General features: G+C 46.9%; 39 protein-coding genes (2 of these 39 running past the window's edge). 26 read left to right on the top strand and 13 right to left on the bottom strand.

The window, feature by feature from the left end:
• Both V6669_RS03935 and V6669_RS03940 read right to left on the bottom strand, forming a co-directional pair.
• On the bottom strand, positions 1-644 hold the 5' portion of the coding sequence (locus tag V6669_RS03935) for a GNAT family N-acetyltransferase (protein ID WP_338590874.1). It extends 238 nt beyond the left edge of the window; the window shows 644 of its 882 coding nt (coding positions 1-644); it begins with the start codon at positions 642-644; its stop codon lies off the left edge, out of view.
• A 261-nt stretch (positions 645-905) separates the two neighbouring features.
• On the bottom strand, positions 906-1,112 hold the full coding sequence (locus V6669_RS03940) for a DUF2536 family protein (RefSeq protein WP_036668351.1): 207 nt from the start codon (positions 1,110-1,112) through the stop codon (positions 906-908).
• 380 nt (positions 1,113-1,492) lie between these two features.
• On the opposite strand from V6669_RS03940, the gene V6669_RS03945 reads away from it, so the two are divergent.
• Entirely contained in the window at positions 1,493-2,467 is a 975-nt protein-coding gene (locus tag V6669_RS03945; protein ID WP_338590877.1) for a tRNA-dihydrouridine synthase, read from the top strand.
• A 96-nt stretch (positions 2,468-2,563) separates the two neighbouring features.
• Here V6669_RS03945 and V6669_RS03950 read toward each other — a convergent pair whose 3' ends face one another.
• Positions 2,564-3,619 carry an ankyrin repeat domain-containing protein gene (locus tag V6669_RS03950; protein ID WP_338590879.1) on the bottom strand — a complete coding sequence of 352 codons (1,056 nt, stop codon included), beginning with the start codon at positions 3,617-3,619 and terminating at the stop codon, positions 2,564-2,566.
• 252 nt (positions 3,620-3,871) lie between these two features.
• Between V6669_RS03950 and V6669_RS03955 the strand changes: the two genes are divergently transcribed.
• Positions 3,872-4,441: a hypothetical protein gene (locus tag V6669_RS03955; RefSeq protein WP_338590881.1), complete on the top strand. Its 570-nt coding sequence runs from the start codon at positions 3,872-3,874 to the stop codon at positions 4,439-4,441.
• A gap of 114 nt (positions 4,442-4,555) precedes the next feature.
• Complete coding sequence (locus tag V6669_RS03960; protein WP_338590883.1) at positions 4,556-5,722, top strand: cobalamin-independent methionine synthase II family protein; 1,167 nt, start codon at positions 4,556-4,558, stop codon at positions 5,720-5,722.
• 168 nt (positions 5,723-5,890) lie between these two features.
• On the opposite strand, the gene V6669_RS03965 is transcribed toward V6669_RS03960, so the two are convergent.
• Positions 5,891-6,493, bottom strand: coding sequence for a GNAT family N-acetyltransferase (locus tag V6669_RS03965; protein WP_338590885.1), 603 nt, complete (start codon positions 6,491-6,493; stop codon positions 5,891-5,893).
• A gap of 44 nt (positions 6,494-6,537) precedes the next feature.
• Positions 6,538-7,299 carry a TVP38/TMEM64 family protein gene (locus V6669_RS03970; RefSeq protein ID WP_338590887.1) on the bottom strand — a complete coding sequence of 254 codons (762 nt, stop codon included), beginning with the start codon at positions 7,297-7,299 and terminating at the stop codon, positions 6,538-6,540.
• A 159-nt stretch (positions 7,300-7,458) separates the two neighbouring features.
• On the opposite strand from V6669_RS03970, the gene V6669_RS03975 reads away from it, so the two are divergent.
• Positions 7,459-8,151 carry a response regulator transcription factor gene (locus V6669_RS03975; protein WP_036668346.1) on the top strand — a complete coding sequence of 231 codons (693 nt, stop codon included), beginning with the start codon at positions 7,459-7,461 and terminating at the stop codon, positions 8,149-8,151.
• The gene (locus V6669_RS03980) at positions 8,144-9,487 is read left to right on the top strand and encodes a HAMP domain-containing sensor histidine kinase (RefSeq protein ID WP_338590889.1); all 1,344 of its coding nucleotides are present in this window, start codon (positions 8,144-8,146) and stop codon (positions 9,485-9,487) included. The genes V6669_RS03975 and V6669_RS03980 overlap by 8 nt, the downstream gene beginning before the upstream one ends.
• Positions 9,488-9,658: 171 nt before the next feature.
• Here V6669_RS03980 and V6669_RS03985 read toward each other — a convergent pair whose 3' ends face one another.
• Positions 9,659-11,194 (bottom strand): carboxylesterase family protein, encoded by a 1,536-nt coding sequence (locus tag V6669_RS03985; RefSeq protein ID WP_338590891.1) that lies wholly within the window; start codon positions 11,192-11,194, stop codon positions 9,659-9,661.
• An 81-nt stretch (positions 11,195-11,275) separates the two neighbouring features.
• On the opposite strand from V6669_RS03985, the gene V6669_RS03990 reads away from it, so the two are divergent.
• On the top strand, positions 11,276-12,085 hold the full coding sequence (locus tag V6669_RS03990; RefSeq protein ID WP_338590893.1) for an AraC family transcriptional regulator: 810 nt from the start codon (positions 11,276-11,278) through the stop codon (positions 12,083-12,085).
• A 2-nt stretch (positions 12,086-12,087) separates the two neighbouring features.
• Here V6669_RS03990 and V6669_RS03995 read toward each other — a convergent pair whose 3' ends face one another.
• Positions 12,088-12,291: a hypothetical protein gene (locus V6669_RS03995; protein WP_074093540.1), complete on the bottom strand. Its 204-nt coding sequence runs from the start codon at positions 12,289-12,291 to the stop codon at positions 12,088-12,090.
• Positions 12,292-13,455: a glycoside hydrolase family 27 protein gene (locus V6669_RS04000; protein WP_338590896.1), complete on the bottom strand. Its 1,164-nt coding sequence runs from the start codon at positions 13,453-13,455 to the stop codon at positions 12,292-12,294.
• A gap of 515 nt (positions 13,456-13,970) precedes the next feature.
• Between V6669_RS04000 and V6669_RS04005 the strand changes: the two genes are divergently transcribed.
• Positions 13,971-14,678: a DNA alkylation repair protein gene (locus tag V6669_RS04005; RefSeq protein WP_338590898.1), complete on the top strand. Its 708-nt coding sequence runs from the start codon at positions 13,971-13,973 to the stop codon at positions 14,676-14,678.
• A 284-nt stretch (positions 14,679-14,962) separates the two neighbouring features.
• On the opposite strand, the gene V6669_RS04010 is transcribed toward V6669_RS04005, so the two are convergent.
• On the bottom strand, positions 14,963-15,538 hold the full coding sequence (locus V6669_RS04010; RefSeq protein WP_074093544.1) for a TetR/AcrR family transcriptional regulator: 576 nt from the start codon (positions 15,536-15,538) through the stop codon (positions 14,963-14,965).
• A gap of 391 nt (positions 15,539-15,929) precedes the next feature.
• On the opposite strand from V6669_RS04010, the gene lpdA reads away from it, so the two are divergent.
• The 4 genes from lpdA (at position 15,930) to V6669_RS04030 (ending at position 20,698) form a co-directional block, all read left to right on the top strand.
• Positions 15,930-17,321 carry a dihydrolipoyl dehydrogenase gene (gene lpdA / locus V6669_RS04015; RefSeq protein WP_338590902.1) on the top strand — a complete coding sequence of 464 codons (1,392 nt, stop codon included), beginning with the start codon at positions 15,930-15,932 and terminating at the stop codon, positions 17,319-17,321.
• 42 nt (positions 17,322-17,363) lie between these two features.
• The gene (locus tag V6669_RS04020) at positions 17,364-17,996 is read left to right on the top strand and encodes an HlyD family efflux transporter periplasmic adaptor subunit (RefSeq protein WP_338590904.1); all 633 of its coding nucleotides are present in this window, start codon (positions 17,364-17,366) and stop codon (positions 17,994-17,996) included.
• Positions 17,980-19,152: an ABC transporter permease gene (locus tag V6669_RS04025; protein ID WP_338590908.1), complete on the top strand. Its 1,173-nt coding sequence runs from the start codon at positions 17,980-17,982 to the stop codon at positions 19,150-19,152. Before V6669_RS04020 ends, V6669_RS04025 begins: the two co-directional genes overlap by 17 nt.
• Positions 19,153-19,513: 361 nt before the next feature.
• Positions 19,514-20,698: a DUF4317 domain-containing protein gene (locus V6669_RS04030; protein WP_091038856.1), complete on the top strand. Its 1,185-nt coding sequence runs from the start codon at positions 19,514-19,516 to the stop codon at positions 20,696-20,698.
• Between the two features lie 110 nt (positions 20,699-20,808).
• On the opposite strand, the gene V6669_RS04035 is transcribed toward V6669_RS04030, so the two are convergent.
• On the bottom strand, positions 20,809-21,927 hold the full coding sequence (locus V6669_RS04035; RefSeq protein WP_338590911.1) for a response regulator: 1,119 nt from the start codon (positions 21,925-21,927) through the stop codon (positions 20,809-20,811).
• Complete coding sequence (locus V6669_RS04040) at positions 21,924-25,055, bottom strand: ATP-binding protein (RefSeq protein WP_338590913.1); 3,132 nt, start codon at positions 25,053-25,055, stop codon at positions 21,924-21,926. Before V6669_RS04040 ends, V6669_RS04035 begins: the two co-directional genes overlap by 4 nt.
• 242 nt (positions 25,056-25,297) lie before the next feature.
• Between V6669_RS04040 and V6669_RS04045 the strand changes: the two genes are divergently transcribed.
• Genes V6669_RS04045 through V6669_RS04055 form a run of 3 tightly spaced genes read left to right on the top strand, consistent with a single transcriptional unit; the run spans position 25,298 to position 38,906 of the window.
• On the top strand, positions 25,298-26,008 hold the full coding sequence (locus V6669_RS04045) for a serine protease (RefSeq protein ID WP_338590916.1): 711 nt from the start codon (positions 25,298-25,300) through the stop codon (positions 26,006-26,008).
• Positions 26,009-26,030: 22 nt separating this feature from the next.
• Positions 26,031-31,193, top strand: a complete 5,163-nt coding sequence (locus tag V6669_RS04050; RefSeq protein ID WP_338590917.1) for a hypothetical protein — start codon at positions 26,031-26,033, stop codon at positions 31,191-31,193.
• A gap of 21 nt (positions 31,194-31,214) precedes the next feature.
• The gene (locus tag V6669_RS04055; RefSeq protein WP_338590918.1) at positions 31,215-38,906 is read left to right on the top strand and encodes an S-layer homology domain-containing protein; all 7,692 of its coding nucleotides are present in this window, start codon (positions 31,215-31,217) and stop codon (positions 38,904-38,906) included.
• Positions 38,907-39,013: 107 nt separating this feature from the next.
• On the opposite strand, the gene V6669_RS04060 is transcribed toward V6669_RS04055, so the two are convergent.
• A complete protein-coding gene (locus V6669_RS04060; RefSeq protein ID WP_091038862.1) occupies positions 39,014-39,961 on the bottom strand; it encodes an AraC family transcriptional regulator in 948 nt (315 codons plus the stop codon).
• A 171-nt stretch (positions 39,962-40,132) separates the two neighbouring features.
• Between V6669_RS04060 and V6669_RS04065 the strand changes: the two genes are divergently transcribed.
• From V6669_RS04065 to V6669_RS04105, 9 genes are all read left to right on the top strand, one after another.
• Positions 40,133-41,152, top strand: coding sequence for a glycoside hydrolase family 88 protein (locus V6669_RS04065; RefSeq protein ID WP_289391162.1), 1,020 nt, complete (start codon positions 40,133-40,135; stop codon positions 41,150-41,152).
• 13 nt (positions 41,153-41,165) lie between these two features.
• Complete coding sequence (gene gnpA, locus V6669_RS04070; protein ID WP_338590922.1) at positions 41,166-43,346, top strand: 1,3-beta-galactosyl-N-acetylhexosamine phosphorylase; 2,181 nt, start codon at positions 41,166-41,168, stop codon at positions 43,344-43,346.
• 197 nt (positions 43,347-43,543) lie between these two features.
• Positions 43,544-44,392: a GNAT family N-acetyltransferase gene (locus V6669_RS04075; RefSeq protein ID WP_338590924.1), complete on the top strand. Its 849-nt coding sequence runs from the start codon at positions 43,544-43,546 to the stop codon at positions 44,390-44,392.
• Between the two features lie 199 nt (positions 44,393-44,591).
• The gene (locus V6669_RS04080) at positions 44,592-46,394 is read left to right on the top strand and encodes a sensor histidine kinase (RefSeq protein WP_338590926.1); all 1,803 of its coding nucleotides are present in this window, start codon (positions 44,592-44,594) and stop codon (positions 46,392-46,394) included.
• Positions 46,395-46,405: 11 nt separating this feature from the next.
• Positions 46,406-47,998: a response regulator transcription factor gene (locus V6669_RS04085; RefSeq protein ID WP_338590928.1), complete on the top strand. Its 1,593-nt coding sequence runs from the start codon at positions 46,406-46,408 to the stop codon at positions 47,996-47,998.
• A gap of 158 nt (positions 47,999-48,156) precedes the next feature.
• On the top strand, positions 48,157-49,830 hold the full coding sequence (locus V6669_RS04090) for an extracellular solute-binding protein (RefSeq protein WP_338590930.1): 1,674 nt from the start codon (positions 48,157-48,159) through the stop codon (positions 49,828-49,830).
• A gap of 327 nt (positions 49,831-50,157) precedes the next feature.
• Positions 50,158-51,132, top strand: coding sequence for an ABC transporter permease subunit (locus tag V6669_RS04095; RefSeq protein ID WP_249913521.1), 975 nt, complete (start codon positions 50,158-50,160; stop codon positions 51,130-51,132).
• Between the two features lie 15 nt (positions 51,133-51,147).
• Positions 51,148-52,047, top strand: coding sequence for a carbohydrate ABC transporter permease (locus V6669_RS04100; protein ID WP_338590933.1), 900 nt, complete (start codon positions 51,148-51,150; stop codon positions 52,045-52,047).
• Entirely contained in the window at positions 52,044-53,624 is a 1,581-nt protein-coding gene (locus V6669_RS04105; protein ID WP_338590935.1) for a glycoside hydrolase family 43 protein, read from the top strand. The genes V6669_RS04100 and V6669_RS04105 overlap by 4 nt, the downstream gene beginning before the upstream one ends.
• A gap of 116 nt (positions 53,625-53,740) precedes the next feature.
• Here V6669_RS04105 and V6669_RS04110 read toward each other — a convergent pair whose 3' ends face one another.
• Positions 53,741-54,685 (bottom strand): alpha/beta hydrolase, encoded by a 945-nt coding sequence (locus V6669_RS04110; RefSeq protein WP_338590937.1) that lies wholly within the window; start codon positions 54,683-54,685, stop codon positions 53,741-53,743.
• Positions 54,686-54,879: 194 nt separating this feature from the next.
• Here V6669_RS04110 and V6669_RS04115 point away from each other — a divergent pair, with 194 nt between their 5' ends.
• The 3 genes from V6669_RS04115 to V6669_RS04125 form a co-directional block, all read left to right on the top strand.
• Complete coding sequence (locus V6669_RS04115; protein WP_017690603.1) at positions 54,880-55,209, top strand: metalloregulator ArsR/SmtB family transcription factor; 330 nt, start codon at positions 54,880-54,882, stop codon at positions 55,207-55,209.
• Between the two features lie 165 nt (positions 55,210-55,374).
• Entirely contained in the window at positions 55,375-57,150 is a 1,776-nt protein-coding gene (gene sulP, locus V6669_RS04120; protein ID WP_338590940.1) for a sulfate permease, read from the top strand.
• 169 nt (positions 57,151-57,319) lie between these two features.
• Positions 57,320-57,671 carry the 5' end (the start) of a phosphotransferase gene (locus tag V6669_RS04125; RefSeq protein WP_338590942.1) on the top strand. It continues 638 nt past the right edge of the window, so 352 of the gene's 990 nt are visible here — the first part of the coding sequence; the start codon lies at positions 57,320-57,322; the stop codon falls past the right edge of the window.

The following is a 57,671-nucleotide window of genomic DNA, read 5'->3' on the forward strand; positions in this document are numbered from 1 at the left end:
TTCTGATAAATAACAATGACGTTTTCGTTTTCCAAGTAATAAATATCATCACTAAAGACATTCAGGCAATAAAACATGAGTATTCCTTGAGCATGATGGGTTGCGAAATGCTGAGAAACAGGTAATCGTTCCGATGCCAATTTTTGAATAAGACGTAAATCCTCCGCGTTAGTTACATTTAGTTTACGGATATTCGCAGGTTCGGGTGATTTTTTTGCCGTATAATCCATTGAAAAAAGATGTTCTTCCACAGGCTTAAACCCAAACTTGGGGTAAAAATCAAGCACTGATTCATTGGCAAAAAGGTACATGTAATCGTACTTGTTGTCGTATTCCTCTAAAACTTTATTCATTAAACGTGTAGAGAGTCCTTTCCCCCGATAATCAGGATGTGTCATCACCGTGCCGATTTGAATCGCTTTTTTCTTCTCACCGTGAATGATGAGCTCAAGGATGTTAACGGAAACGTTGGCAATAACCTGGTCTCCATCGACATATGAATAAGGGATGTAACGCTCGCCCCAGTATCCTTGTTGATACCAATCTTCAAAATTGATCTCAAACGTGTTGACAGCAAGCTCGAAAAAACTTTTGCGCAGTACTTCATTGTTTTTATAATTCTTCATAAATATTAATTCTTGCATGGTATTACCCCCTTAATCCTCAAAAATGACTGTTTGTATAGTGGTACGATCCCGTATTTAACTATGTAAAATATGATTGCAGGTGACAATTCTGCTTATAAGTTGTTGTTGGATAAGCAAGATTTGTAACAAGAGAAAGTGGAGTATGATACGGAAAGAGACGCGAGCGAGTTCGCGTCTTCTTTTTTGCATGCTTTATAGGATATGCTTAAATGCAATTGCGTCAGTGAACTGTTTTTCACTATTGAGAATCTTGGTCCATTAATCTACGGCAAAATGCACGATTGCACTATATAACATCTTGTTGCGAAAAGGGTCAAATGTTACTTGATGTTGAACCTGCTTCACGCGCAGCATTAATGCTTTGTTCATTCCGATTCGCTCTTCGATCGCTCGTTCGAGTTCACGGAAGTCATAAGCCTGCAAGCATTCGACTTTGTCTTTGATCATATCCAGTGAAATTTCCATATATCATTCAGGCCTCCTTAAATCTCGATTTGCAGGTTAAAAGCCTGTCGAGCTTCATTTTAGAGGAGCTTTTCCAGTTCGGCAAGAGCAATCGGGCTGAAAATCTAATAAAGACGTGATAAAATCGGGAAAGGGCAATTTTAAGATCATCGAACACTCATTAATCTGAAGATCTAATGGAAGTTATAACAGATACTGCTGTTTGAACAAAGTTACATTTGCATGGTATAAGTGAAGAAGAAGCTAGGACACCATAATGTGAATCGCAACGAAACTGCGAATGATCATGTAAATGATAGGCAAGCAGATGCAAAGAGTTACGTTTTATTATTATTAATGAGGACAAAGACTGTCCTGGAATGTATAGAGGAGCTTTTGAGATGACAAAGGAAAACTTTTGGCGTGAATTGCCACGACCATTTTTTATACTGGCACCTATGGAAGATGTGACCGATGTTGTGTTTCGGCATGTCGTAAGTGAAGCGGGCAGACCGGATGTGTTTTTTACGGAGTTTGCGAACACAGAGAGTTATTGTCACCCGGAGGGGCACCATAGTGTGCGTGGACGGTTGACGTTTACAGCGGATGAACAGCCGATTGTGGCTCATATCTGGGGAGATAAACCGGAATTCTTTCGTGAGATGAGTATCGGTATGGCGAAAGAAGGATTTAAAGGCATCGATATCAATATGGGCTGTCCTGTAGCGAATGTTGCGGAGAATGGAAAAGGAAGTGGCTTGATCTGCCGGCCAGCCCTTGCGGCGGAGATTATTCAGGCGGCGAAAGCCGGAGGGCTGCCGGTCAGTGTGAAAACGCGTCTCGGATTTACTGAGGTCGGCGAATGGCGCGACTGGTTGACCCATATTTTGCAACAGGACATTGTGAACCTGTCCATTCATCTGCGGACGAGAGAAGAAATGAGCAAAGTAGACGCTCACTGGGAACTGATTCCGGAGATTAAAAAACTTCGTGATGAGATAGCTCCTAATACACTGCTGACGATTAATGGGGATATTCCTGACCGTGAGACAGGCCTGAGACTCGTGGAGCAATATGGTGTGGATGGTATTATGATTGGACGCGGTATTTTCCAGAATCCGTTTGCTTTTGAGAAGGAGCCGAAGGAACACAGCAGTAAGGAATTGCTTGATCTGCTACGACTGCATTTGGATCTCCATGATCAATATTCCGAGCTTGAACCGCGTTCGTTCAGCCCGCTGGCCCGTTTTTTCAAAATCTATGTTCGTGGCTTCCGCGGTGCTAGTGAGCTGAGAAACAGCTTGATGAACGCCAAAACCACTTCTAAAGTACGCGAATTGCTCATTGAGTTTGAAAGTAATGAACAGGTGGAGTAGAGTAAGACGTAATCATGGATACGGAGTATGATCCAGGTAGATTAAATAGAAAAAAAGAAGCGGTAACTTTTCCGCTTCTTTTTTTTGCTTTGCTGTTTAACGCGTATACTCTGGCTTCTCTATAGTGACCGGCTGAGGATTGGCAAGCACCCATAATACCGCCAACTCGGATAATCTGGCAGGCGCATCAAAATCGTATCCATTATGAAGCCTGCTGGCCAAGTCTGCTGCCTCTTGGAGAAGTGCGGGGGCGAGTGGCGCTCCAGTGCCCAGATAACGAATTAGCGCATCTAGCATCTTGCGATACTCCGCATCCCAGTTTCCTCCGCCATTATCTAATACTTCATGGGACACACGTCCTGTGATGCGAATGACCTCTCCCTGCACCGTTTGAGCGTGGCCCTGGGGCGGAATGAGATATTCCCACAGCTCTTGGTGCTGTTTGGTCCAGGTGGTTGCCTTTACCTGAATGGGTGCAGTTCCATCGTGCATGATCCGATTCGCTACAGGCTCGACATCAAATAGACGGTACAGTTTGATCAGCGCGTCTGAAACTCCATCGACCTTGTCCTTATTGAACTTCTCACGGACGAATTCAAAATCCTTACCGATCCGTTTCACCGATTCTTTCATATCCGGGGTGACCGATGCTCCGGCATCCAGAAGAATTGCGGCAATCTCTGCCAGATTAACTATATCGCTATTCCTACAATTGACTAACCCCTTAGCTAATGGCGTATTACCCTGTTTATTTTCTACGTTAATCGTAGCGCCCTGGTTTACCAACTCTTGAACCACTTTGGTTCGATACCCACTGACCGCTGCATGTAACGGTGTTTCATTTTGGTAATCCACAGCGTCCAGATCCGCACCTAATTCAAGGAACAGGGGTACATTTCCTGACCAGTGTGAGGCATGAGCATGTAGAGGCGTGCGTTGATATTTGTCACGTGCATTAATATCTGCCCCTTGCTCTATCAGCCAGCGGACCAATTCATCCGAAATATGCCGAAAGCTGAGGGCCGTACCTTTGCTATAACCCCCGCGGGCATCCCATTCGCATTGCTCAAAGACTTCTTTTACGGTTGCGATATCATTATCTTTAACGAGTTTTTCCATATGAGCAGGTAAGGTTGCTTTCTTCGTAGCCATTACACTCTTCCTCTCCTTTGTGAATAACAACGTAAGTTCCAATGGTAGGTTATGACGATTTAATAGTAAGTAGATAATTTTCTGCAATTTTATCACATAGGGGAATTCAAAACCAATAACTGGGTTTCTTCCATCATCAATTTGGTTTGCTATGTTATAATTTAAATGAATGTTGATACTGGAGACGGATTGAAAAATATTTGAAATGATCGCCGCAATTCATGCGGTAGGCTTTTGATAATAGGAGGATTTATGTCCTGGAGTAAATTGAAGCAACAACTGGAGAGTTTTCTTAGTCCTGCGTTAGTTGAAAGGGTGGAGTACCGTGCTACCAGCTATCGCTATTCACCTGATAAATCAGGCAATTGTTATATTACTGTAGATAAAAAGAATGTACTCAACATGAGTGATACAACAACCCCAATCCGATGGTATCAGACAGAGCAGGAGATCAAGAGCGACCCGGAGATCATGATTCCTGTGAGCGATGAAGAGATTGAAGTTATTCGAAAAGATTCCAAAGGACCCATTCCCGAGGATCGTCTTCAAGTCATGGCAAGAAGCAGAAAAATCTCCGTACATGCCAAAGAGCTTTTGTTGGCTCAGACCGCACTTAGTAAATCGAATTTTACCGTTGCAGCCACGACGTATTTATCAACTTCTATAGAGGATAATCTGGAGAGCAAGGATATCTTGTTTAATATTCTGGCTTTAATGGACAGACGAGTTGGCAAAAAGCGAATTCTGAACATGTCGGAGCAGGTCAAATTAAAGCATCCAGCGGTACAATATTTTTATGAACTGCGTCGTCGTACGTTGTGAAATGGATTAACTTTTGATATAGCTTTTAACTATAACCAGTTATGGTTTTTAAGTATCCCTTCTAACTGCTCTCGGCGTGATATGATCATTGTATACAACGAGGGGGTTTTTTACATGACTGATAAGTTCCAGATCGTAGGAAGTTTATTGCGGCCGGATGAGCTGCTGAAATATAAAACGCAAATTGAACATAATGATGATATCCAATATCCGTTCTATGAAAACTACGAAGGATATGAGAAGTGTGAGACAGAGGCAATCAAACAAGTTGTCGCTAAGGAAATCGAACATAACTTGTCCGTGGTTACCGATGGCGAATTCTCCAAATCGATGTGGCATCTGGACTTTGTATGGGGATTTGGCGGCGTGAAGCGTTACATCGCGGATCATGGCTATTTTTTCAGAGATGTGGACGGAACTTCGAAATATGAAACACGCAAAGATATTGGACTGCGCATCACTGATAAATTGAGTGGAAAGAACCATCATTTCATTCAACTGTTCCAACAACTGCAAGACACGGCTGGCGAGCAACAAACGAAACTTTGTGTACCATCGCCTTCCCATATTTTCGGTGAGCTTTCCTGGTCGGATAACATTGGTGGAACGGATGCTGTATATCAAAACATACAGGAGCTCAAAGAGGGTCTTGTGATCGCGTATAAGGAATTTGTCGAAGAATTCGCTGCTATAGGTGGTAAAATCCTGCAATTCGATGATTGCTTGTGGGAACTGTTTGCCGACGATAACCCGAACTCTCCGTTTACAGGGGAAAATATTAATCAAGATGAAGTAAAGGGACTTGCTACCGAATTCATTGATATTAATAATACCGTGATTGACTTTGGTCATAGCCTTGGCTTGAAAATGTGGACACATAACTGCCGCGGCAATTATGATTCCCGCAACATGGGTGGTGGATCGTATGCCAAAATTGCGAATCTGTTCCTGAAACAATTGAAGTATGACCGTTTCTTCCTGGAGTGGGATGATGATCGTGCGGGTTCAATTGAAGCTCTGGAAGTATTCAAGGACAGACCTGAAACGGAAATTGTACTGGGTCTGTTGTCATCCAAAACGAGTACACTCGATGATGAAGCACGTGTTGTCCGTTTGCTGGACGAAGCTTCCAAAATCATCGATAAGGATCGGCTGCTGTTGTCTCACCAATGCGGATTTGCATCCTGCGATGGTGGTAACGAATTAAGCGAAGCTCAGCAATGGGCGAAGATTGATCAAGGGCAGAAGATTGCAAAGCAATATTGGGGCAGCACCGTCTAGGATTTAGGCTGAATGTATTGTGACCTTATAAACACATTGCTCGATCAATAGTGTTCTGTGCAATAATGAAACGGCGTCTTTTCCTCTGGAATCTATCCAGGGAGAAGCCGCCGTATTTGTTGTGGAACGTACACATGGGTACGTGCTCATTTCTATAACTTTTTTAAACTAATGATGAGATTTACTGATCCTTATTTCTGCGAGTTCACGCTGTGCCAGCCATTCCTTTTTCAACAAAGCATATTGATACGTATTCTCGTATTTCGGTGTGCCGTCCTCATTTTTGACAAATGAAATGAACTCCATAAAAAGACCTTCCCGACGCATGCCCAGCTTCTCACACAGTTTCTGAGAACGGAAGTTATCATCCTCGACATAGGCGTACAGTCTTCTTATTCCCTGTTCCATAAAGAGATTTTCGATGAAAGCATTGGCGCTCTCACTGGCGTACCCTTTTCCTTCAAATCTTCCATTAAAATTCCAACCAATACTATAGGTATCTGAATTCGAATCCTTATCCGTATCGGAATCCCGATCTTCCCTCATACCAAACAGCTCACCGATCAGCTCGTTACTGTCTTTCAGGCAAACCGCGATGTGGGAATCGTCAGTGCTTCTTTTTGCAACCTCTGCCACCGCGTCTTCCAACGTTGAAATTCGTTGCTCCATAAAACAATTCACTCTGGGATTTGCGGTGTATTCCAACAGTCCGGCTGCGTCCGTTACGGTGAAATTTCTCAGGATTAATCGATTGGTTTTAAGTATTTGCATAAGATGATATACCTCCGGTTTTCATATCAATAGATTGGTTTTGTTCATGTTGTATCTCTTTTTATTTTACGAGACTCCCTATTCGTACTATAACTGGGTATAGCCTTGGGGTTGGCTTTGGTTCTGTCTGACCGGGAGAACAATCCCACCAATTTCTCCCTATAGATATAACCGAGTACAAACCCGATCACAGCGATAACAGAAATAATAATGGCGATTGTGTATTGTTGCATATGAATCGTGGACCCTATAACGGTAGATGCGATGATCCACGGCAGACGACCGACGATAAGGATCGTGAAGAACCTAAACGAACTAATCGATGTAAGTGCGGCGACAAATACAAGCATGTCTTTGGGCAAGCCGGGAATCACGAAAAAGATAAATAAAAAAGCGGAGAACTTCTTCTCATCATGAATTAACGACATCCACTTATTATTTTTCTTTTGCATTAGTCGTGAAATATAGGCGCGACCGATATAACGGGTGAAATAAAAGGCGATCGCTGAGCCTATAATCAAGCCTATTGTAGTATACAAGGACCCAAGTGTAACCCCATAGATATAACCGCCTGCGACCTGTACCACTTCTCCTGGAATAGGTGCAACCACGATCTGAAGAATCTGGAATAAAATAAACATGACCGGACCCCAATGGCCTGTTGAATGAATATACGCTCTGAAATTGTCCATGGAAGACATGATTTTAATAATGGCAGGAGAATAATACACCAGTAGACCAATGGACAATATGATGAACAGACCCAACAATATGTTAATCATTACTTTTTTCGAAGTTTGTGGCATTCCTGACGACCCCTTTGTGTAATAACTTCTACATATTTACAGTATAAGGCGAAATTATTAAGAGATACCTACATAACTTCTGAAGAATTCTTAAGTCGATTGTATTTGCTGGTAGTCGCTAATAGCGCATATTATACTGAAATTAGACGGAGGGATCAGATGAGCAAGAAAATTCTAATTGCTGATGATAACAGTGAAATTCGTGAAATCGTAAGGATTTTGTTAGAGAGTGAAAATTATGAAGTGATTGAAGCGATAGATGGCCAAGATGCGATTGATAAAGTGAACGAAGAGACGGATCTCATTATTTTGGATATGATGATGCCCAATAAATCGGGGCTGAAGGCGTGTCTGGAGATTCGTGAAAAAACAAGTGCACCGATCCTGTTTCTCACGGCGAAAACGCAGGATTCTGACAAACAATTGGCCTTTTCCTCAGGCAGTGATGACTTTTTGTCCAAACCCTTTTCCTATACAGAACTCGTTTCGCGGGTGAAGGCTTTACTGCGGCGGTATTATGTATATCGGGGCAAGGAGAAGACCGAAGAAAAGGACCAGATTATCGTTAAGGATCTTACCGTCCATCAGGATTCAAAAGCCGTGTTTGTTGGGGAGAAGGAGATTGCTCTAACTGAAATTGAATACCAGATATTGCTGCTGTTGGCTAAGAAGCGACGAAAGGTGTTTTCGGCAGAAAATATATATGAGAGTGTTTGGGGGCAACCCTACTTTTATACGTGTAATAACACGGTGATGGTTCATATTCGTAATTTGAGAGGCAAACTGGAGGATGACCCGCAGAACCCTAAATATGTGAAGACCGTTTGGGGGAAGGGGTACAAAATTGAATAGATTATTAATCGGAAAAAAGCTGAAGATAAAACTGGTTCTGGCGGTTGTCATTTCTTTGGTCATTTCCATAAGTGCATTCGTTATTTTACAAGTTGTTGGCGAGACTGTATTGGATAGTTATTTAAGCAAATCCACTTTTGTAGAGAACAGGCAGCAAGATGCGCTTGATCGATTCGAAGCATTTGTGGATAACCAGAACATGTCAACCCGTGATCATGAGCAATTGTCTGCTTGGATAAGACATGAGCGCTACTTAAATCTGTATATTTTTGCAAAAGACAAATTGATATTTTCCTCCAACACGGAGATTGATCCGGCCATTAATGAAGAACTGTTAACTCAATTCGTGCCATCGAAAATACCCATCACCACCATCCATTTTGCGGATCAGGATGCCCAGATATACTTGGTTAGCTTTTATGAGTATCAATATTACAACCTCATTCTGATTATTGGTGTTTTCATAGCGGCCATTGTGTTCCTTGTTTCCTTTCTACTGATGATTAATAAGAAAACATCTTATATTGGCGTGCTTGAACAAGAGATCAAAATACTCGAAGGTGGAAATTTGGATTATTCGATTACGATATCGGGAAAGGATGAACTGTCATCTCTGGCCCAGAGTATTGATGAGATGAGGAAATCATTTGTGGAGCGGCTGGGCAGCGAGGAGAGGGTAAGGATGGCCAACCGTGAATTGATCACGGCGATTTCCCATGATTTGCGAACGCCACTCACGATTCTATTAGGATATATGGATATCATAGAGCTCAACAAATATAAGACACATGAGGATCTGTTGCAGTATATTCATAATAGCCGGGAGAAGGCCTATCAGATCAAAGTGCTGTCGGACAAACTATTCGAATATTTTACGGTATCTTCTGCTGCTGAAGAAGAGGAAGTAGAATTTGAAATGTATGAGGGCAGAGCGCTTATCGATCAACTCATAGATGAGCAATTAGTGGTTTTGGACGATATAGACGTGCAGGTTCAGACAGATGCACATCATGAGGAGTTTTTGCTGGAAATCAATCTGGTCGCCATGCGTCGCGTAATGGATAACATATTTTCAAATATTCGAAAATACGCCGATCCAGGGCATCCCGTTCATATCCAGATTTCTTTGAAGCAACAATGGGTCATTCTTGGGGTGGAGAATAAGATTAAACGTGTTGGCAAAAAGAAAGATAGCAACGAAATCGGGCTCGTTAGTTGTCAGAAAATGATCCAGCAGCACAACGGGACGTTGACAGTATCGGAGGAAGAAGATACCTTTTCACTACAGATTACGCTACCTGTCATCATCAACAAACCAACTCAGACTCATATATAATGGAAGGGAGAGAGACGTTATGATTATTGCGTGCAACAGAAACGGATCTCTTGAAATGATGCGCTAAATAGGCATAGGCGAATGAACATCGCTCTGCCATTCACACTATACAAAAAGAGCCATGCGACAGCATGGCTTTTACATATATCGTGAGATGGCAAACCTCATGTTTTAAACAACAGGTGCATTCTGCTTCTTGAAATATTGTTCAATTAGAAACGCGAGCATTGGTCCTGGCTCAGCCTTCTGTAATTGAGCCTGATCGCCAAATTCCATGAGATACGGCTGTTCCGTAGTACAAGGAGTCCAATGAGGCATCGGCTTGCCAGTGGAGTCCGAGCCGTTTGGGTCACCTGTAGCAATAAAGTTGGATAAATAATTGCACATCTGGCGGGCCAGATCATAATGCTTACCTGTGAAAGGCCGCCAGCATTTGGCGAGTGTTTCGAAGAAAAACCACAGATCGACGGAGTGAAAAGTGCCTGGCTGGTCCCAGCCCGGAATCTCGGCATCGAAGTTATAATAGTAGAGAGGCGTTTCAGACGGATGACCGCTGTTCGCGCGGATGGCGAGCAGAATGGCATGTTGGATCATGCGGACCGATGCTTGTTGCAAAGCATGTTCGATTTGGCCGGTATCAGCCTCACATAGCTGTAAAAAGGCAGGAGAATCCTCGCCAAACAGCTCCACAGCCATCTGCTTCAGTTCTTCCAGATCGGCTGCGGCGGGACGGGTCCAAAATTCGGAAGACGTATGCCCCAGCATTACGGGTATCGCTTCGCGCTCCTGCTGAACAAAACGAGTAAACGGATCGCCTGCGCAGAATTGTTCGTCGATGACGGTTCCCCAGAAGCTTTTGTATTCGAGTGCTTTGTCACGGAGATATTCAGCATCCAGTTGTCTCGCCTCAGCGAGGGAAGATACGCCCAGGAAGCCAAAAAATTCAACCCCTGCTTGCTCTGCATCTCGCAGTGTGGAACGGACAGAAGGCACGCGGACCTTCGGGTACAACTCGGTAGCTATACCACTCATGATGACGGCTCGCTGGAACAAGCCTTTATTTTGCGGAGAGGTCATCTGGCTGAGTACACTTCCTCCGCCTGCCGACTGTCCGCCGATGGTGATCTGGTCTGGATCACCGCCAAAGGCGGCAATGTTGCGTTTGACCCACTGGGTACCTGCTTGCTGATCAAGATGACCAAAGTTGGCGGGTGCATGGGGGGATTCGGCACTAATCTCAGGATGGCACAGGAAACCGAAGGCATTCAGCCGATAATTAATCGTCACGACGATGATACCTCTACGAGCGATTCGCTCGCCATCAAATTCCATTTCGGCCGTATGGCCGACTTGCAGGCCCCCGCCAAAATACCAGACAAAAACAGGCAGCTTCTCGTCCGTGCGTTTGGCTGGTGTCCAGACATTCAGATACAGACAATCCTCATCCATGGGCAGGTCGGGATCAACGGCCCATTCGCGGGTATAGATATTGTTATCATCGATGACTGTTGGGGCTTGCATGGAGATGGGGGCAAAATCAAAAGCTTGCAGTACACCTTCCCAGTTCGACTGCGGCTGCGGAGCTCGCCAGCGGTTCTCACCTACAGGAGGTGCGGCAAAAGGAATTCCCTTGAAGCTGGTAATCCGCGGGTCCGCCGCGGGCAGTCCTTGCACTTGTCCATGTTCTACCGTAACCATTCTAAGCATACAACATTCTCCTCTCTGGATTTAGCTTGTAAGCGTTACCGAACATCTGATCAACGTGGCAATAGAAAGGGGGAATCAAGGTTGAATCCGATTTGGCATGAGAGCAGTAGAGCCAGTAATTTGTATTTTATCAGCGGTGGTCACAAGCCGGCCAACGCTCACCAATGGGGGCCAGGCGTGCGTGACGTTTATGCGCTGCACTATATTATCCGTGGTCAAGGGACGCTGGAGACGGGCGGGCGCGTTTTTCGGCTAGTTACGGGGGAAAGCTTTATCATATTTCCGCAAAAGGAGATTTACTATTATCCAGACCCGCAAGATCCATGGGAGTACGTCTGGGTGGAGTTTAGCGGTGAGGATGCCGGGCGGATGCTGGGGCTGACACAGCTCTCAGAGTTACAACCCGTGGTGTCGGTCTCGCCGGAGACATTGCAGCCTTTTTTCCACCTTGCCTGGAACGCGGGTGCATCATCCTATGAATTACTGCGGGCAGATGCCCGTTTGCGTCTGCTGCTTTCTTACTATATGGAACATTATCCGAAAGAGCCGCAGGTGGACACCAAGGATTATGTCTGGCTGGCGAGAAAGTACATCGAGCAGAACTACTGGAAGCCAACATTGACCGTCACGGAGATCGTAAAGGCAGTTAATCTGGAGCGCAGTTATTTGTTTCGTCTGTTTAAGGCAGCAACCGGCAAGTCTGTTTTGGAGTATATTACATCCTGCCGAATCGAGCGCGCCTGTGAACTGCTGAAGACGTCGGGCCTGCCGATTCAATCGGTAGCCTATTCTGTCGGCTACAATGATCCGTTATATTTTTCCAAAGTATTCAAGAAAGCAACTTCACACACGCCAACATCTTACATGATGCTGCATCGGACGAAGGCATAACGTTAACGGAACAGGGCGCAGTTCCCGGACTCTCGAAAATAACGGATCAGCTTCTCAATAGGCTCGCGTCCACAGTTCAGCTTCACTCCTATACAATCAATGCACAGAAATTGCTGGGCAGAGCGCGAGATCAATTTGAGGTAGATGCCCACATCATCTGAAGAGAGCGGAACCTGACACGAGGTGCACAGGCGATGTTGAGCCATCTATTTCACCAGTTTGGCACGCACAATTAAACAATCATGTGCTGCGACAACGGGAGCGAAGCGTTCGCGGAACACGCCAAGCTCTTGATGTTCCCAGCAGTCATACAGGGACAGCGCATAACCGGCAGCGTAAGGCAGACCCATATCCCAAAATTGCAAAGACAATTCCCGCTGGCTGTCACTCAGGTTGAAGAAACCAATAGCTAGATCACCATCTGTGAGTACCTTCACCAGCATAAATACATCGTCTGTGTGAAACCATTGAGGCTCTGGTTTAATGCGGTAAGCTCCGCGAGCTTCTACATCCTGATTGATGGCAAGCAGGTCAGGATTCAGGAGAATATCTTTGGTGATCTGGTTAGCCTTGCGCACGTCACATCCGATCATTAATGGGGAACCCATCATGGACCAGAGTGAGAAGTGGGTTTTATATTCGATGTCGTTGCATCCACCGATGCTGCCAATATAATCATTGTTGCTTCCACCGTACATACCAACGATTAGCATATCCATGTCGTTATGACAGAAGGAGCCGGTGTAGCTTTGTTTGCCCAATTGAGACAAGGCAAGTTCCTTCACTGAATCCCAATTGTCACGGATATCGCCGGTAGAGCGGTACATATGAGCCCCCGATTCCCGAATCCAATCGTATACGTCGTCAGCTCCCCAGTTGCAGGCGGAGAACAGGATATCGCGTCCGCAGTTTTTGAGCGCAAGGCTCATCCGTTTGTACAGTAGCTCTCCTGAGATATGACGCGGCTTGAAGCAGTAATCATACTTCAAATAATCAACGCCCCATTCGGCAAAAAGGGCAGCATCCTGGAATTCATGCTCAAAGCTGCCTGGATACCCGGCACATGTATGCGTACCCACGCATGAATACATTCCGAACTTTAGTCCTTTGCTATGGATATAATCGGAAAGCGCTCTCATTCCGCTCGGGAATTTCTCCGGGTCAGCCACCAGATTGCCGCTCGCATCACGTTCCTTCAGGCTCCAGCAATCATCAATGACAATGTACTCGTAACCAGCGGCCAGATAACCTTCCGACACAAACACATCAGCGACATCCCGAATTAATTGTTCGTTAATATCCCACGTAAAGGTATTCCACGAATTCCAGCCCAAGGCAGGGGCAAAGCCTAACACTTGATTGTTGCTCATGCTCACGCATCCTTCCTCATCTCGGTTTTGTTAACAATACTAAACTGAACATAAACGATGAGCGACGTTTCCTGCCATAGCTTAACGTTGCTTGGATATGGACATATGTTGCTCTGCTGTGCTGGGGGAATTAGCTCTCCCAATCAGGCTCTCGGCAGGTATTCAGAAGTTGCCGGTAGAAGCATAAGAAAGGAAAAATGTCTGTCTGCGAAGAAGTTATATCTATCTTTTCAGGGATCTGTGCGAAACTATGGTATAGATGTTATGATCGGTGATAATGCTCGAACAGGATGTCAGAGCAAGAGGGAAATCTGAATAGTATTCAGTTCTTTCAGGAAAAATACCCCAGTGGGGAATCCCTCATACGAATGGTAACAATCCCGCCGGGACGATTATGCATATGGCAGAAGGGTTCCAATTGGATAATGTGCGATTTTCCATCGGTTTTTTGTTAAACCTAAGTGTCCGTTTGATATGATCAGATATAAAATTTATAGGATGGGGAGTGTTGCCAAATGAATCTAGGTGAAGTGATGCAAGAGTTAGAGGCGCTGGGCAAAGAACGAACGAAAAAAATCTATATCTCTAACGGTGCGCATGAACCGCTATTTGGCGTGGCAACCGGAGCGATGAAACCAATGGCAAAGCGGATCAAAAAGGATCAACCTTTGGCAGAGCAACTATATGCGACGGGGAATTATGATGCGATGTACTTTGCAGGCGTGATAGCCGATCCTCAAGCGATGACAGAAGCTGATTTTGACCGTTGGATCGATGCTGCTTATTTTTACATGATCTCTGACTTCATCGTTGCCGTCACGTTGGCGGAGACGGATATTGCTCAAGCAGTTTCGGATAAGTGGATCGCGAGCGGAGATGAACTGAAAATGTCAGCAGGATGGAGCTGTTACTGTTGGTTGCTAGGTAGTCGAAAGGATGCTGAGTTTTCGGAGAATAAACTGATGGAGATGCTGGAACAGGTGAAAAAGACGATTCACGAATCCCCGGAACGAACGAAATATTCGATGAACAACTTCCTGTATACCGTTGCAACATCCTATCAACCGTTGCACGATCAGGCAGTGGAGATAGCCAAGACTGTGGGACCTGTCGAAGTGAACAAGGACATGCCCAAGAGCAAGCTGCTGAATGCCTCTGAGAATATCCAAAAGGCAGTGGATAAAGGGCGGACGGGGTTCAAACGTAAATATGTAAGATGCTGAAATTTTTGCCGTATCATCAGTTTCAACATACGGAACATATGGTTATCGTGGGATTGAAATCCACAATCTCCGTGTTATAATGAGGACAGAAACAGCTTATAATGCAAAGAGAGCCGTGCGGTAACACGACTCTCTGACGCAATAGCCGCTTTTAAGGGCGGTGGGCTTAACAAGCAGGGTACCGACTAAATAGACCGCATCCCTTAGCCAGAGGGCGGTCTATTTGTGTTTTCAACTCAATATAGCAGCATCAAATCTACGTATAATATAAAAAACCGAAACCTCTACATATCGTTCCTTTTAACCATTTCTTTGGCTTGCTGCCTGCCCGCTGAGAGAAAGCTGTCGCTAAGCTCAGGATCACTAACAGAGCGTGCAAGTACAAGCGAGCCAACCATTGTACTGAACAGTGCACGACCTCTCGACACATCAATCTCAGCCAGATTGGAGATAAAAGCGATCATCCGCTCCAATTCATGGGTAAATACCTGCCGAACCTCTTCGGACGAACGGGATATTTCGCTGGAAAGGGCGGGGAAAATACAGCTCATTTCCGTTTGGTCGCGGTGATACGGACTCAAATAATAATCGATTACTTTATTAATTTTGGAATTCTGCTCTTCCTGATCAGCCACGTTCTGTAGAAGTGTAATGGTATCACTAATGGCATATTCACAGGCTTCGGCAACCAATTGTTCCTTGTTGTCAAAGTGTGAATAGAACCCTCCGTGAGTTAATCCAGCTCCCTTCATAATAAACGGGACACTCACCTCCTGGATACCATTGGTGCGAAAAGCTCGAGCCGCACTCTCAACAATCTTACCTCGTACTTTTATTTTATGTCCTTTGGGATAGGGCATGATCATTCACTCCATAGTTTCATCATTCTATAGAAATTGAACTAAAGAATATTTACACCTTCCACTCCGATGACAGAACAACCTTCTGATCGCTGTTATCCCCAGATTTTTGTGATTCCCTTTTCCAAAAGGGAAAATCCGGTGATAAAGGCGAGCGCTTCGCTTCCTCAGGTTATTTCTGTCCTCTCCGTTCTCGTGTAAATTTATAGTTCAATTTCTATACTTTCAAAATATTATAGTCATCATAATAAAGCCTGTCAATTTAACGACTGAATATCTGTTGCTTTACAAAAGGATAAAATACGGTTGTTGACGGTCTTAAAATATGATGGTTATAATATATTACGGTCATCATATTTTAAATTGACTTCAAATCGGGAGGTATCAGAATATGGGCAAGCTTGAATCTGTGGATACGTTAGTTATTGGATCAGGTCCAGGGGGCTATGTGGCGGCGCTTCGTTCTTCGCAGTTGGGGATGAAGACGGCGATTGTTGAACGTAAACAGCTTGGCGGGGTCTGTACACATGTGGGTTGCATACCATCCAAAGCCTTAATTGCGGAATCGCATCGTTATGATTGGTTCAGACAGTTTAATCAAGCTGACGCGGCAGCGACATTTAAGAATGCTCAGGATTTTAAAGAGGGGGTTGTGAATAAACAGGCAGGTGGTGTCCACTATTTGTTAAAGACTGCGGGTGTGACCATTCTTGAAGGAGAGGCCAGTCTGGTGGATGAGCACACAGCGATGATCCGGCAAACTGGACAGGAGCAAAGCATTTCTTTTAAAAATCTCATACTGGCAACGGGGTCTCGTCCGATTGAGTTGCCAGCATTTCCAGTTGGAGGTCGTATCTTATCTTCCACTGAAGCATTAACTCTACAGGAGGTTCCGAGTAGTCTGATTGTGATCGGCGGAGGTTATATTGGGGTGGAGCTTGGACAGATGTATGCGAAATTCGGAACAAAGGTAACGATTCTTGAGGGTGGCGCACAAGTATTGCCCGGATTCGAGGCGGAACTTGCAGCCCCTGTAGTCAAACAATTGAAGGCGGATGACATCAACATCGTAACCGGAGCGATTGCTGAAAAGGTGGAGCAGAATGCGGATTCCATTACACTGCATTATTCGAAAAACAAGGAGCAGCAACAAGTTACGGCAGAATATGTATTGGTCACGATCGGAAGGAAACCCAATACAGACGGACCGTTAGGACTGGAACGCATAGGTGTGCCCGTAACGAACAAAGGACTGGTTGAGACGGATGAACAGTGCAGAACGGTTATCCCGCACATTTATGCCATTGGAGATATTACAGCTGGTCCGGCGCTCGCTCACAAGGCATCCTATGAAGCCAAAGTAGCCGCAGAAGCCATTACGGGTCTTACCTCCAAAGTGGATTATAAGGTGATTCCGCTTGTTGTGTTTTCTGATCCGGAGATATCCAGTGTTGGGGTAAGTGAGACGGAAGCCAAAGCACAGGCCGTTTCGGTCGTTATTGGGAAATCTTCTTTTGGGATCAACGGAAGAGCATTGGCGTTAAGGGAAACCGAAGGTTTTGTGAAAATAGTGGCTGACCCGACATCAGGAATTGTCATTGGCGCGCAAATCGTTGGCGTGGAGGCATCTACACTGATATCGGAGCTCGCACTCGCCATTGAGATGGGGGCAACCGTGGAAGATCTGGCCATGACGATTCATCCTCATCCGACTTTGGGAGAAGTGATCATGGAGGCAGCCGAGAACGCAGTCACCAAAATGAAAAAGCAAAATAGTCAGTAAATTTAACCATACACGAGGACTGGGAATGGGAGAGATACAAGAATGAAGATAAAAGCGAGTTTGTATATCGGGATTGCGATGGTGTTTATTATTGGAGGTTCACTTCTTGCGGTTAAAGGGAAGGATGCTGTAAGTCAGGCCGAGATCCGGAAACAAGGCATACTTGAGGCAGAGCAAACGACTTTAATTTATCAGAATAGCCCCGGAGCAATTGCAGAGGTTGGTGCGTCTGCAGGTGACTCCGTGAAAGAGGGAGAAGTACTTTTCAAAGTGAAATCAGCCGGGGAGGGAGATGTGGATGTACTCGCACCGTATGACGGGTTGGTTGACCGAGTTGCTGTAAAGCAGGGAGATCAAGTTCAAGCAGGAGTCCCGCTGGCAGTTGTACAAAAGAATACGTATTACACCGACCTTTACATACAGGAAAGTGAAATTCAACAGCTTGAAGTGAATCAAAGCATTGATGTTCATTTCCCGTATTTGGATCAGCCAACGCAGGTGAAGGGGAGCGTTACTTCCATCTCAACTGCTCCTCAGTTTGCAACCTTGCGGATGTCTCGTGAAAAAGGGCAAGCGGATTTAAGTATGTTTTTGGTCCGAATTTCGATGGATTCAAATACCGATTTGCTTCCGGGGATGACGGCAGAGGTGAAACTTGATGAAATCACTGATTGACGAGTGGGAGTACGTCGTAGGCAGTAAGTATATACGGCTAATTTTTATTGGGCCAATGATTGCAGCCTTATTTTTCGGCTTAATGTTCTCGCAGAATCAACTCAGTAAATCACCAGTTGTGGTCATTGATGAGGATCATAGCGAATATTCACGACAATTGATCTCCAAAATAAATACGTCTCAATACATGAGCGTCAAAAGCGTATATGCAAGCCGAATGAGTCCTGAAACATTGCTTGCCAACGAGCAGGCTGTAGCGGTCATTATGCTTCCCAATCAGTTGGGATTGCGTCAACAAGAAGGGAAATCGACGAATATCGGTATATTGATGGATAACACGATGCCCTCGGGGCTGACCGGTATTCGCACTGCGATTCAGGAGATCATCCAGACGGAAAATATGACCCTTTCCATGACACGTCTGATCCAAAAAGGGATGGATGCCGAGACAACTAAAGGAATCGTATCACCGTTATCCCTTCAGCAGCGGATGCTGTTTAATCCAACTTCCAGTTATGTTGGTTTTATGGTGCTTGGATTTGTGAATATCGTAGTATTAATGATTACAACAAGTGCAGCGGGCTCAATTGTACCCCGGCTTCGTCAGGAAGGGAAACTGTTTGCCAACGGAAAGTCACCTTTCCAGCTATGGGTGCGGAGTGTACCTTACGTTGTGTTGAGTTCCCTTTCGCTGCTTCTATCCTATGGATTGTTAAAGCAGGTGGGGGGAATGCGATTTGAAGCAGAGCCTTATCTTTTCATCATTCCGCTGGTTGTTTATGCCTTCGCCTTGTCACTCATGGGTATGCTGATCGGATACACTGCCAAAAACATGTCGAAAGTCAGCCTACGAACCAGCTTTGTATTGTATCCCTCCTTTTTGGCTACGGGAATTCAATTAACGCCGCTGGCGTTTCCAGAACCGTTCCAAATGTTCGCATGGGCATTACCGATGAACTGGCTTAACCGTCTAATTCGTGGAATGGCGTTTCGGGACGGGGCACTGCCTGCCTACAGTCAGGAATTGGGGGCACTGCTGATTATTATTGGTGGAGTGTCCTTGTTCGTGGGATTACTGTTTCTGCGGGAAACAAGGAAAGTTTCTTCCAGCAGAGCACCCCTGTTGAATACGGATATATTGCCGAGCAGTAGTTAATTATTTAAGAATCGTTAAACAACGAAAAAAGACGCACGGGAGTCATTCCTGGTGCGTCTTTCTTTTTTATTACTGCAGATGACATTTAACGATAAAGATGCTTTTATATAAGTTCAATTAAACATTTACAAGATAACGGAGAGAACAGAAATAATCTGAAGAAGCGAAGCGTTCGCCTTTATCCTCGGATTTTACCATATAAAAAAGAAATCAAAAAAATCAGGGGATAACAGCGATCGGAAGGTTGTTCTGTCATCGGAGTACCAGTGGAAATATTCTTTAGTTGAACTTATATAGCGAAGGTTTTTTATATCGTTTATACTTGTAAGGCCAATTTACTTGAGGAGTTGTCTAACGAATCATGAATAAAAAAGAAGTCGCGCATATACGAAAGCAGTTTAAACTCGATCACGACCTACTGAATATTTACGATATTCTCAACGTGTATATTACGAAGGAAACCAACGAGGTCTATCACTGGGAGCGTCACCCGTTCGAACTGGTGGACAGAGAGAAGCAGGAGCTGTACATGGGCAATTTCAAAAAATTGCTGACAGGTGATTTGGATCAGAAGTTATTCGAATTGAAGTTCCAGGAAGCGGCGGAGGATCCAGCACAGGTATTGCTTCACCAGGCGCTCGTAACAGGTGATCCGGATGAATGGCAGGATCTGATGCTGCTGCTCGTGGATCGGATGTTGGTGGATACGAAGTTTGAGCGAGATATGGTAGCTACGTTTGTGCGTGGACAGTATTATCTCCCGACCAAAGCTAGAAACGAAGCCACGGAAGAGAGTGAGAAGAATGAGGTGTTCGCCCATCCGTTCATTCTGTGCAGCGTGAATTCCACGGAGAAGCAGCGGAAAACACTCTTGTTTGATTACGTGGAGAGAGAATTCAAATATAACATTATTGTCGATCCGATTATCAAATTAAGCACGCCAGAGCAAGGGTTCCTGTATCCTAGCGTAACGGACAACTACTCCGATGTGAATCGTGTACTCTATTGCACAGGGAAATCCAATTTCCCGGACCCGCATTTTGTTGAAAATGTTTTGAATGGAGAAAGATCCGTAACCGCACTGGAAGAACGGGCGATCTTCGAAGATATCGTTAAGGAAGTGGCGGGTGAACAGCTCGATTCAGCGACCATTGCACATGTATATGAGGAGATTAACCGAGTCATCGAGATTAACGAAGAGTCCCATGAGGAAGAACCTCCGAAGCTGGATTATAAAGATCTGGAACGTGTACTGACTGCAAGTGGCATAGAGGATCTGACAACGGAGAAAGTAGAACGTGCCTTCGAAACGATCGTTGATAACAAGAATTATGAGATGAAAGCGACCAGTGTTATGCCGAAGTTTACGTCCAAGTCCATTAAGATTGAAACCAAGGTTGCTACGATTTCGGTTAGCCCGCAAGACCTGAGATATGTGAAACAGGTGAACTATCAAGGCAGACGTTGCATCATGATTGAAGTGGACGAAGATGTTGTGATTGAAGGATTTACGCTCAATACCGAAAAACTTATAAATGAGGATTGATCGTAGACCATGATGAAGTAAAATCATCGGACAAGTACGAATGAACGTCCATCTATTGCAAAAAGCCCATCCTAAGGCATTATCGCCAAGGCATGGGCTTTTTTGCTGTTTCATGACTGCCGCAGAAGTTGTTTGATATCCGCTGCCGGACTGGAGCCAAGTTCCTCTTTGAGCAATTCCTCCAGCACCAGATACTGTCGCTGCGCTTCGGTTCTTCGTCCAAGCGACAGATACAAGAGGATGATCTCGCGATGAATATCTTCCCGAATCGAATCAATCTGGAGGATCCGTTCAAAATAATACAGCGCCCGTAACGGCTCGCCTGCCTTCGCGTGATAGTGGGCAGCAGTTTCCATCGTCATGATGAAATCCAGCTCCAGCTGTCTGGACCACGCGAAAGCCCACTCATAATGCCTTCCTTTCAGAAGTTCACCCGTATACAACGTGTCCATCCGCTCGAAGAGCTCGGGGCGATGTGCCGATGCCTGACGCATCTGCCGGAACAAAGTCTCGAACTCGTACAGATCACAGTTGATCGCTTCCCGGTCGATACGGATGCCATTTCGGTCCTTGAGAATAATTGGCACGTCACTGTTGTCCCCGATGGCACGTCGTACGTAGTACAGTGTGGAATTGATGTTCGTCCAGGCCTTTTGCGGACTGAGGTCCTTCCACAACGTATCGGCTAATGCATCGCGGGTAGTCGATTTGGTATACAGCAAGAATGCCAGCAATTCTTCCGTCTTGGGCGTTCTAAGCTTGATGGGGTTGTCTGCTCCGGCACCGCCAAACACAGTGAATTCACCGAACAGACGAACGTTTAGTTTGGGTTCAGGCACCGCTGGTTCAGGTGTTGGCACGGACTTGTGAAGCTTTTCCTGCAATCGCTTAATGCTACGGTTCAGTCGCTCAGCTGTGACCGGTTTGATGACGTAATCGATCACCTCTTTGTCGAAAGCCTGCACCGCATACTCCTCATAACCGGTCACCAGCACGATGGGGAGCGAAGGGTGATGTTTACGCAATTCACCAATGAGTTGCATACCCGAGATGCGAGGCATCGTAATGTCCAGAAATGCCGCATCGAAGCTATTCTCTGCTGCATATTCACAGGCTTCCTCCGGGTCATGAAACGCACGAGATACCTCAACTTCTCCGCTTTCTGTCAAAATGCGATTCAGTCGCTTCAGCGACAAATCTTCATCATCTACGATGATGACTTTCATCATGTTTCATCCCCCCCGTTCCCATCTGTGCTTAGACGTTGATTTGGAAGATCAAAGGTAATCCGCGTTCCCTCGCCGTCCAGACTTTCCATCTGAAGGTGTCTGCCATACAGCAGGTTCAACCGACTGGAGATATTCCATAGTCCAACGCCGTTACTGCCGTCCGTGGATTGCCGAATCTCATCCATCCGTTGCTTGGTTATGCCAATTCCGTTGTCCTCGATGGTGAAGCGTGTTTCCGTATCATTCAGATTGCGGATAGACAACATGACGCGACCACCGCGAATACTGGACATCAGCCCATGCCGAATCGCGTTTTCAATCAGGGGCTGTAACGTGAGCGGTGGAATGTCCATGTTCCGGTTCACATCCGCATCCACATCGATAATGACCTCCAACCTTGTGCCAAAGCGGGCTTGCTCTATGGCTACGTATGCCTCGATCATCTCCAGTTCGTTCATCAGGCTAGTCTTTGAGTCCAGATGTTTAAAGTGCACACTCCGCCGTAAGTAACTCGATAATTGCAAAATCAATTGTTCTGCCCGATTCGGCGCATCCACGCACAATTCGGCAATGGCGTTCAGGGCGTTATATAGAAAGTGCGGGTTCATCTGAGACCGCAAAAAAGATATTTCCGCATCTCGCGCAGCTTGCACGGATGTTTTCATCCGAGTCAAACCGCCGATCCGTGCCAGCAGTTCCTCCGATTCGAACGGCTTTGATACGAAATCATTGGCGCCTTTTTCCAAGGCCAGCTTCAATTGATTAGCTTTATTACTCGCCGTCAGCATGAGTACAGGCAACTCGGAAGGAGAGAAGCGCTCCCTGATTCGTTCCAGCAATTCGTAACCCGACATGTCCGGCATCATGATGTCGGCAATGACCAGATGTACAGCTGGGAGCTGGTCGAGCAGTTCCAGTACAGAAGGGGAACGTGCGGTTACCGCATAACTGTACCCTTCCAGCTTCAAGAGATTCACGATTGTCTGCAAATTAGCCGAGTCATCATCCACAACGATGATCCATTCGTTGAGATGCCCTTCCACAATCGTTGGTTCTTCGAACCTTAGTAGCTGATTACCATGACTTGTAGGAGCTATGGTAAGTGGCATGGCGTTAGATCGTTTCTCTCCTTTGCCATCTGCGAGAGGAAAGGTCAAGATGAACGTGGCCCCCTTGCCGGGTGCCGATTCCGCATGAATAGTTCCTCCATGCAGTTCGACCAACTTGCGCGTAATGCTTAGTCCAAGACCGGTGCCTCCAGCAACGGCTGGACCGGTATCTGCTTCCTGCTCGAATGGCAGGAAGATGTGCTCCAGCTTGTCCTTGCCGATACCACGACCCGTATCCACAATGCGTATTTCCGCTTTGCCTTGCACGACCGCAGCTTGGATGCTTACCGTGCCACGTTCCGTGAATTTAACTGCATTACCGATCAGATTATGCAAAATTTGAATCAGTCGATTGCCGTCTGCATAGATCGGCGGGAAATGTGCCGGGATGCGGTTGATAAGCTCCACCTTTTTCGCGCCAAGCAGGAAGGAGTGCATCCGCAAGACCGATTCGACAAACGAGTACAGATCGGTCGAAGACCGCTGGAGCGGGATGTCGCCATGTTTCATTTTCGAATAATCCAGCAATTCATCCACCAGATAGGTTAATCGTCGGCCGCTTCCTGTCACGATCGCCAGATTGTGCGCCTGTTCGTCGGTAAGCGGGCCCTCGGCGCCTTTGAGCAGGCTTTCACTGATATTTACAATCGCGTTCAGCGGTGTTTTGAGCTCATGCGAAGTATTGGACAGGAAGTCGTCCTTCACCTTGTCCAGCAAGAGCAACTGATCTTTGAGAGTGCGGACCGTACGATAGGCCTCGAAGAACCGAAGCACCGCCAGAAACAGCATCAGGATGCTGAACAGGACAATGGAAGCCTGCCCGATGTTCATGTTTTCCTTGAGTGAGATCGAGAAGAGATTAATGTCCAGACAGTACAGCACGATGCTTAAGAGAGCCGCATACCACAAGAAAGTAGAGAGCCGTTCGCCCTTCTCACTGGTCAGAAACTGTGATGCGCATTGATACAGCAACCACAATAGCAGCAACGTGTACATAACGACGACGTAAGGCGCAGCAAGCCCATAGACGGAAATAGGCAGAAGCGCGACCATGCATAAATAAGCTCCGAAAATGATCAGGATCACCGTTGTGAGCATACCGGACAGGATGCCTGTTTTGAATCGGTAGAAGTAAAAGGTCAACAGACCCAGACATGCGACAGAGCAGAAATCTTTTAATTTATAGAGCGTGCTAAAGGGAATTTCCGTGCCCGCCATGGATAACACACGTTCGCTGATCATGCCGTTATAGAGTGCATATAACAGACAGATTAGACCAATCAGCAGTAGGGAATCGTCCCTGTTTCGGTAGAGTGCAGACCCCACGTAACTGACGAGGAATATGATCGAAATGGTAGCCAGTACAGCGAGCGTGCCGAATTCGATAGCTGTGTTGAATTGATGTTTTTTCAGCATGGCTGCTTGTTCGCCGAAAAAGAGTGGACCCGGAATACCAGAGTCCGTGTAATCGTAATTAGCCACCCGAATCAAAATCTCAATGTCACCGCCATGATAGGGGAAAAAGCCAATCTGGGGGGAGTTGCCTGGTCGGTAACCTGCTGATTTTGCCACAGCATGCCCGTCTTCCAGCAGCTTGTTGCCATTGATGTAGATCTCGCTGGCAAAACGAATGTTCATTTTTTTGATCGCCAGCGTTCCTTCAACAGGTGCATTACGTAGCACCAGTCGATACGTGGCGAAGCCGTGAGTTGGCAGTCGTTCACCATCCACTTTAAGTCGATTCCAGGAGCCGGGAACGGTTGCATAAGTGTCGGGTGCTTTCGTTGGACCAGCCTGATTCGATGTTGCAGATTCGTCAGGAAGCAATCGCTCCCAGTAAAATTCCCACTCCCCGTCCAGCTTGATCCGCTCGTCTTGTTCAGGGTTCCAGGCCGAGAGGTCCAGAACACCTTGACGGGCATGAAGAGCCGCAGATTGGGGTTCTCTGATCGTTGACAGCAGCAGTACGGTAATAGCGAGTACAACAGTCAGGACAACGCCTGAAATTTTTAATAACACGAAATGCTGCTCCTTTAGAGATTGTTCAATCCTTTGGTAGCTTCGGACAAAATCTCTTGTATTCTATCGGCATTGTAGCGAATATCTCTGGGGGGCGCAATCACATTTCGACAATTTTTTTCTGTTTATTGCTTGTTTATTGTGATCCATTATAATGCGGAAGCAAGATATGTCGAACGGACGCAGAAAAAGCATCGAAAGACCTATCTTTGCGCGACTATGGGCTGATGGAGTTGAGAGAAATGAAGAGGAGCATCACATCATGGCGTTTGCGGCGTCAGATGATTGGCTTGCTGGCTGTACTGATTGCTGTGGCATGTCTGAATGGATATACAGGTGTATCCGTTGCCAAAGCTGCTGGAACCGGACAAGTGGCCGTATCGGGAGCTGAAAAAGTGTATCAGTCCGCGGCGCAAGCTGTCTTTTACTTGAAAGCGTATCGCAAGGACGGAACGCTCAAAACGGTAGGTACCGGTTTTCTGATCGGTAATGGTAGAGCACTTACAGCAGCCCATGTTGTGAAGGACGGGGTTTCTTTCGAAGCTGTATTTGAAGATGGTTCCATCCAAAAGATAACGGTTCTGAGCGCTGACACGGATACCGATGTGGCTATGCTGTCTGTGCAGAATAGTAAAAAACGTCCGGTCCTTACCCTGTCAGGGGACAAGCAGCCTGCAAGATATGGGCAACGATCGTTTGCAATCGGATACCCGCTGAAGGATGGCAAGATCATTACGGAGGGTATCGTGAATGCACCAACCGCTGAGGTGAACGATGTCGTTCGCTTGCTGACTTCCGCGCAGGTGTCTGCGGGCATGTCGGGTGGTCCTTTGTTAAATGAAGAGGGTCGCGTGATCGGATTAATCTCCGGTTCGTTTCGGACAATGACTGGCATTCATATCTGTGTAACGATCGAAGATATTCGCAAGCTGATGAAAAAGTCGAATACATAACGGGGAAAAAGGGGAATCTCGCATGTTCAAAAAGTTATCAATCTGCCTGCTTGCTGCCTTGCTGACGTTGACGTCTGTGAGCTGGCCACACCTGCCGACCGTTTCCGCAGCTGCGGAGTACACGGATATTTATATTCCGAATGGCGGCGGTAAAATCATCAATCGGGAAGACATGTCTTCCTGGAATAACAATATTAAAAAGTTCGAGGCAAACAGCTTTGGCATATTTGCTGCCGGAGCGCCGGGTACATCAATGCAGAAGGAAGATATTGAAACCGTAAGTGCAAGTCATGTTAGAACGAAGGGAGCAGGTTCATTCAAAGCCAAGATTTCGGTGGCGAACAATCCATCATTAAGACGATTGGCTGAAGGTGGAGACGCCAGAATGCTCCTTAAGATTGGAACGATTGACGTTTTTATCGGTGGTATGAACGTCCGAGTCGATGTTAACGGCAAAGAGAAGTTCAATCAGTTCAATCATGATAAATCGGCTAATTCGTCATGGATCGCTTTTGGACCCAATGATACGATCGAGATCACATTGTTTGGTTTTTTCAAAAGCGCCAGTGACATTGAGCTTTATTTCGCGGATATCACACCGCCCACATACAACGGCAATACACTGACCCATACCGGGGCAGTTCGATTCAATGGCGATCCGGCAGTACAAAAGAATGAATTGTTCCTGAAGCAGGGAAGTAGCCTTAACTTGGCGCTGAATTTCAGTGAGCCGGTATTTCCGTCGACTGCAGAGAATGCCTCTGACCGGATTGATGGCAAATTCAGCTTCATGCGTACCGAACTGTTCAGTAATCCGGGTGGAGACGGCTTCGATCCGTCTGTTTATTATCTAACGAGCGCAGATAGCGGATACAGTGACTTTGCGCAGGGGGGACTGGATCGGAACAGTCATGCACGCTCCACCTTTAACTTTCGTTATCAGGCTGCGTTAAATGATAGCACAGGCAACATTCCTATTGATCCGAAACGCCTAATCGCGCCCTCCGAGGAGGACCGTCCAACATTACTCGAACGGATGAATGAGGCTGGTTTCATCGATGGTGCGGGTAATCCCGTTGCAGCTTTTAACGGCATTGGAACAGTTCCTTTTGCAGATAACGCAAACCCGGGCGGTACGTTCCGTACCATTATCGACGCACGTGTACCTCAGTACTCAGCATCCCGCAACGGCGTGCAGCCTGAAGTATTAACGGGACTTGTGCTGAACAAGGGCGACGTTGTTGATTTTACCGTGTACCTCAACGAACAGGTGATCAGCGCGTTTACCCCGACGGAGGATACACGACTCAAGTTTGCCAACGGCTTGACCGCCGCATATGTTGGTGGCCAGAACACGAATACATGGACGTTCCGTATGACAGTGCCAGACGGCAAGAGTATCGAAACGTCATTGCTGGAGACAGCTGCTTTGGAGCATGCCAGCAATCCTGGGGACGGGAAGGCTCTGACGGACTACGCCGGTAACGTGCTCACCGAGCCAGTCAAGAAGATTGATTGGGCTGGATTGTCTGTGGACAATACGGCACCTGAAGTGAATTTTGTCTATGAGAATCAGGACGGAGAGATTATTCCCGAAGGACAATACGTAGGAAATGGATCATTCACGATCAATGCATTCGATCCGGACTTGAACGGTCAGACGAGCAAAGGATTGTTCCGTCCAGGCAGTGGTTCAGGGCTCGTGTATTATGTACTGAACCAGAGTGCGAATGATCCCTTCGCTGGGCAAAACGACAACTATGCCGCAGTGAAGCGGTATTCCCTGACGCAGAAGCAGCCTTCTGAAGAATTGTATGCATCTGGTTTCCAGGATGTTGTACTGTCGACTGGACAGAATGGCGTGAAAGTAGAACTGCCGGATGACGGCACAGGTTTGAACGGGAACTGGTATTTGCATACATGGACTGCCGACATGAGTTGGGACTCGGCTCGTCAGCGGATGCAATATGACAAAGGCAGCAACGAACGTGCAGCTTACCTTGCCCAACATCCGGATGCGACACCTGCCGAGCTGGAGGAATATTATCGCTCAAGCATTCTGCCGAATCTGTCTGATTACGGCAATACAGTCCAGTGGCCTTTGGCCGATTTCAAACAGGATGATTCCAATTGGTCGTACCATGTCGGCCTGTTGAAGATTGACAATGACGATCCAACCGTCGAAGTTGCGAACATCGTGGACAATAACTCCGACAATGTGAAGATTACGGTTAAGGCCGCTGATCCGACTTCTTCTATTAAAAATAACAAGGTGCAATACCAGTTCGTAGCAGTGGGCAAGAGCCCTGTCGCTTCCGGGTGGCAGGATGCCGAGCTGAACGCACAAGGTGAAGCTGAGATATCAACATTGAATGATCCAGCAATCTCCAAAGGTGGACAATACGAGCTGCATGCGAAAGCCGAGGATGTGGCAGGCCATTCAGCTACTGCCGATCCCAAAGCAGTTGATGTGCTTGTCATCTCAACCAAGTTCAAAGCCTATCCGGGTACCTATGCGATTAATGACGGACCCGACTTCACCGTAGCCGGTGTTCCAATTGATACGATCGAATATCAACACAGTGAAAGCTCTGAGCGTCCTGTGGGCAACAGCAAATGGGTTGCTTTTGAGGATGAACCGAAGGAAACAAAGCTGGGGGATGTTCCCGCCGAGCGCTACAGCTTCCCTGCCGACAAAACGTTGAACGGGACCTGGTACGCCCACGTACGTATCAAGCAACAGGATACCGGACGTTATTACTACTATTATCAGGAGTACAAATTCGACCATTTGCCACCTGTCACGAAATTCGGTTCGCAGGGTTATCTGTATCCGATGCCAGAGCAGACGGTACAGATTGATGTGTCTGACACGCTGGTGGACTTTAACGGTGTTGCAGTCAAGAACATTCGTTACCAATGGATCAAGGTGGTTGACGGGCAAGACGAGAAGGAACCAGATCCGGAAGGCAAGGGCTGGAGCGTTTCGCCTGCGGATCGTGTGATCACTTTGCAGGTAGACAACAAAAAGGACAACGGTAATTACCGTCTATACATCCATGCCAGCGATAGCTTGGGTAACAGTAAGCTTTACCACACAAGTGGTCTGTTCTCCGTGTTTTATCTGAGCAGTGAACCACCCGTTGGCAGCGCGCGTTTGATTCGGACAGAAGGTCCAGGAGATGACGGGTACACCGCTATTATGGAACTGACGGTTGATGTGCCAGCACAGGAAGGTTACTTTTATTCCGTTTCCACCAACGGCGGAGACAATTGGAGCACTTGGCTGCCGTATACGAACTATGTCGGCGTTCCTGTTGATACAAACGATTCGGGACAACTCAAGTCACAGGTTCGGGTCAAATTCAAAGGTTACTACGACAATATCAGCGATATCGTAACACCTGAGATCGAGCTTCAGGATGCCCCTGCATATGGGCTTGCTTCATTGGAGCAGATCATGCCGGTTCGCGGAGGAGAGAAGGTGCAGGATGGTGGGCAGAACGAAGGACAAGAGATCCTGTTCGACCTCGTTGATGGCAAGACCGTGAAACCAACGAACAGCAACCCGGAAATGCCGGAAACGCTGGAGGCGAACAAACGGTTCAAAATATACCGCAACGGAAGTTACTCCTTCACCGTGAAGGATGGCAGCAATACAGCAACCGTGTTCATCGTGGTCTCCAACTTCGATGATACGCCGCCAATGGTAAACGTGAAGTATTCCACGATTGCGGCAACGAATGGCACGGTTAAAGTAAGTCTGCAATCGAGTGAACCGATCCGCATCACCAATCTGCCGACGTCGTCCAGAACGTTCCGCGAGAACGGAGAATTCACGTTTGAGTACGAAGATGCGGTTGGCTTTACGGGGAGTGTGACGGCAACGGTGAGCAACATCGATACCACGCCGCCGGAAGCAGATATTGTCATGCACTACAACCATCCCGATCTCAAAGCGTTGATTCGTTACGGTAGTGGTACTGCTGTCGTGGATAGCGCGGGTGATGGATACAATGCAAACGGAGAATTTACTCATTTCGCAGCACCGACAACAAGTAATGTGATCGTGTCTAATCTGATTGTGGCGCAAGTGCTGCCGAAACAGGGACAAGTTCAGGATTACCAGGTGGTGTCCAATAGCTCGGGGACGAACCAATCTTCATTGGTCATGACTTCGGGCAGTAAAGCACGCTTCTCATTGGCAGATGCCGCAGGAAACAATGCAAAGCTGGAATCCGATGCGATTACAACACTCGTTGGATCGATCCCGGCTGTAGAAGAGATTACGATGGTTCGAGTAGACAACGACGGACAAATCATTGATGACAGCAAGCTGGTGCAGATTGGGGATCAGGCTTACTCCAAAGGCAAAGTGCGTGTTGGCTTTGTAATGCCATCATCTGTAGTAGAAGGAAATACGATCTATGCCGGAGCAACCCCGGTAGCGAGTTTTAGCGCCGACTACGCCAGCAATGGCGAGCATTCGATTTTACTTTCAGACGTACTTGGTAACAAGAAACAGGTTAACTTTACGATTGCGGGTCTCGATAATACGGCACCAACGATCCGTCTGAACAAAGCTTCCACAACGGTTCTGCAAAACAAACCAGGCTTCGATCTGGTCACCGATCTGGGCGGATACACAGTGAGCGATAATCTCACATCTGCGGAGCAGATTCAGGTGACGGCTGCGGAATACGTGCTGGAAGGCGGACAATACGTGGAGAAACCACTGAATCTCACGGTGACGGGCAAACACACGATTCGTTACACGGCGAAGGATCAGCTCGGCAATGCAGGCTACGCCCTGCAAACGGTATTTGTTCGTTCGACAGATGGCATGTTTGTTACGGCCAATGGCATTCCGTTGTCGGATACCGAATCCGAAACAGCAATCGTGAATACAGGTACGGTCACGTTCAATGTGAACAACTTCCGCACGATCGAGACTGCTGGGGGAACCAAGCTGGAGAACGAACTTGGCACGTACGATATTTATTATTTCCCGGGTCTGGTGCGCGAAGGACAGATGAAATATATCGCTACCCGAGTGACCTATAAGGAACTGATCAGCAAAGACTTCAAGATTACACTGCCCAAAGCAGGATGGTACACCATCATTGTGCAAAATCAGGAGCGCGAACGCGTATACTCCACGCTGCTTGTTAATCGGGCCAATTAGAGAAACGGAAGGGGTTCACCCATGCGACGGAACAAAATTATTCGGATAATCGCAACGTTGATGGCCATGGTCATGCTGATCAGCGTCTTGCCACTTCACATCGCGGCAGCGGCCGTTTCCTCAGCGGGAACGACATCCATTAAGAACGGGTTTATCAAGGTAACAGTGGACAATGCAAGTGGGCGCTTCAGCATTCGTACAGAAGACGGCCAGCCAATCCGCAAAAAGGATAACGGCGTGGATATGATCTTTGGTGGAGATAACCCGGAGACGTCGTTCACGACATTCCGCATCAACGGAACGGATCTGATCTTTGGTAATCCGTATAAAATGGCACCGAACTGGACCTCGGAGGTTACACCTCCAAAGGTCGTTACGGGAAATGACGGTACCCAGAGTCTCGTGACCGTATGGACCGTTCAGGGCATTCGTATTAGCCAAGTGATCACTTTGCTTTTGAAGGAAGACAAGGATCAGGGCGGTAATGCGCGTGTTCAATATGTGGTGGAAAATACGACAAATGCCAAGGTAGAGATCGGGTCACGTGTGTTGCTGGACACGTCGGTCGGTGGCAATGATGGCCCGGCCTTCCAGATCGGGCAGAATTATTCCGTTCCACTTACGGTGGAGCGCAAACTGGTTCACGAGCCAGAGAAGCTCGGTTATGACAAAAACGTGGACGAGCAGGCATACAATTTGCATAAACTGCCACCGTACTGGGTGATGCGGGACAAGCTTGATCTGAGCAACCCGCTGGCGACAAATGTCATTGCCTATGGATTCAACAACTTGTTCGAGGGCGGTATTAACATCGTTGATGAAATGGTAGTAGGCCATTGGGCCAATCTCGCCGGAACGAAATGGGAATATGAACCGGACGAGAATCTTGATTTTACGCAGGATACAAATGACTACGGTACAGCCGATACGGCCGTGGCTTTCTATTGGGAGCCTGATACGGTTCAAGCTGGCGCCCAGCACTCGTATGAACTGGTGTACGGTTTGGGAGAGATTGTATCCCCGGAGAAGGTATTTGATGTTCGTTTCCTGGATCCAACGCAGAAATTGGAGACCAATGAGGAAGAGACGGGTTACGTTAATGACGGCGTGTTCGAAGTGAACACGGAGATCGAGAACCTGGAGATGTTCAACACAAACCATAGCCAGATTGATGTGACTCTGACACTGGAGAAAGGTCTGAGCTTTGTGGATGAGAACGGGAAGGAACTCAATGCAACAAGCCAGAAGCTTACCTTCCGCAAGGATGTTCCGCCGGAACAAGCTGCACAGGGCATTGAATTCATTCCGTATAAACCGGGCGAGGTCGTCGCAGCCAAATGGCGAGTGAAGGGTACAGGTAAAGCTTGGCCTTCAACGCGCCAATATATGGTGACGGTGAGCAGCCCGGAGACAGAGAAAAAGCTGGAGACGGCTGCTCAAGAGAGCGAGGGGCTGCCGGAATCGGAAATTCGCGCAATCTATGAATCGTCAAGAGCAGGTTTTATTTTCCTGCCACCGGTTGGCGAATTAAGAGAGACTTTGGTCTACGCCATGTCACCGGAGGAAGCGTACAGCAAGGACGAGAAGTACATCACGCTGAACGTGTCCAATATCGCTGCCTACAATGTTGGTAATGAAGCTACATCTACTGCTGCCAACTTTGACATGTATCTGGTGAACGTGAAGAACGGGGATCGTTACAAAGTGCCAGTGACCCGATCTGTAACATCCCAGCCGCTTGGAAACGGGTTCGCGGGAGATTTGAAGCTGGTGTATCGTGGCGGGGAAAAGGTTAAGGCGGATGGCACAACGCTTGAAGTGCTGAACGACGCGATCTTGCCACTTGGTGAATATGCCGTGCAAGTGGACTATCGGGACAAGTCAATTCCAGAGATGGCTGAAGCGCTGAGCTTCAAGACCGACCAGACTTTTGCCATAACCGAGAACGAAGAGAACCGGGTTCGCAAAGCCGGAATTCTCGCTGTGTATAAAACTAAACTGGACCTAAACGCAGGTGCTGTTGAGAAAGCGACGTTTGCGAGCGTGCTGCCATGGACGTACGGTAACCTGACGGACGCGCAGTTCAAAACAAAGCTGGATCAGGATCGGGCGAGACTGACTGCTGCCAAGCAGGAAATGGTAGCAGCTTCACGCAAGCTGGACCCTGCTCTGGATGTAGCTGGAGCCATCGATGTATCGGCTTCGCCGGTATATGCGGTCCAGACGTTCGAAAATGAAGCAGCATTCGAAACATTCGAAAAAGGACTTGATGATGATACCGAGCAGGAGGTTGTTCTGGAAGTGCGCGGTAAGATTGTGCAGTCCGGTACCGGTGCAAACGCCCAATACACGGTTCAATCGGATACAGAACCTGCGATTCTCAACAAGAGTGTAGCTTACAGCGGGAAAGACCTCACCATTTCAACAGGGAATTTCCCGCTCGCCAAAGATTTGAGAGCAAATACGGACACGCCGTTCTTGCAAACCCTCTTTGTGGGTGGCGACGGTACCCTAAGTGTGGCGAATAGCGGGTTCGTATTCCATTCCGGCGAATGGACCGTTGATTTCTACAACGGATTCGATAAGTCACTCGGAACGGAATCAAAGCTGACGGATGAAGAGCAGGCATGGGAGGAAGGACGCAATCCGGAAGACCCTACCCTGAACGGAACCTTGACTTGGGCTAACGGTATGCTGGGCGATGCGCTCAATCCATACCGCAATCTGCTTGTCTCCTATGTGTACTTTAATAAACACACGTTGTTTTCAACACCTACCTTCTCGCTGAATGGCTTTGGGTTGAAACTCAATGACTTTGTGCTGCGGCAGGATGGTGTGTCCTTCGGTGGTGCAATGAAGATGTTTATTGTAAATGGGGAAGTAAGCAACGTTATGTTCAACCAATCGGGATTCGTGGGCATCGATTCCTCACTGGCGTTTGAATTGGATAATAGAATCGGATTGTTCAAACCGGACTCCGAGGACAGTGTAAAAGGTGGCATCAATGTTACGCACTATAAAGACCCGAACAAATACGGTGTTATGAATTCGTACGGCGTTAACTTCGAGGCGAAACTGGAAAACTTGTTCTCCATTAGTGCGGAACTTGCCTTTAAACGGGTTCCCGACGGACGTATTATTCCAGACGTCATTGCTTTTGGATCGGACCTTCCTGATCCGGGCATCATGATCAATCCAGCTACCAAAATCTCAAGTATTCGCGGCGCAATCCGTGAACTTGCGATGACAATTGCCGGTGGTACCGAGCGCTTGCCACTGACGCTGGAGGCAGGTATCGACATGGAACTGGGTCAGAAACCGGCTGTTTTCTCAGGTAGTGTAGACCTGACGCTCAAAGCTACCGGATTCAAAGTGGTGGGCAAACTCGGCTTTGGTGAAGGCAGCAAAGTCATTCCGATGCTGACGGAAGCACTGGTTCAAACTCAATGGGCCAGCCCAATGTTTATCCGTGCGCGGGCACAGATTGATGTTGGTGGTTGGGATATCATTGTGGGCAGTGCCAGCTTGTTTATTGGTGAGAACTTGGAGAAGGGCCGAGTCGATTTTGAAGGCATGGTCAGCTCTAAAATACAGATACCAAGTTCAGTGCCGGTTGTCGGCGGTTTAGGATTTGGAACTCGTGCAGGCGTTAATAACGATGAACTGTGGGCAGGGATTTCCTTGTTATTCCTCACCCTGGGCATCAAATATTACTGGGGCGGCGGCATCTCGTTTATGACCGATGGATCGGCATTGGATAACGAGGCACTCGCACACCTGTCGATTAATGATCCAGAGCAGGGTCCGCGCCTGTTACAGATCGGAACGGGAATAGAGACGCTTGCCACCTCATGGGAGAATGAGGAGCCTGAGCGTTACGAGATTCGGTATACTGCCGTTGGTGACGGCATCGATATGATCGAGGATAGCTCGCAAAATCTCGGCATTGGCGGCATTCGTACGTCCAATGGAGGGAAAACGCATGTGATCCCGATGAGCGGAGTGACAGGGGATGCGCTCCTTGAATTGGAGTATTTTACAACAACCAGACCTACCCTGACTCTGAAGCGTGACGACGGAAGCACTTACGATATCGTGTACGGAGAAGCAACCGATCGGAACGCAACGGCGTTTGAACAGATTATCAAAGCACCTAAAGAGGGCGATCTGAAGAGTGACGGTACAACAGTGACCAGAAAAGAAGAGCTTCAGGGCACCGATATCCGTCGGATCTATGTTGCCATTCCACAGGAAGACGCGAAAACGGGAAGCTGGACACTGACGTCCAGTCAATCGGTCAAGTCCAAGCTGATGAACATTCCGGTACTTCCGGAACTGTCTTCGACGGAACTTGCAGTAGATCCACAGGATGCGGACCAATTCACGGCAACTTGGACCGTGGACAACGCTTCGCCTGGAGATACGGTTGATCTGTATCTGTCTTCGGACCGTTTACAGGCAACGCCTACACCGGATGAATCCATTGATCCAGGGATCATGATTGCCAAAGGCATCGAGATTGAAAGTGCCGATATTGGTGCTGACGGTCGTGCATCCGGCGAGATGACCTTTGACGTGAAGCAGATTGCGTACCTCGGCGGAGCAGACCTTCGTGGTTTGCTGCAACAAGGCACATATTATCTGCGTACGGAACTGAAAACGGACATGGCATTCTCTGTCTTATCTTCACAAGAAGGGTATACGCTCGTAGATCCGTTTGCTCCGAACGCCGTGCCAGCGGTGGAAACGAGAAGCATCGGTAACGGGCAGTTCGAGGTCTCTTTCCCGGCGATAACCAAAACGGCCGAAGAAGAAGCCGAGGAGTTCACTTATATTCTGACCGCATCAGATGAGCAAGGACATCTGTATGATCCGTTTGGCGAAGAAGGATACAGTGAATCCGACTTGAAAGCCACGCTCAAGGATGGCAAGTATCATGTGACTGTAGGTGGATGGAATGCACTAGGAACGCCTAAGCTGGGTGCTGACGGCAAAGTGCAGCGCAATGCAGACGGCACCATTGCCATGGAGGATAAAGAGGTACGCCATTCCGGACTGGAGCCGGGCAAATCGTATCGTATGGGCGTTACGGTCGCACGCAAACCGGCTTCCGATGAGCAAGCGAATCTTCGTTTATCTACAACAACGTATAGCGGGTCGAAGCTGCTTCCTGCCCCTACAGGGCCAGTGCTTTCGCTCGATAACAAACAAGTGGTCAACAATAAATACGAGGTTGTTACAAGTTCGAAGCAGGTGACCGTGAACGTGGCTTCGAATCAGTCGAACGTTGTTGTAGAGGCTTCGACGGACGATGGTTCGCTCGGTACCACTAACCTTGCAACAACAGACAAGCTGAAGTTCAACTTTGAGGTGGATGGTGTATATGCAGTCCAGCTCAAAGCTCGAAATACTAACACAGGGGATACGTCGGTCACGATGCTGTATGTCACGATGGATACGACGGCTCCGATGATCTATCTGGATTCACCTTCACAAGGCGAACGGGTACAGGGAGGCGTTGCGCTCGTACAGGGTACAACGATGACCGACGCCCAAGTGACAGTTACGGATGCCGATAGTGATCAAGAATTGGCACAGTTCAAACCGGACGAGAACGGAGTCTTTAAACATGAGGTGCCGATTGATGTGAACCGCATGAAGACCCGTCTCCGCATTAAAACCGAGGACGCGGCAGGCAATGTGAACTCTGCGGTTGTCGAGGTGCTGAACGGCGACTTCAAGCTGCCGCGCAGACTGAAACTGGTTATGCCGGAAGAACTTGTTGCTGGTGGAGAACAAGCTGTGGTTCAGACTTATGTGGAGTATACGGATGGGACTCGTGAACTCGCAGATAACGATAGCATCACCTACAGTGTGGTTATGGGTGAAGCGAATGCAGCTGTTCAAGATGATGGTCTTCTCGACGGAAAACGTGTTGGAGCTGCTCTAATCCAGGCAGATTATACATGGCAAGGTACAGAGCTTAGCACGACGGATATTGTATCCGTTGTTGCACCGAAGACGGGAGCTGCACCACCGGATTACATGGATACGATTAAAGCATCCACGATCGGAACGGGCAAAAAGGGAGAGACACGTGTCTCGATCAGCGCTGCCGGACACAAAGGCAACATGGTTGGCAGTGAACTGGCATACCGTATTTTCACGGACCAATCGCAAGTGATGCTGCCAACGTTCGAACAGGATATCAGCGGATGGAATACGCTGCCTTCCGATAAAGTCATCAAAGCAAAACCAGGCGAATGGGTTGTTATCGCCAAACGAACAACGAGTGAGCCAAAACTCACGACAGCATCCTCTGCTGCGGTGAAGGTGAATGAGCGGATCTCTTCAAGCGTGGAACCAAGCGAGCCAAGCTCAGGCGGTAGCAAACCACCGGCATCGAATGTGCCTGTTGGTCCGTTAACGGTGGGTGGTGTAGCCATCAATAGTGCCGTTGGAGGTAAAGACATGAAGATACCTCTGGAATTGGATGCAGTGCAGAAGGATGGATTGTTGCTGGTCGATGTTACGCCAGGCGTAAGTGGTCCAACCGTGGTTGCTCATCCTGTGCGAGAAGCGCTGCTTGATGCAGCCAAGCAAGGACAGCGAATTCGTCTGCACGTTGCAGGCCAACTGGAGCAACTACGCTTCGAACTGGATGCGGATCTGATTAAACAACTCGCTGCCAAAGACATTTCGATGGATCTGGAAAGCGATTGGGGCAGCTACCGTTTGGATTGGAATGCTATAGATCTGAAAGCACTCGAAGCAGCTTTCCCGGCGAAAAAGGCCGAGGATATCAAAGTAAGCCTGAATGTGGGCAAACCGGATCAGGCATACGAACGGCTTGCTGCGAAGCTTGCCAGTGAGGGACGTACGATTCCAAGAGGAACCCCGGTTGCCTTCAACATGACGGCGAGTGACGGTACCAAGTCAGTCGAGATTGATAAACTTTTGAAAATGACAACCAAAGAACTGTACCTGCCGGTTGGAGAGGACGAGCGCTCCGTATCAACCGTGGTCGTTCTTGAGTCTGATGGCAGCTTGCGGCATGTGCCTACTCGCTTCGAAGTGCGGGACGGCCGGATGGTTGCCATCGCAAGCAGCATGACCAACAGCGTGTACTTGCCGATCCGATATGACACTTCGTTTAGTGACATGAAGAGTCACTGGGCAAGCGAAGCGGTTCATGATCTGGCCTCACGTCTGGTTGTGAATGGCGTGTCGACTTCTCGCTATGAGCCTTCGCGTAGCATGACTCGGGCAGAGCTTGCTGCACTGATGGTGAGAGCCTTTGGCCTGAAACCAGATACAGGCGCAAGTTCAACATTCGCAGACGTGAAAGCAGTGGATTGGTACAACGATGTGGTGCAAACGGCAACTGCCTATGGCCTCATGACAGGCTACAGCGGTAATCGTTTCGGTCCACGGGATGCCATGACACGTGAGCAAGTAATGGTCATGCTGATCCGTGCATACGAGATGGCAGGACATACTGCGCCAGCTGTGAGTAGTGCAGCTAATAGCCTTGAAGGTTATACCGATGCATCTACGTTGTCTGATTGGGCCAAAGACAGTGCCGCACGAGCGGTGAAACTGGGTCTGATTCAAGGCAAATCGGCAACGACACTTGAGCCAAAAGCTCCGGTAACTCGTGCCGAGATGGCAACTCTTATCCGCAGATTACTTGTGGAACTGGATTTGCTGTAAACATGAAGTTGTTGATTTGAACTGGAAAAGCCCGAAGTCATTGCGACTTTCGGGCTTTTTTGTATCTTTTTTATGAGAAAGGTTATTTCAATATGTTGTACGTGAATTCATACCCAACCCGTAAATTCCAATATCGACGCTTTTGCAGACTGTGCTTCTGTATGAGCGCCTTTGCGCCAGGCTTTAGGTGATTCGCCCATCAGTTTGGCGAAGCAGCGGTTAAAGCTGGAGATGGATCGGAAGCCAACCTGCTCGGAGATGGACAGGATGGAGGCCTCTGTGCTTTTTAATCGTTTGCATGCCTCTTCAATCCGGGTACTATTCAGAAAATCGAGTGGTGTGGTTCCCATAATTTCATGGAACTTGCGGCGAAAATGCGTTGTACTCAGATGACACAGATCAGCGAGATAATCGATGGTTACGGGCATCATGTAATTTTGGGTGATAAACTCCAGCACGGGTGAGATGACCAAGTCCCCTTGGAGGTCTCGTTCCCGTTCCTGATCCTGAGATGACAAGCGCTCGCTGCTCGCATGAATTCGAAGCAGTTCGATATATAGAGACATCAACAAGCCGTACGCGCTCTCCCGATAATAGGGAGACTGCTGCTTGATCTCTTCTACCACTGATGTTGCGAGCATGTGAATTTTGGGATACTGTTCCTTATTCAGAATACAATTGGCTCCCTGAATCGCCCATAAATTCGGTTCAATGTGAGTTTGTGCTGTTTTGAGCGAATGATGGAAGAGTTCTTCCGGTGAAAAAAAGATATAAGCCCACAGGCTGGCGTTATTAGGTGAACTGTATGTGGTATGCGGAAGGTATCGGGGAATGAAGGTGATGTCGCCTGCCCGAAAAGGCACAGATTCTCCCTTTATCTCCATGATTCCTCCATCGGAATAACAGATGCCAATCTCCATGTGGTTATGGAAATGAAGATGCTCACTCTTGATATCGGATATTCTCCAGCGGTCTCCACTGAGTAACAGGACAGGGAAATCAATGGGCAGGCTGTAGTGACGATATTCAATGACCGGTTTCTTCGGTTTGGGCATGTTCGAGGACTCCTATGTATAAATGATTGAAATTGCACAGTTTTGTTGCGAATATGCTTAGATTGAGACTATTTTACTGCGTACAATGGAATAAGTAAAGCGTTTACAAAAATGGACGGACACCTCTCAGGGCGCACTTGGGGGCGTGTGCGCAGGGAGAGGGGAATAACAATGCTTCAAGTGAAATATGACAGGGAACATATTCTAAACGTAATCGACAGCGTTACCAAGAAAACACTGGATATGGATCTGACATGGGATTGGCCCGGCGGTGTGGCTTATTATGGCGTATCCAGAGCCTATCAGACGACAGGTAACCAAGAGATTCTGGACAGGCTGGTGAAATGGGCAGACGAATATATCGAGCTGGGTCTGCCAAGTTGGACGGTAAATACATGTGCCATGGGTCATGTGCTCATCACTTTATATGAAGAAACCGGAGATCAGAAATATTGGGATATTGTCCTCAGCAAGGTCGATTATCTCCAGAATCATGCGCTTCGCTTTGGAGACAATGTGCTTCAGCATACGGTATCCGTTTCCAATGATTTTCCAGAACAGGCTTGGGCGGATACCTTGTTTATGGCGGCATTTTTCCTGCTCCGTGTAGGTAGTAAATTAAAAGATGAAGCCATGATTCAGGATGCGCTGAATCAGTACTACTGGCATATCAAATACCTGCAAGATCCGACCAGCAGTCTGTGGTATCACGGTTATAACAATATCAACAAGGACCACATGTCCGGATTTTACTGGGGAAGAGCGAACGCTTGGGGAGCCTACACCATGTCTCAGGTGAAACCTCAGCTCAACGACTGGTACTTGTATCCCCAATGTATGGATGTAGAGTGTGCACTTCGCGATCAGTTGGCGGCTCTCAAGCTGGTGCAGACCGAGAATGGCTTGTGGCGTACGGTTTTGGATGACGAAGAATCATATGAAGAGGTGTCGGCTTCCGCGGGTATTGCAGCAGCCATGATCAATAACGGCAATCCACTGCATACCAAATACGTGCAAAAGGCACTGGAGGGCATCCTGAACAATATTAGCGAAGATGGACGCGTGCTTGGTGTCTCTGGCGGTACGGCGGTGATGAAAGATCGGGATGGTTATCGCAATATTCCAAAAGACTGGATTCAGGGCTGGGGTCAGGGCCTGGCACTCGCTTTTCTGTCCGATATGTTGAGATAGGGAGGGAACCACATTGTCCAAACCAACCAAAGGCTCCTTTACACTACCGGGAGAATCCGGTTATGAAGCACTGACGCTGGAACTTGCCGATCGCTGGGGTGCCGATGTGATCCGTGACAGTGACGGTACAAAATTGTCCGATGAGATTATCAATGCCGGATACGGCATCTATTCAACCATTTGCATTATTCGTGATCATAATGAGTGGGCATCCCGTAATCTGGATAAACTGCAGCAATGTTTTCTCATTACGAATCCTAAGGTCGCTGTGCAAGATTATGTCTCCATCTATCTGATGGAGGACTTCTTCGCTGAACAATTCAGGGTGAATGATTCCAAAGAAGCGTTTAAATATTGGCAGGTGTATGACCGAACGACTGGGGAAGAGGTACCTAGAGGACAGTGGAATTATGAAAGGGAATCTGGCAATGTTGTCATTACCGGCGTTGCTCCTTGGCATAAATACACGGTGAGTTTCATGGTTTATCGGATATGGGAAGAGATTTCCATGTACAACCATACGACGAATAACTGGGACAAAGAGCATCTGATGCAGATTGACCCGATCTATACCGACACACAAACCTATTTGCTGGATTGGATGGAAAAGTGGTGCCAAGACCACCCGGAAACAACGGTTGTACGTTTTACGTCCCTATTTTATAACTTCGCCTGGATCTGGGGCAGTGATGAGCGGAATCGCCATCTGTTCTCGGATTGGGGTTCATACGATTTCACAGTAAGTTCGAGAGCGCTGGATCTGTTTGCTCAAAAATTTGGGTATTCACTCTCAGCCGAAGATTTTGTAAATGGCGGTAAATATCAGGTCACTCATATGCCTGCGGATCAGCGCAAACTGGACTGGGTGGCATTTATCAATGATTTTGTAATTGAATTCGGTAAGAAATTAATTGATATTGTCCACAAACATAACAAGCTGGCGTATGTCTTCTATGATGACAGCTGGGTGGGCATGGAGCCGTACAATGACCGCTTTGAGGAGTTTGGATTCGACGGCATGATCAAATGTGTGTTCTCCGGTTATGAGGCTAGAATGTGCTCAGGTGTTAAGGCTGATACCCATGAGATTCGCTTGCATCCCTACTTGTTCCCAGTTGGCTTAGGTGGGCTTCCTACCTTCAAGGAGGGAGGAGATCCTACCCTGGATGCGAAGAAATATTGGATTAATATCCGGCGTGCGCTGCTGCGTGAGTCGATTGACCGGATTGGACTGGGTGGATATTTGCATCTGGTTGAGCCTTACCCGGACTTTGTGGATTATATCGAGAAGATTGCCCATGAATTCAGGGAAATGAAAGAGCTGCACCAAGAAGGAAAACCGTATCAGATCAAAACAAAGGTAGCCGTGCTGCATAGCTGGGGCAAGTTAAGATCGTGGACCTTGTCCGGTCATTTTCATGAAACGCATATGCATGATCTGATCCATGTGAATGAGGCATTAGCCGGGTTGCCTGTTGACGTGCAGTTTATTGATTTTGATGATATTCGTCAGGGCGCATTGAAGGATGTAGATGTTGTCATTAATGCCGGCTCTGCAGGTTCAGCATGGAGCGGTGGAGAGCACTGGAGTGACCACAAGTCTGTGGACTTATTGACCCAATGGGTATATGAGGGTGGTACCTTTATTGGCATTAACCAGCCTTCGGCATTGGACGGGTATGACAGCTATTTTAGAATGGCTCATGTGCTTGGGGTGGATGAGGATACAGGCGCCAGAGTTGTTCATGGAAAATGGTCGTATGAGGTTAGTGATGAGTATGGTTTGGTGCCTGAGGGGGCCAGCATACTTTCGAAAAATAACATTTATCTTACTGATGGATCAGCAGTTGTAGTGAGTGAAACGGATGGTCGGATCACACTGTCCACACATGCTTTTGGAAAAGGAAAAGGGATCTACCTGCCTTCCTTCGAATTCAGCTGGGAAAATACAAGACTACTTCTGAATTTGATTCGATTTGCAGGCAATGAATTCCATGAAACAAAGTACATCACGGATAACTTGTATACCGAGTGCGCGTACTACCCTGAGAGCAACATATTGGTTGTGATCAATAATAGCGATCAGGTTCAGTCCACGACGATTGATACGGAGCATGGAAAACAAACCATGGAATTAGACCCGTATGATACGGTGATCACCAAAATTGGTTTAACAAAATCGGTATCCCCATAGAATAATGATTAATAGACCGTATTCCTTAACCAGGGAGCGGTCTATTTTAGTTATGAGTTGAATCAATTTCATTAACGTATATATTGCGGATCTTACTGTATAGTGCTAACACTATCTAGTAGAATATGTATATAAAGATAGGGATCATGAGCCCTACTATATTATTGTTTTTATCTATTCAAAGGAGAGAGTCCCTAATGTACAGTTATAAAATGTTGGACAAGATCAGCATGCAAACACTCCATCAAGCGTTTGTGGACGCGTTTTCCGACTACCAGGTTAAAATGGATTTGCCTTTTTGGAAGTTTCAGCAAATGCTCCAACGAAGGGGTTATCAACCCGAAATCTCTATGGGAGCCTTTAAGGATGAGAGACTGGTCGGATTTGTTATCAATGGACTTCGAAACTGGAATGGAAAGCCAACGGCATATGACCTTGGGACAGGCGTTGTAAAAGATTGCAGACGGCAAGGCATTACAAGCGATTTGCTCTTGAATATTCAAAAGCTGTTAAAAGAAAAAAATGTAGAGCAATATTTGCTGGAAGTGATCCAATCCAACGAATCTGCAGTTCAGCTGTACAGTAAACAAAACTTCAAAATTCAAAGGGAATTTTCATGTTTCCAGTTGCAAAAAGATCAATTCATTCCGCAAACGACCTGCACGGTGGAATGTGTGAAGAGAATCGATGTGGAACAGTTTAAGGAATTTTGGGATGTGGAGCCCTCCTGGCAAAATTCAATTGATTCCATCTACGCTGTACCGGAGGCTTTTATCTATGTGGTAGCACGTCAGGATCACAGCATTGTTGGTTATGGCATTATAGATCAAAAAACAGGTGATATTCCCCAGCTTGCAGTGAACCAAAATTACCGGGGCAAAGGTATTGCAAGCAGCATCCTGACAGAGATGGTCCAACGCACAGAATCGCCTAGAATCAGTGTCCTCAATGTGGAGTCTCATCTGAAACCGATGCAAGATTTCCTCCTGGTCAAATCAGGTTTTGCATATCATGTGGGCCAGTACGAAATGCTCTTGAAATTATAACGAGATACCCGTTTCGACTTAAGATCAGATCGAGTTCATACGAAAATATGTGGGGTGTTAGTGTCTGTCTTGTTGGGCCAGTTGAACGGGAGGTTGATTAAAGGCTTCCCGGAAATCTTGGATTGCAGTATCCAACCCATCCTGTACTCGTTATAATAATGTTGATATATGACATGGTTAGAGGAGACAAAGACATAACATGAGCCGAAAGACATACTGTAAGCGCATTCAGTTTCTGGATGATTGGAGTCTCAAAACCAAGTTGTACATATTGTTCATTTTTTGTGTGCTGGTCCCGGTCCTGGTCACAAATACCGTGTTTTACCAAAGTATCAAAGGTAACATTGAAGAGAAGGAGCATAGCCGATTCAATGAAATGCAGCAAAGGATCAAGTTCAACCTGCGGAACAGTATAGACAATAGCTTGTATGTGTCCAATTTTCTCTATACCGATGGAACGCTGAACCGGTTCATGGAGTTCAAGTATCGCGATCAGGAAGACTATTACTCTGCCTACTATGATATGCTTAGCAACAACAATCTGGTCAGGTACTATTACAGCTACCAGCAGGTGAATCAAATTACGTTTTATGTTGGCAATGATACCTTCGTCAATGGAGGAAACTTCATTAAGCTGGATGATGAGGTGAAGAAAAGTGATTGGTATCAAGCGTTGATGAACACGAGTGACCATATCATGATCTATTCGTATTTTGACAAACAGCAGGCGGAGATGTCGCAAAGTCAGGGAGGACGCAAAGTAAGCATTATTCGTAAGCTGGATTACTTTGGGGAGCAGCAGGTTGAAAAGGTGTTAAAGGTTGATCTGGACTACGCTTTCATCAACAAATCGCTTAAAAATGAGGGAGCAAATGGGAAGGTGTATGTCGTTTCGGATGGCAGGGTCATTTTCTCGAACGATTCAAAAATGAATCAGACGCGCAAGCCATTTCATCTAATTGCGAACAGTCCAATTGACCCTGTTCAATCCATGCAATCGATTCCCGTCGTATCGGAGGATTGGCAGATTGTCGTCAGCACGGAGAAATTGGACGTTCTGTCGGAGATTGTTAATTCCAAGATTAATTTGACTTTGCTGATCATTCTTAATCTGTTGGTGCCCACACTGCTGATCTGGCTGATATCCAGATCACTGGTCATCAGAGTTGATCGAATAGCAAAGCACCTGGATCAAGTGAAGCATGAGAAATTTGAGGTGATATCGGGACCTGTGGGCAAGGACGAGATCGGCAGCCTGACCCATAGTTATAACATGATGGTCATCAAGATCAAGAACCTCATTGAGATTGTGTTTAAGGGTCAGGTGGAGCGGCAAGCCCTTGAGCTCTCCAAGAAACAGGCGGAGCTGAAAGCCCTTCAGAGTCAGGTGAATCCCCATTTCATGTTCAACACGCTTGAAACGATCCGTATGCGGAGCTTGATCAAGGACGAGCTTGAAACCTCCGATGTCATTCATAAACTGGCACTGCTGTTACGTCAGACGATCAATTGGGGCGACGATCTGATTACAATTGCAGAGGAAATCAATTTTGTGGAGAGTTATCTGAGTATCCAGCAGTATCGCTTTGGTGAAAAGCTGCAATTCGCAATCCGGATCACAGACGAATCCATAGCTGCCATGATGATACCAAAGCTCACCGTCCTCACCTTTGTGGAGAATGCTTGTATCCATGGCATTGAGGGGACGTCGAATAATGGGGTCGTGGAGGTATTATTCGAAATTCGAAGCAAGGATCTGTACATTTCCATTCGAGATACCGGAGTCGGTATGGATCAGGACAAGCTGGCCTCGCTCCGCAAAATGATGCAAGACCCGAGTATGGATCGGATGAGCGAGCTTAGCAGCATTGGTATGATGAATGCATATATTCGGCTGCGGATGTATTTTGATGATTTTGTTCAGGTGCACATATTCAGTGAAAAGGGGAAGGGAACAACGATTGGCATTCAAATTCCTCTTATGCAGGCATCTCAAGAATAAGGAGCGAGGATATGATCAACGTGCTGATTGTGGACGATGAGCCATTTATTCGCCAAGGACTTCTATTGTTAATTGATTGGGAGTCTTACGGATTTCAGATTTGCGGTCAGGCTTCCAATGGCATGCAGGCATTGGAGTGCATTCGCGCTATGCAGCCCGATCTGGTGATTTCCGACATTAAGATGCCGGAAATGGACGGATTGCAGCTTGCCCAAACCTTGTACGAGCAATATAGCGGTGACATCAAGCTGATTCTTCTAAGTGGATTCTATGAGTTCGGATATGCCAAGCAGGCAATTAAATACCAGGTAGATGACTATATTCTCAAGCCTATTGTGAAGACCGAACTGGTTCAGGTGCTTGAGGAGTTCAGGGTCGCATTTAATGCGCGGACGGAAGAGAAGCGATATCAGCAAAAAAAAGATCGGATTATTATGGCTCAGCATATGCAGTCAATTTTGCTTGGGGTGGCTGAGGAGGATGCTGTTACGAGTCTGCAGCCCCACTATCAAGATGCCGGCATACTGCGTTGCATCCTGATTGAGGCGGAAGCTGGTCCAGAACAGGGAACGGATTGGTGTGCTCGGGTTGAGGCATGGGTGGGCAAGCCCTTTCCGGGACAAGTTTTGAAGCCGTTTACAGGTGATAAAAATGCGGTTTTGCTCATTGTTACGGACCTGATGGTGAACCGTGAGGGAGTGGCCTTGGAACCATATTTGACCCGATTACATGCCGAGCTGAGCCAAGGCCAAGAGGCGGCTATTGCTTGTTATGTTGGGAAGGAAGTACATAGTTTGGAGGCGCTGCATGAGTCTTATCAATCCTGCGGCATAATGAAAAGCTTACGTTTCTTCACCACTTCTGGGCCCATATATTACTTTGAGCTTATGGATACGAACCTATTTATTAATCGGCCGGGACAGTCCGAAAAACAATTGTTCGATGGGCTAATTAAGTCTATTGAGGAACAGCAGACGGATGAGCTTTACAGCCATGCAAAGGCGATTTTTCAATTTTTTCTGGATGAGAGAATCGAGCCTGGTATGGTTCGAATCCACTTGCATTATTTGGCATACACTTTGCTGGATCTCGTGAATAGCGATACGGCCACTCCAGATTCCGGGTTGATGGAATCGACATTTCTGAAGGTGAACTTCGCGATGTTATCTATGGAGGAAAACATTGATCATTTATGCGAGTTCTCGCTCATGTGCGCTGAGAAACTGAAGGAGCAGCAAAAGTCGAATGCAATGGGCGTATTAGCCAAAATCGAGGCCTTCATTCACGAGCATTACAGAGAGAATATCAGCCTAAAATTACTGGGAGAGCAGTTTTACATGAACAGTGCATATCTGGGACAGATTTTCAAAAAGCATTACTCGATCAGCTTCAGTGATTATTTGAATCAATTGCGTATTGAGGAAGCCGCCCGGCTGTTGCGCAGAACAGATCAAAGAGTATACGAAATTGCAACAATGGTGGGATATCGGGACTCCGATTATTTTATTAGCCGGTTCGAGAAACTCATGGGGGAGACTCCTGCACAATATCGTAAAAGTGCCCATGCTGCGTACTCTCTTGATTCAACATCCTGTACTCCTTGACGGAGTGGCGGGATATTTTTTTTCGCAGATACTGGAATTAGTGGGATGCCAACTATAGTTTATCCCGTTGAGAGGGGCATGGAAGCATGATAATTTTAAGTCAGCCTTTGGAAAGCGCTTTCCAAAAAGCTTCTGTCAATATAATCGATGGAGGGGTCATGATGAAAAAGGATGTTAGAAAAAGAATCAAGTATAGTGCTCTGCTCGCTTTAATACTGGTCATCGCACTCACTGGATGCACACCGGGATCGTCCTCGAAAGGGGAAAAGACAGCAGATGGAAGGGAATTGAAACAATTTTCCGCATTTTTTGCCGTACCAGGAAAAATTGCGCCTGACGATAATCGGGTGTTAAAGGCTATTGAGGAGAAAACAGGCGTCAGAGTCACGATGGACTGGCTTACGGGCCAAACAGCCAAAGAGCGGATTGGTGTACTCATTGCAGGCGGCGAATATCCCGATTTTATCGATGGGAGTGATGGTACTCAACAACTGGTAGCAGCAGGGGCATTAGTACCACTTGAGGATTACATCGATAAATATCCAAACATCAAAAATTACCTGGGCGAAGACTGGAAGAAGATGAAAAATACGACGGATGGACATATCTACTTCATTCCTCAATTCGGCAATATACAAGAGAAATCGATGAAAGTATCCCATGACGGAGAAGCGTTTTGGATTCAGAAGGCCGTACTGGAGTGGGATAATTATCCGACAATCAAAACGCTTGACCAATACTTTGACTTGATTGAACGGTACAAAGCAGCTCACCCAACCGTTGATGGTCAGCCAACAATTGGATTTGAAATTATCTCATATGACTGGCGTTATTTCGCACTGGAGAACCCTCCGCTCTTCATGGCTGGTTATCCGAACGAAGGCGCAGCCATCGTTGATAAAGAAACGCTGACGGCCAAAAACTACAATACTATTCCTGAAGCGAAAGCATACTTCAAGAAGATCAATGAGGTATATCATCAAGGCCTGGTCGATAACGAAACCTTTACAGCAAACTATGATCAATATATCTCCAAAATTTCAACCGGACGTGTGCTGGGCATGGTGGATCAAGGATGGCAGTTCCTTGACGCCGAGGCATCACTCGTGAAGCAAAAATTGTATGACAAAACCTATGTACCGTTGTCCATTACACTCTCCGAGGACGTTAAAGGACGCTATCAGAACAATCCCATCCTTAACGTAAATGGCGGCTTGGCTATTACCAAGAGCTGCGAGGATATCGAGGGAGCACTTCAATATATTAATGATTTGCTGGACCCTGAGATGGAAGTATTGAGAACCTGGGGACAGGAAGGCGTGGATTACCAGGTTGATGACAAAGGTGTGTTCTCCAGGAATGAAGAGCAACGTGCAAATTCCAAAGATCCGGACTGGGTGCTGGCGAATACGGGAAGCCCTCTGGTCTATTTCCCTCATCATGAAGGCATGACCGCTGACGGGAAGAATGCCCTTGACCCTAAAGAGCAGCCGGAGGAATACCTTGCCACATTGAATGACATTGACAAAAAAGTGCTGAAGGCCTACGGATTCACGAAATTTACCGACTTCCTTGAGCCTGCGGAGGAAAATGAACCGTGGTTCCCAATCTATACCTATAATTTCGAACCAAATAAACCGGAGACCATTGCCAGACAGAAAATGGACGATGTAAAACGCAAATGGCTGCCAAAAGTGATTATGACTTCACCTGCCGAATTTGATAAAGCCTGGGAAGAGTATCAAGCCACACTCAAGGAAAGTGCAGATATTAAAGCGTATGAAGATGCGCTGACGGAAGAAGTCCGCAGACGTATGGAACTGTGGGGGTAAAGGCCTGTCACACAGAATGGCTATGGGGAACCCCGTAGCCTTTCTTACACACTATATAAGTTGAATTAATCATTTGCACGATAACGGAGAGGACAGAAAAAACCTGAAAAAGCGAAGCGGTCGCCTTTATCACCGGATTTTCCCTTTAGGAAAAGGGAATCAAAAAAATCTGGGGATAACAGCGATTGGAAGGTTATTCTGTCATCGTAGTGTCAGTGTAAATAATCTTTAGTTCAACTTATATAGATTGGGAGATTGGATAGGAATGGAATCGATTCATCCAGACTGGATGATATAGATAAACTCGTAAGCAAGGAGAGAAAAAACATGGCCAAAAAGGAGTTGCAGCCTTCGTTAAAAACCAGCCATATCCCAGCGGGAACAAGCTGGATCGGGTACAACCTGTCCAGAATGAAAAGTCAGCGACAATTAATGTGGATGTCATTTCCGTTTATTGCGTTTATCGCTATTTTTGCGTATGGACCATTATGGGGCTGGTTGATGGCGTTTCAGAATTATAGACCGGGCATTGGTTTTATGGAGCAGGATTGGGTGGGGCTGGATCATTTTCGAACGTTATTCACGGACCCTACATTTTTACGTGTCATTCGCAATACGCTGGCGATGAGCCTGATCAGTCTGTTTCTGGGATTTGTCGGCTCGATTGGTCTGGCGCTGTTATTAAATGAACTGCGAATGGTATTGTTCAAACGTGTGGTACAGACAGTTTCCTACCTTCCACATTTCCTGTCGTGGATCATCGTAACAGGTATCGTTGCAAATGTATTGTCAACGGAAACAGGAATTGTGAATGTACTGCTGACGAAATTGGGCCTGATTGATGCACCGATCAATTTTTTTGCTGAACCCAAATACTTCTGGGGGATTGTGGGTCTGTCCAGCATGTGGAAGGAAATTGGCTGGGGCACGATTATTTATCTGGCGGCCATGGCGTCGATTAATCCGAGCTTGTACGAGGCAGCTTCCATCGACGGAGCCGGGCGGTTTCGCAAAATGTTCAATGTCACGCTTCCAAGCATCAAACCAACGATCATTATCCTGCTCATCATCAACGTTGGTAACGTACTGAACGCAGGTTTTGAGATTCAATACTTGCTGGGGAACGGACTTGTGCAGGATGTATCCGAGACAATCGACATTTTTGTTTTGAAATACGGGATTAATCTCGGTAACTACTCACTTGCCACCGCAGCAGGCATTTTCAAAAGTGTGGTCAGTCTGGTGCTCATATTTATCGCCAACGGGATTGCCAAGTCTCTTGGTGAAGAGCGATTGATATGATAAGGGGGCAGAGCTGTGAAGCGATTTAGTAGAAAACGAAACTTGGGAGATTCTATTTTTTCCATCACCAATGGCATATTTATGTTGCTTGTCATGGTTGTTACGTTATATCCTTTTTTAAACACTATTGCCGTATCTTTCAATAACGGGCTGGATACGATCCGCGGGGGGATCTATCTCTGGCCGAGGGAATGGACGCTGCAAAATTACGTCTCCGTATTCCAGAATCCGAATCTGACACAAGCCGCATTTATTTCGGTTGCCAGAACTGTGGTAGGAACGGTTGTACAGCTGTTCTGTACAGCCATGCTGGCCTATGTGCTGAGCCGCAAGGAGTATATGTTTAACAAATTGGTCACGACACTGTTTGTCATGACGATGTATTTCAGTGGCGGCTTAATTCCGGGATACATGCTGATCAAACAAGTGGGGCTGCTGAACAGCTTCTGGGTATACATTATTCCCGGGTTGATCGGGGTGTTCAACATGATCGTCATTCGTACCTACATTCAGGGACTGTCGGAGGGATTGATTGAATCCGCGAAGATGGATGGAGCCGGAGATTTTCGGATTTTCATGCGTATCGTGCTTCCCCTATCCAAACCGGTTCTGGCTACGGTTGCACTGTTTATTGCTGTAGGTCAGTGGAACTCCTGGTTTGACTCCATGTTGTACACGGCGGGAAATCGGAATTTGACCACCTTGCAGTATGAACTGATGAAATTGTTGTCCTCTGCGACCTCACAGGGGGGAACCGTCAACGTGGATTCATTCAAAAATGTAACCAACATGGTGACGCCTGTTTCCATTCGGGCAGCAATCACGGTTGTGACGGCAATGCCGATTGTTTTACTGTATCCGTTCTTGCAAAAATACTTTGTGACTGGACTAACCATTGGAGGGGTAAAAGAATGAAAAATGCAAATCAAAGCGAACAATGCACGTTTAACAATCCGATTATGCCCGGGTTTTATCCAGATCCGTCCGTATGCCGGGTGGGTGAAGATTTTTATCTGGTGACATCAACATTTGCTTATTTTCCTGGCGTTCCTATCTTTCAGAGCCGTGATCTAGTGAATTGGAAACAGATTGGCAATGTGCTGGACCGTCCTTCGCAATTAAATCTTCAGGGAGCAGGCCATTCACAGGGGATATTCGCTCCAACGCTTCGGTATCATGAAGGCACTTTCTATATGATTACAACCAATGTATCACATGGCGGTAATTTTGTTGTAACCGCTACCGACCCGGCTGGGCCATGGTCAGATCCTTATTTTATTGAAGGCGCAGAAGGCATAGACCCTACGATTTTCTTTGATGACGGCAAAGCGTATTACCTTGGTACACGTCCTTGCTCCGAGGGAGTTCGTTATAATGGGAACTGGGAAGTGTGGCTGCGGGAGTTGGATCTGGGCAGTATGAAGCTGGTGGGAGACAGTTACGTTCTGTGGCGCGGGGCGATGGTGGATGTCATCTGGCCGGAAGGCCCGCATCTGTATAAGATCGATGAATATTACTATTTATTGATTGCAGAGGGAGGCACAGGACCAAACCATGCCGTGACCATTGCTCGTAGCAAAAGTTTGACCGAAGGATACGTCGGGAATCCGAATAATCCAATCATTACACATCGCCATTTGGGTAAACGTTACCCTGTTGTTAATGTAGGACATGCCGACTTGGTGCAGGCTGAGAACGGTCAATGGTTCATGGTCATGCTGGCTTCGCGTCCATATGGAGGGAGCTTTAGTAATCTGGGGCGGGAGACGTTCCTTGCTTCTGTCGTTTGGGAGGACGGATGGCCTGTTGTCAATGAGGGCCGCGGAATCCTGGAGGAGCAGGGCACGTTGGATTTGGAGCCTGTTCCGGTAGAGCCGCAACTGCGTTTTGACCATTTTGACAGTGATAAACTGGGCTTGCAATGGATGTTCCTGCGTAATCCGCAGGAAGACTTGTATTCATTAACTGAACGAAAAGGATACTTGCGACTGAAGCTGAAACCGCAAACATTGAAGGAAAAAGAGAATTCCAGCTTTGTCTGCCTACGGCAGAGGCATATGGATTACGTGGCGGCTACAGCGATGGAATTTGTGCCTGGGAATGCAAACGAAACGGCTGGTCTTGTCGTCATTCAGAACGATCAGTACCACGTACGGATTGAGCGTGCTCTGGCCGAGAATGAGCATGTGCTGCGTGTGGTGACCGTTATGGATGGTCAGGATACCCACATCGCGCAAATCGCGCTGGATGATGAAGTATCACGAGTGTATATCAAACTGGCGGCGACAGGTCAGCAACTCAACTTCTATTACAGCACGGATGGAAGTCAGTATCATCTGGTGGCGGAACAGGTGGATACAAGCAGCCTGAGCACCGAAGTAGCTGGTGGTTTTGTTGGCTGCTGTATCGGAATGTTTAGCAGCAGCAACGGTACTTCATCTGATCAGGTAGCGGACTTTGACTGGTTTGAATATGGTTCATATGATAATTAGATGATAGAATAACAGCAAGAAAGCTCAATCCGGTGGCTGTAGTCCAGGGATTGAGCTTTTTTTTCGTTCTTTTTGCCAAAGGGAAAACTGTGGGGGAGAGCGGGACGCGTTACTGCTTATTGATTAGTTTCATATATTGAGTTTTTAATGATGTTAACTATTTTACGCTGAGCATCCCTGGCTTCCGGAATCGGATAGAGGACAAAGACATGGTTCATTTTGGGGTAAACGTACGTTTGGTGATCGATTCTTTGATCCGTCAGCAGTTTGTCGAGCTTCATATTATCAGGAAACAAACCCTCGTGGGTCCCGATAAAGATGCTGATTTTGCCCAAACCGGCGAAATCTCCGTAGATTGGACTGATTAACGGATCGTTCAACGGTTTGTCAGCTGCCCAGATCCGCCGAATGACATCATACCCTTCCACAGCGAGCATAGGGTCGCGGGTTTCGTAATCGAATATGACCGGATTGTCCAGCACCATATCCACACAAGGTGATAACAAGATGAAATCTTTGGGCTGTGGGAGATCATGCATCTTCAGATAATGGGCCAAGGCAAGGGAGATGTTCCCGCCTGCGGAATCGCCCATAATGGTGAGTTGTGCCGAGTCGTTCACGGAGGCAAGGAGATCCCGGTATAGATTGAGCAGTTTCGGATACGTGTGCTGATAATTAAAATGCGGAACCTTTGGATAGATGGGAGCAATAACTTTGGCATTCAGAGCCTGAGCCATGCGGTCCATGAATTTCCAGTGTAAAGACAGTGGCTGATGTGTATGCGCCCCGCCATGAATGTAGAGAATGACCTTCTGTTCACGGGAATGCTGATCGTTTAATGTAAATACCTGCATGTCTTCATAGGATCGCTCTTTGATGGAAGATGACAGTTTGGTTTTACCCAAGGTATAAGGTTTAATGTTTTCCAAGCCCATATGATCCAGGTGTTTGCGGGCAAGCTCGCGTGTTGAAAAAAACTTCTTGGTATCTAACGTTCCGATATATTTCTCGAATAGAAAGCTCGTCAACGAGCGTTTATGGTTATGGATATACATGTTCATTGAGGAATCACCCTTCCTGATGGAGATCAGATATAAGATCTGTGGAGACTATAAGTAAAGTATAAAGGTTGAAGTGTACTTCAAGGTCAATCTTAATTTTTCCGTCAAACCGTTTACGGTTAGAGTAAAGCATGGTACCCGTTCTATGTTATGATATTTGCATCTTCAAAAGTTCGATTGAAGGGGCATAGCGTATGAATCAGAGCATACAACAGTTTAAAGCGGATTTTTTCAAAGCGTTGGCACACCCGATGCGAATTCAGATTCTGGAGCTGCTGAGTGAAGGAGCCAAGAATGTGAATGAACTGCAAAGCATTCTGGGATCGGAAGGCTCTGCCGTTTCACAGCAACTGGCTGTATTGCGCAGCAAAAACGTTGTCCACGGAATCAAAGAAGGGACAACCGTCACTTATTCGCTGCGTGATCCGCTGATTAAGGACCTGCTGGCAGTCACCAAACAGATTTTTGACAATCATCTGGTTGATGCCATTTCCATGCTGGAAGATATTCGTAAAGAGTCCTGACACAATAAACAAGAGCAACTGGATGTAATCACCGGAGGTTCTTGTTTTTTTGTGTTAGTTCCCGTTGGAATTGTGCGTAATCCGATTGACAGGACGTATGCAGGGGAGTAGTCTTTTAAATATATTCAAATATTCAAATATATGAAGAAAAGAAGGTTTTTGTACATGAGATGGATGGGGAGATATGCAGGGTATAATGCTGCCGCTTTTCGCAAGGATCTGTTATCAGGGCTGATTGTAGGTATCATTGCGATTCCACTCGGTATGGCATTTGCCATCGCTTCCGGGGTCAAACCGGAGTATGGATTGTACACCACTGTAATCGCAGGGATTCTCATTTCCTTGCTGGGTGGGTCCAAGTTCCAGATTGGCGGGCCAACGGGGGCATTCATTCCAATCCTCTTTGCCATTGTGATGCAGTATGGATATGAGAATCTGCTGATTGCCGGAATGATGGCCGGCTTGATGCTTGTACTTATGGGCGTATTCAAGCTTGGGGCGTTAATCAAGTTTATTCCAAGGCCGGTGACTATCGGTTTTACGGCAGGGATCGCCGTCATTATTTTTAGCGGACAAATTACGAACTTCCTGGGACTTCGAGGCATCGAGAAACACGAGGATTTCTGGTCCAATATGAAAGAAATCGGGATGCATATCTCAACGATTAATATATACAGTGTGCTTACAGCTGGAATCTGTCTGGCTGTTCTTCTGCTTGTGCCCAAGTTTGCACCAAAGGTGCCTGCATCACTGGTGGGGCTGGTTCTTTCGACGGTAGTCGCGGCGTTCTTTTTTGAAGGGCAGGTGGCTACGATCGGTTCGTCCTTTGGCGCCATACCTAACGCTTTGCCTCAGTTTCATATGCCTGAGATCACTTGGGAGCGTATCGTGAACTTGCTGCAACCCGCTTTTGTCATTGCCATGCTGGGTGGAATTGAATCGCTGCTGTCGGCTGTTGTTGCCGATGGCATGACCGGAAGTCGGCATAACAGCAATCGAGAGTTGATTGGGCAGGGAATTGCTAATATGGTGACGCCGTTATTTGGTGGTATTCCTGCAACAGGAGCGATTGCACGTACAGCAACAAATATCAAATCCGGCGCAGTATCGCCGTGGTCTGGCGTGATTCACGGTGTAGTGGTTTTGCTGGTACTTGTTCTCTTTGCGCCATATGCATCCCACATTCCTCTTGCCAGTATGGCTCCCGTTCTCATGCTGGTTGCTTGGAATATGAGTGAACGAAGATCCTTCATACATGTCATGAAAACCAAAACGAGCGATTCACTCGTTCTGCTGATTACCTTTTTGCTGACCGTATTTACAAGTTTAACAACGGCTGTAGAGGTTGGGTTGATTCTGGCTGTTCTTTTATTTGTTAAGCGGATGAGTGAGATGTTGAAGGTTGCCAAAGTACTGCCCGATCCCGAGCATAAACATGAGAAAGTTATGGCCCACATGGTTCGGGAAGGACATGACTGTCCGCAAATAAGCCTATATACAATTGAAGGGCCACTGTTTTTCGGGGCAGCGGATATGTTTGAGAAGTCGGTCATGGATTCGATTCATCGGCGACCAGGCACTCTGCTGTTGCGCATGGGCAAGGTGCCTTTTATGGATACAACAGGTGAATCCAATCTGGCCCGTGTTGTCAAACATATGGAGAGATCCGGGGGCAGAGTTTTACTTTCAGGCATTCAGGCGCAACCGTTGGAAATGCTGAAGAGAACAGGTTTGATTGAACGGATTGGTTCGGATCATATGTTTGAGCACACGGGTGAAGCTATCAATTATGCATTGCAGCATCTGGATGTTCAGAAATGTAAGGGGTGCAAACATTTTGCCTTCCGTGAATGTGCTGCATTGTCGAGCACTGGCGGCGATCCAGCGCGTAATAACCTGCTTAAATCTGGAAAGCGGGCCAATGCAAATAACCTTATATAATTCCGCTGATGCGAGATGGAACTATAGGATTCTTAAAGAGTATTTACTCATCAAAATATATATTCTGGAAAATAAATAAAAAATATACTATGTTATAGGTTGATAGGTGAAAAGGATTACATCGTTAATCTGATGAGAAATAATCATATTAAACCGAAGGAGCAACCATATGTCCATTCAACCGACTGCTTTACGTTCAGTGCTTAACCCCAGGTATCTGGAGTCTGCATTGAGGGATCAGTATAACATTGGAACATGGGAAGAATGTTTGTTTTGGCTTAGGGGATTGAATGATACCTACCGGATTCGCACATCCAGTGGCATGTATATTCTCCGTATCTACCGCACTGAAATTTCGGAGGAAGATGTTCACTACGAACTATCGTTATTGTCTCAACTGAAGAATGTTCTAGGTTCTGCGGAACACACCGACATTGGAGAATACATCGAGAAGAAAGATCACACGGGATATACGGTGTTGGAGGCTGCGGAAGGCAAGCGGGTTGCTGTGATGTTTCGGT

It is taken from the genome of Paenibacillus sp. Y5S-9 (assembly GCF_036894235.1).
Classification (GTDB): domain Bacteria; phylum Bacillota; class Bacilli; order Paenibacillales; family Paenibacillaceae; genus Paenibacillus.

Bases quoted from the DNA above. Each gene is read 5' to 3' on its own strand.
- V6669_RS03940 (WP_036668351.1), bottom strand. From the start codon at position 1,112: ATGGAAATTTCACTGGATATGATCAAAGACAAAGTCGAATGCTTGCAG.
- V6669_RS03945 (WP_338590877.1), top strand. From the start codon at position 1,493: ATGACAAAGGAAAACTTTTGGCGTGAATTGCCACGACCATTTTTTATA.
- V6669_RS03950 (WP_338590879.1), bottom strand. From the start codon at position 3,619: ATGGCTACGAAGAAAGCAACCTTACCTGCTCATATGGAAAAACTCGTT.
- V6669_RS03955 (WP_338590881.1), top strand. From the start codon at position 3,872: ATGTCCTGGAGTAAATTGAAGCAACAACTGGAGAGTTTTCTTAGTCCT.
- V6669_RS03960 (WP_338590883.1), top strand. From the start codon at position 4,556: ATGACTGATAAGTTCCAGATCGTAGGAAGTTTATTGCGGCCGGATGAG.
- V6669_RS03965 (WP_338590885.1), bottom strand. From the start codon at position 6,493: ATGCAAATACTTAAAACCAATCGATTAATCCTGAGAAATTTCACCGTA.
- V6669_RS03970 (WP_338590887.1), bottom strand. From the start codon at position 7,299: ATGCCACAAACTTCGAAAAAAGTAATGATTAACATATTGTTGGGTCTG.
- V6669_RS03975 (WP_036668346.1), top strand. From the start codon at position 7,459: ATGAGCAAGAAAATTCTAATTGCTGATGATAACAGTGAAATTCGTGAA.
- V6669_RS03985 (WP_338590891.1), bottom strand. From the start codon at position 11,194: ATGCTTAGAATGGTTACGGTAGAACATGGACAAGTGCAAGGACTGCCC.
- V6669_RS03995 (WP_074093540.1), bottom strand. From the start codon at position 12,291: ATGGCTCAACATCGCCTGTGCACCTCGTGTCAGGTTCCGCTCTCTTCA.
- V6669_RS04000 (WP_338590896.1), bottom strand. From the start codon at position 13,455: ATGAGCAACAATCAAGTGTTAGGCTTTGCCCCTGCCTTGGGCTGGAAT.
- V6669_RS04005 (WP_338590898.1), top strand. From the start codon at position 13,971: ATGAATCTAGGTGAAGTGATGCAAGAGTTAGAGGCGCTGGGCAAAGAA.
- V6669_RS04010 (WP_074093544.1), bottom strand. From the start codon at position 15,538: ATGCCCTATCCCAAAGGACATAAAATAAAAGTACGAGGTAAGATTGTT.
- lpdA (WP_338590902.1), top strand. From the start codon at position 15,930: ATGGGCAAGCTTGAATCTGTGGATACGTTAGTTATTGGATCAGGTCCA.
- V6669_RS04020 (WP_338590904.1), top strand. From the start codon at position 17,364: ATGAAGATAAAAGCGAGTTTGTATATCGGGATTGCGATGGTGTTTATT.
- V6669_RS04025 (WP_338590908.1), top strand. From the start codon at position 17,980: ATGAAATCACTGATTGACGAGTGGGAGTACGTCGTAGGCAGTAAGTAT.
- V6669_RS04030 (WP_091038856.1), top strand. From the start codon at position 19,514: ATGAATAAAAAAGAAGTCGCGCATATACGAAAGCAGTTTAAACTCGAT.
- V6669_RS04035 (WP_338590911.1), bottom strand. From the start codon at position 21,927: ATGATGAAAGTCATCATCGTAGATGATGAAGATTTGTCGCTGAAGCGA.
- V6669_RS04045 (WP_338590916.1), top strand. From the start codon at position 25,298: ATGAAGAGGAGCATCACATCATGGCGTTTGCGGCGTCAGATGATTGGC.
- V6669_RS04050 (WP_338590917.1), top strand. From the start codon at position 26,031: ATGTTCAAAAAGTTATCAATCTGCCTGCTTGCTGCCTTGCTGACGTTG.
- V6669_RS04055 (WP_338590918.1), top strand. From the start codon at position 31,215: ATGCGACGGAACAAAATTATTCGGATAATCGCAACGTTGATGGCCATG.
- V6669_RS04060 (WP_091038862.1), bottom strand. From the start codon at position 39,961: ATGCCCAAACCGAAGAAACCGGTCATTGAATATCGTCACTACAGCCTG.
- V6669_RS04065 (WP_289391162.1), top strand. From the start codon at position 40,133: ATGCTTCAAGTGAAATATGACAGGGAACATATTCTAAACGTAATCGAC.
- V6669_RS04075 (WP_338590924.1), top strand. From the start codon at position 43,544: ATGTACAGTTATAAAATGTTGGACAAGATCAGCATGCAAACACTCCAT.
- V6669_RS04080 (WP_338590926.1), top strand. From the start codon at position 44,592: ATGAGCCGAAAGACATACTGTAAGCGCATTCAGTTTCTGGATGATTGG.
- V6669_RS04085 (WP_338590928.1), top strand. From the start codon at position 46,406: ATGATCAACGTGCTGATTGTGGACGATGAGCCATTTATTCGCCAAGGA.
- V6669_RS04090 (WP_338590930.1), top strand. From the start codon at position 48,157: ATGATGAAAAAGGATGTTAGAAAAAGAATCAAGTATAGTGCTCTGCTC.
- V6669_RS04095 (WP_249913521.1), top strand. From the start codon at position 50,158: ATGGCCAAAAAGGAGTTGCAGCCTTCGTTAAAAACCAGCCATATCCCA.
- V6669_RS04105 (WP_338590935.1), top strand. From the start codon at position 52,044: ATGAAAAATGCAAATCAAAGCGAACAATGCACGTTTAACAATCCGATT.
- V6669_RS04110 (WP_338590937.1), bottom strand. From the start codon at position 54,685: ATGAACATGTATATCCATAACCATAAACGCTCGTTGACGAGCTTTCTA.
- V6669_RS04115 (WP_017690603.1), top strand. From the start codon at position 54,880: ATGAATCAGAGCATACAACAGTTTAAAGCGGATTTTTTCAAAGCGTTG.
- sulP (WP_338590940.1), top strand. From the start codon at position 55,375: ATGAGATGGATGGGGAGATATGCAGGGTATAATGCTGCCGCTTTTCGC.